General features: G+C 73.4%; 47 protein-coding genes, 1 tRNA gene and 1 pseudogene. 22 read left to right on the top strand and 27 right to left on the bottom strand.

Annotated elements, in window-relative coordinates:
• Positions 1-523, bottom strand: a pseudogene (locus tag ACFP3V_RS01605) (O-antigen ligase family protein); the annotation flags it as partial.
• Positions 524-633: 110 nt separating this feature from the next.
• On the opposite strand from ACFP3V_RS01605, the gene ACFP3V_RS01610 reads away from it, so the two are divergent.
• Positions 634-1,110 (top strand): NUDIX hydrolase, encoded by a 477-nt coding sequence (locus tag ACFP3V_RS01610; protein ID WP_380578815.1) that lies wholly within the window; start codon positions 634-636, stop codon positions 1,108-1,110.
• Between the two features lie 48 nt (positions 1,111-1,158).
• On the opposite strand, the gene ACFP3V_RS01615 is transcribed toward ACFP3V_RS01610, so the two are convergent.
• Together ACFP3V_RS01615 and ACFP3V_RS01620 are read right to left on the bottom strand one after the other, a co-directional pair.
• Complete coding sequence (locus ACFP3V_RS01615; protein WP_380578817.1) at positions 1,159-1,662, bottom strand: PTS sugar transporter subunit IIA domain-containing protein; 504 nt, start codon at positions 1,660-1,662, stop codon at positions 1,159-1,161.
• Positions 1,663-1,818: 156 nt separating this feature from the next.
• A complete protein-coding gene (locus ACFP3V_RS01620; RefSeq protein ID WP_380578819.1) occupies positions 1,819-2,517 on the bottom strand; it encodes a TetR/AcrR family transcriptional regulator in 699 nt (232 codons plus the stop codon).
• A 110-nt stretch (positions 2,518-2,627) separates the two neighbouring features.
• Here ACFP3V_RS01620 and ACFP3V_RS01625 point away from each other — a divergent pair, with 110 nt between their 5' ends.
• The gene (locus ACFP3V_RS01625; protein ID WP_380578822.1) at positions 2,628-3,686 is read left to right on the top strand and encodes an aldo/keto reductase; all 1,059 of its coding nucleotides are present in this window, start codon (positions 2,628-2,630) and stop codon (positions 3,684-3,686) included.
• Between the two features lie 155 nt (positions 3,687-3,841).
• Here ACFP3V_RS01625 and ACFP3V_RS01630 read toward each other — a convergent pair whose 3' ends face one another.
• Complete coding sequence (locus tag ACFP3V_RS01630; protein WP_380578824.1) at positions 3,842-4,420, bottom strand: nucleosidase; 579 nt, start codon at positions 4,418-4,420, stop codon at positions 3,842-3,844.
• Positions 4,421-4,533: 113 nt separating this feature from the next.
• Between ACFP3V_RS01630 and ACFP3V_RS01635 the strand changes: the two genes are divergently transcribed.
• Together ACFP3V_RS01635 and ACFP3V_RS01640 are read left to right on the top strand one after the other, a co-directional pair.
• Complete coding sequence (locus ACFP3V_RS01635) at positions 4,534-4,959, top strand: hypothetical protein (protein WP_380578826.1); 426 nt, start codon at positions 4,534-4,536, stop codon at positions 4,957-4,959.
• Between the two features lie 17 nt (positions 4,960-4,976).
• Positions 4,977-5,648: an O-methyltransferase gene (locus ACFP3V_RS01640; RefSeq protein WP_380578828.1), complete on the top strand. Its 672-nt coding sequence runs from the start codon at positions 4,977-4,979 to the stop codon at positions 5,646-5,648.
• Positions 5,649-5,684: 36 nt separating this feature from the next.
• On the opposite strand, the gene ACFP3V_RS01645 is transcribed toward ACFP3V_RS01640, so the two are convergent.
• Complete coding sequence (locus ACFP3V_RS01645) at positions 5,685-6,521, bottom strand: spermidine synthase (protein ID WP_380578830.1); 837 nt, start codon at positions 6,519-6,521, stop codon at positions 5,685-5,687.
• Positions 6,522-6,635: 114 nt separating this feature from the next.
• On the opposite strand from ACFP3V_RS01645, the gene ACFP3V_RS01650 reads away from it, so the two are divergent.
• Entirely contained in the window at positions 6,636-7,502 is an 867-nt protein-coding gene (locus ACFP3V_RS01650) for a polysaccharide deacetylase family protein (protein WP_380578832.1), read from the top strand.
• A 129-nt stretch (positions 7,503-7,631) separates the two neighbouring features.
• Here the strand turns inward: ACFP3V_RS01650 and ACFP3V_RS01655 are convergent, their stop codons facing one another.
• Entirely contained in the window at positions 7,632-8,438 is an 807-nt protein-coding gene (locus tag ACFP3V_RS01655; protein WP_380578834.1) for a glutamate racemase, read from the bottom strand.
• An 18-nt stretch (positions 8,439-8,456) separates the two neighbouring features.
• On the opposite strand from ACFP3V_RS01655, the gene ACFP3V_RS01660 reads away from it, so the two are divergent.
• A complete protein-coding gene (locus tag ACFP3V_RS01660) occupies positions 8,457-9,653 on the top strand; it encodes a glycosyltransferase (RefSeq protein ID WP_380578836.1) in 1,197 nt (398 codons plus the stop codon).
• Between the two features lie 67 nt (positions 9,654-9,720).
• Here the strand turns inward: ACFP3V_RS01660 and mshC are convergent, their stop codons facing one another.
• From mshC to ACFP3V_RS01685, 5 genes are all read right to left on the bottom strand, one after another.
• The gene (gene mshC / locus ACFP3V_RS01665; protein ID WP_380578838.1) at positions 9,721-10,947 is read right to left on the bottom strand and encodes a cysteine--1-D-myo-inosityl 2-amino-2-deoxy-alpha-D-glucopyranoside ligase; all 1,227 of its coding nucleotides are present in this window, start codon (positions 10,945-10,947) and stop codon (positions 9,721-9,723) included.
• A 211-nt stretch (positions 10,948-11,158) separates the two neighbouring features.
• A complete protein-coding gene (locus tag ACFP3V_RS01670) occupies positions 11,159-11,953 on the bottom strand; it encodes an SCO1664 family protein (RefSeq protein WP_380578978.1) in 795 nt (264 codons plus the stop codon).
• A gap of 41 nt (positions 11,954-11,994) precedes the next feature.
• Positions 11,995-12,561: a DUF3090 domain-containing protein gene (locus ACFP3V_RS01675; RefSeq protein ID WP_380578840.1), complete on the bottom strand. Its 567-nt coding sequence runs from the start codon at positions 12,559-12,561 to the stop codon at positions 11,995-11,997.
• Between the two features lie 58 nt (positions 12,562-12,619).
• Complete coding sequence (locus tag ACFP3V_RS01680; protein WP_380578842.1) at positions 12,620-13,318, bottom strand: histidine phosphatase family protein; 699 nt, start codon at positions 13,316-13,318, stop codon at positions 12,620-12,622.
• 232 nt (positions 13,319-13,550) lie between these two features.
• Complete coding sequence (locus tag ACFP3V_RS01685) at positions 13,551-14,057, bottom strand: MarR family winged helix-turn-helix transcriptional regulator (protein ID WP_380578844.1); 507 nt, start codon at positions 14,055-14,057, stop codon at positions 13,551-13,553.
• Between the two features lie 104 nt (positions 14,058-14,161).
• On the opposite strand from ACFP3V_RS01685, the gene ACFP3V_RS01690 reads away from it, so the two are divergent.
• Positions 14,162-14,629, top strand: coding sequence for a GNAT family N-acetyltransferase (locus ACFP3V_RS01690; RefSeq protein ID WP_380578846.1), 468 nt, complete (start codon positions 14,162-14,164; stop codon positions 14,627-14,629).
• 70 nt (positions 14,630-14,699) lie between these two features.
• Here the strand turns inward: ACFP3V_RS01690 and ACFP3V_RS01695 are convergent, their stop codons facing one another.
• Positions 14,700-15,761, bottom strand: coding sequence for an LLM class F420-dependent oxidoreductase (locus ACFP3V_RS01695; RefSeq protein WP_380578847.1), 1,062 nt, complete (start codon positions 15,759-15,761; stop codon positions 14,700-14,702).
• Between the two features lie 149 nt (positions 15,762-15,910).
• On the opposite strand from ACFP3V_RS01695, the gene ACFP3V_RS01700 reads away from it, so the two are divergent.
• The 3 genes from ACFP3V_RS01700 to ACFP3V_RS01710 all read left to right on the top strand — a co-directional run bounded on the left by ACFP3V_RS01700 (position 15,911) and on the right by ACFP3V_RS01710 (position 19,046).
• Positions 15,911-16,888, top strand: a complete 978-nt coding sequence (locus ACFP3V_RS01700) for an aldo/keto reductase (protein WP_380578849.1) — start codon at positions 15,911-15,913, stop codon at positions 16,886-16,888.
• Between the two features lie 37 nt (positions 16,889-16,925).
• Complete coding sequence (locus tag ACFP3V_RS01705; protein ID WP_380578851.1) at positions 16,926-17,246, top strand: cupin domain-containing protein; 321 nt, start codon at positions 16,926-16,928, stop codon at positions 17,244-17,246.
• A 72-nt stretch (positions 17,247-17,318) separates the two neighbouring features.
• Complete coding sequence (locus ACFP3V_RS01710; RefSeq protein ID WP_380578853.1) at positions 17,319-19,046, top strand: helix-hairpin-helix domain-containing protein; 1,728 nt, start codon at positions 17,319-17,321, stop codon at positions 19,044-19,046.
• Positions 19,047-19,220: 174 nt separating this feature from the next.
• Here ACFP3V_RS01710 and ACFP3V_RS01715 read toward each other — a convergent pair whose 3' ends face one another.
• Positions 19,221-19,808, bottom strand: coding sequence for a hypothetical protein (locus ACFP3V_RS01715; RefSeq protein ID WP_380578855.1), 588 nt, complete (start codon positions 19,806-19,808; stop codon positions 19,221-19,223).
• Positions 19,809-19,941: 133 nt separating this feature from the next.
• Here ACFP3V_RS01715 and ACFP3V_RS01720 point away from each other — a divergent pair, with 133 nt between their 5' ends.
• On the top strand, positions 19,942-20,187 hold the full coding sequence (locus tag ACFP3V_RS01720; RefSeq protein ID WP_380578857.1) for a DUF5703 family protein: 246 nt from the start codon (positions 19,942-19,944) through the stop codon (positions 20,185-20,187).
• Positions 20,188-20,233: 46 nt separating this feature from the next.
• On the opposite strand, the gene ACFP3V_RS01725 is transcribed toward ACFP3V_RS01720, so the two are convergent.
• The 3 genes from ACFP3V_RS01725 to ACFP3V_RS01735 form a co-directional block, all read right to left on the bottom strand.
• The gene (locus ACFP3V_RS01725; protein WP_380578860.1) at positions 20,234-20,980 is read right to left on the bottom strand and encodes a chaplin; all 747 of its coding nucleotides are present in this window, start codon (positions 20,978-20,980) and stop codon (positions 20,234-20,236) included.
• A gap of 148 nt (positions 20,981-21,128) precedes the next feature.
• Positions 21,129-21,377, bottom strand: a complete 249-nt coding sequence (locus ACFP3V_RS01730; RefSeq protein ID WP_380578862.1) for a chaplin — start codon at positions 21,375-21,377, stop codon at positions 21,129-21,131.
• A 180-nt stretch (positions 21,378-21,557) separates the two neighbouring features.
• On the bottom strand, positions 21,558-22,892 hold the full coding sequence (locus tag ACFP3V_RS01735) for a M20/M25/M40 family metallo-hydrolase (protein WP_380578864.1): 1,335 nt from the start codon (positions 22,890-22,892) through the stop codon (positions 21,558-21,560).
• Between the two features lie 214 nt (positions 22,893-23,106).
• On the opposite strand from ACFP3V_RS01735, the gene ACFP3V_RS01740 reads away from it, so the two are divergent.
• Positions 23,107-23,189 (top strand) — tRNA-Leu (locus tag ACFP3V_RS01740).
• Between the two features lie 598 nt (positions 23,190-23,787).
• Complete coding sequence (locus tag ACFP3V_RS01745) at positions 23,788-25,554, top strand: SpoIIE family protein phosphatase (RefSeq protein WP_380578866.1); 1,767 nt, start codon at positions 23,788-23,790, stop codon at positions 25,552-25,554.
• Between the two features lie 17 nt (positions 25,555-25,571).
• Here ACFP3V_RS01745 and ACFP3V_RS01750 read toward each other — a convergent pair whose 3' ends face one another.
• Positions 25,572-26,414, bottom strand: a complete 843-nt coding sequence (locus ACFP3V_RS01750; RefSeq protein ID WP_380578868.1) for a leucine-rich repeat domain-containing protein — start codon at positions 26,412-26,414, stop codon at positions 25,572-25,574.
• Positions 26,411-27,214 carry a TIGR02452 family protein gene (locus ACFP3V_RS01755; protein ID WP_380578870.1) on the bottom strand — a complete coding sequence of 268 codons (804 nt, stop codon included), beginning with the start codon at positions 27,212-27,214 and terminating at the stop codon, positions 26,411-26,413. The genes ACFP3V_RS01750 and ACFP3V_RS01755 overlap by 4 nt, the downstream gene beginning before the upstream one ends.
• A 78-nt stretch (positions 27,215-27,292) precedes the next feature.
• Here ACFP3V_RS01755 and ACFP3V_RS01760 point away from each other — a divergent pair, with 78 nt between their 5' ends.
• Positions 27,293-27,892: a histidine phosphatase family protein gene (locus ACFP3V_RS01760; RefSeq protein WP_380578872.1), complete on the top strand. Its 600-nt coding sequence runs from the start codon at positions 27,293-27,295 to the stop codon at positions 27,890-27,892.
• A gap of 216 nt (positions 27,893-28,108) precedes the next feature.
• On the opposite strand, the gene ACFP3V_RS01765 is transcribed toward ACFP3V_RS01760, so the two are convergent.
• The 4 genes from ACFP3V_RS01765 to ACFP3V_RS01780 are packed head-to-tail and all read right to left on the bottom strand — an operon-like array spanning position 28,109 to position 33,541.
• Complete coding sequence (locus tag ACFP3V_RS01765) at positions 28,109-29,809, bottom strand: dipeptide ABC transporter ATP-binding protein (protein ID WP_465270086.1); 1,701 nt, start codon at positions 29,807-29,809, stop codon at positions 28,109-28,111.
• A gap of 9 nt (positions 29,810-29,818) precedes the next feature.
• On the bottom strand, positions 29,819-30,805 hold the full coding sequence (locus tag ACFP3V_RS01770; RefSeq protein WP_380578876.1) for an ABC transporter permease: 987 nt from the start codon (positions 30,803-30,805) through the stop codon (positions 29,819-29,821).
• Entirely contained in the window at positions 30,802-31,812 is a 1,011-nt protein-coding gene (locus ACFP3V_RS01775) for an ABC transporter permease (RefSeq protein ID WP_380578878.1), read from the bottom strand. Before ACFP3V_RS01775 ends, ACFP3V_RS01770 begins: the two co-directional genes overlap by 4 nt.
• A 10-nt stretch (positions 31,813-31,822) precedes the next feature.
• Positions 31,823-33,541, bottom strand: coding sequence for an ABC transporter substrate-binding protein (locus ACFP3V_RS01780; protein WP_380578880.1), 1,719 nt, complete (start codon positions 33,539-33,541; stop codon positions 31,823-31,825).
• 776 nt (positions 33,542-34,317) lie between these two features.
• On the opposite strand from ACFP3V_RS01780, the gene ACFP3V_RS01785 reads away from it, so the two are divergent.
• The gene (locus ACFP3V_RS01785; RefSeq protein WP_380578882.1) at positions 34,318-36,375 is read left to right on the top strand and encodes an FUSC family protein; all 2,058 of its coding nucleotides are present in this window, start codon (positions 34,318-34,320) and stop codon (positions 36,373-36,375) included.
• On the opposite strand, the gene metG is transcribed toward ACFP3V_RS01785, so the two are convergent.
• Positions 36,372-37,895: a methionine--tRNA ligase gene (gene metG, locus ACFP3V_RS01790; RefSeq protein ID WP_380578884.1), complete on the bottom strand. Its 1,524-nt coding sequence runs from the start codon at positions 37,893-37,895 to the stop codon at positions 36,372-36,374. The genes ACFP3V_RS01785 and metG overlap by 4 nt on opposite strands.
• Positions 37,896-38,082: 187 nt before the next feature.
• Positions 38,083-39,324: an acyl-CoA dehydrogenase family protein gene (locus tag ACFP3V_RS01795; protein WP_380578886.1), complete on the bottom strand. Its 1,242-nt coding sequence runs from the start codon at positions 39,322-39,324 to the stop codon at positions 38,083-38,085.
• 79 nt (positions 39,325-39,403) lie between these two features.
• Between ACFP3V_RS01795 and ACFP3V_RS01800 the strand changes: the two genes are divergently transcribed.
• Positions 39,404-39,997, top strand: a complete 594-nt coding sequence (locus ACFP3V_RS01800) for a TetR family transcriptional regulator (RefSeq protein ID WP_380578888.1) — start codon at positions 39,404-39,406, stop codon at positions 39,995-39,997.
• A gap of 222 nt (positions 39,998-40,219) precedes the next feature.
• Here the strand turns inward: ACFP3V_RS01800 and def are convergent, their stop codons facing one another.
• Positions 40,220-40,765 (bottom strand): peptide deformylase, encoded by a 546-nt coding sequence (def, locus tag ACFP3V_RS01805; protein WP_380578891.1) that lies wholly within the window; start codon positions 40,763-40,765, stop codon positions 40,220-40,222.
• Between the two features lie 121 nt (positions 40,766-40,886).
• Between def and ACFP3V_RS01810 the strand changes: the two genes are divergently transcribed.
• From ACFP3V_RS01810 to ACFP3V_RS01830, 5 genes are all read left to right on the top strand, one after another.
• A complete protein-coding gene (locus ACFP3V_RS01810; protein WP_380578893.1) occupies positions 40,887-42,143 on the top strand; it encodes a MurT ligase domain-containing protein in 1,257 nt (418 codons plus the stop codon).
• 11 nt (positions 42,144-42,154) lie between these two features.
• Positions 42,155-42,883 carry a type 1 glutamine amidotransferase gene (locus tag ACFP3V_RS01815; RefSeq protein ID WP_380578895.1) on the top strand — a complete coding sequence of 243 codons (729 nt, stop codon included), beginning with the start codon at positions 42,155-42,157 and terminating at the stop codon, positions 42,881-42,883.
• A 217-nt stretch (positions 42,884-43,100) separates the two neighbouring features.
• Positions 43,101-44,126 carry a 6-phosphofructokinase gene (locus ACFP3V_RS01820; protein WP_380578897.1) on the top strand — a complete coding sequence of 342 codons (1,026 nt, stop codon included), beginning with the start codon at positions 43,101-43,103 and terminating at the stop codon, positions 44,124-44,126.
• 75 nt (positions 44,127-44,201) lie between these two features.
• Positions 44,202-45,197, top strand: a complete 996-nt coding sequence (locus tag ACFP3V_RS01825; protein WP_380578899.1) for a 2-hydroxyacid dehydrogenase — start codon at positions 44,202-44,204, stop codon at positions 45,195-45,197.
• Positions 45,198-45,293: 96 nt separating this feature from the next.
• Entirely contained in the window at positions 45,294-46,259 is a 966-nt protein-coding gene (locus ACFP3V_RS01830) for a cytochrome c oxidase assembly protein (protein ID WP_380578901.1), read from the top strand.
• Between the two features lie 39 nt (positions 46,260-46,298).
• On the opposite strand, the gene ACFP3V_RS01835 is transcribed toward ACFP3V_RS01830, so the two are convergent.
• On the bottom strand, positions 46,299-46,511 hold the full coding sequence (locus ACFP3V_RS01835) for a hypothetical protein (RefSeq protein ID WP_380578903.1): 213 nt from the start codon (positions 46,509-46,511) through the stop codon (positions 46,299-46,301).
• Positions 46,512-46,633: 122 nt separating this feature from the next.
• The gene (locus tag ACFP3V_RS01840) at positions 46,634-47,350 is read right to left on the bottom strand and encodes a TetR/AcrR family transcriptional regulator (protein ID WP_380578905.1); all 717 of its coding nucleotides are present in this window, start codon (positions 47,348-47,350) and stop codon (positions 46,634-46,636) included.
• 98 nt (positions 47,351-47,448) lie between these two features.
• Between ACFP3V_RS01840 and ACFP3V_RS01845 the strand changes: the two genes are divergently transcribed.
• Complete coding sequence (locus tag ACFP3V_RS01845; RefSeq protein WP_380578907.1) at positions 47,449-48,909, top strand: MFS transporter; 1,461 nt, start codon at positions 47,449-47,451, stop codon at positions 48,907-48,909.
• Positions 48,910-48,962: the final 53 nt, after the last annotated feature.

Genomic DNA, 48,962 nt, shown 5'->3' on the forward strand with positions numbered 1-48,962 from the left:
GCACGAGCGCCGTCCCCCGCCGCCGCGTCCGTCCGGTCGCCGCGGCCACCACCAACACCCCGCCGCAGGCAAGGAATCCGGCCACCGAGCCGGTCGCCAGCGACTCCCCCACCAGACCCAGCGCGACCAGACCCAGGACCACCCGCAGCGCGGCCGATCGGGCCGTCCGCAGCGCCGCGCAGCACGCGCCCGCGCCCAGCGCCAGCAGAGCGGCGTCCGCGTCGGCCTGCCGCAGCGGCAGCGCGACCGGATCGCCCGACAGGCCGCCCGGCAGCGCCAGCGGGAGCAGCACGACCACGCCCGCGGCGGCGACCAGGCTGCCCAGGGGTGCGACGGCGCCCGCGATGCGCCCGGCGGCGTAACCCGCGGTCACGGCGAGCAGGGCGAGCAACTGGCCCTCCGGCCCGACGTCCCGGCCGGCCGCTGTGTAGACGGCCCAGGCCGCCGAGGCGGTCAGCAGCACCGCGCCCGCGACATCGCATGCCGTGCCCGCGGAGGCGGACCGCGCCGCGGTCTCCGCCATGGAGCCCCCCTCCATCCCCACCTGCAGGGACCAAGGTAAGCCCGGCCATGGCCGAATGCGCCCCCTCGACGCGAAGATCGTCGGAAACTTCGGGCAGGTACCCTCGGCCCATGGCGATTCCCGAGTTCGTGCGCGACCTCCGCGCCATGATCGGCGACCACCCGCTGTGGATGAGCGGCGTCTGCGCCGTGGTGCTGGACCCCGACGGCGAGCGGGTGCTGATGAACCGCCGCGCGGACACCGGCCGTTGGGCGCTCATCGGCGGCATCATCGATCCGGGCGAGCAGCCTGCCGCCGCTGCGGTCCGCGAGGTGCGCGAGGAGACCGGCGTCGAGATCGTCGTCGAGCGGCTCGTCAGCGCGATCGCGGACCCGCCGGTGCGGTTCGCGAACGGCGACCGGGCCCAGTTCCTGTGCCTGACCTTCCTGTGCCGGGCCGTCGGCGGTACCGCCCGCGTCAACGACGACGAGTCGCTGGAGATCGCCTGGTTCCCGCTGGACCAGGTGCCCGAACTCCCCCCGCATGCCGCCCGCCGCCTCGAACTCGCCCTCGGCACAGGCACGGAGGCGTTCTTCGAAGCTCCGTGACCGGATGAGGGGAGCCGCCCGCGAGGCCCGGCCGGGCCGTCCCGCGGCTCAGAGCTTGCGCACCCGGTAGGCGTCCTCGGCCGCCTCGACGACGGCGGCCAGGTCGCCGCCCGCCGTCGCGGTGGCGACGGCGGCCACGGCCCCCTCCACCAGCGGCGCGTCGCACACCCGCAGCGGGAAGGGCAACCCCAACTCCTCTGCGCGGTCCAGCAGTTCCCGGACGATGCGCACGGAGCTGCCCAGGTCGCAGAGGACGGCCACGCCGACGCCCTGGTCGACCCGCCGGGCTCCGGCCACCACGGCGGTGGCCCGCACGCCGGGAACGCCCTCGCGCGGGCCGCCGACCGCACCGACCGGCGCGGGGTCCTCCCCACCGAGCAGCCCCACGGCCATGACCGCGACTGCTTCCGCGACCGCCCTGCTGTGTGCCACCAGCAGCACGCCCACCCGGTCGTGCGTGGGCAGCGGCAGCAGCCGCAGCGGCGCCGGCAGGTCGCCCGGCTCCGTGTCCGGGACCGCGTGCAGGGGCACGATCTCGGCCTGGTCAGACATCTCCACCTCCGCGCCAAGGTTAGTCCGCGGCCCGATCGGGCCGCCCCCGCCGCGCCGCCGTGATCACGAAAGCCGCCACCCCGCCGCCCCTGGCCCGCCGCCCCCGGTCCGCCACAACCCGTGCCCGCCCCCCGTGCCCGCCGGGGGTGCGCACGACTACAGGCCGAGCGAGTCGGCCACGTCCTCGACGACGAAGGAGAAGAACGGGCCGGCCGGGTCCGCGGAGCCGACCAGGTGGCCGAAGAGTTCGAAGCTGATGACGCCGTAGACCTGCGTCCACGCCGCGATCCCGCGCGCCAGCGCGGCCGGCGGCAGACCCGGAGACAACTCGTCGGCCACCGCCGTCAGTTGTGCCGCGAGCTCTCCCTCCGGCACCCGCGTTCCGGCCTCCGGTGCCGTCCCCGCGTCGACGGCCTCGCGCAGCAGGGCAACCAGCGCGAGCGGGACCCGGGCGGCTGCCGCGACCGTCTCCTGGGGGGCGGCGTACCCCGGCACCGGCGTGCCGTACAGCAGGGCGTACTCGTGGGGGTGCGCCAGCGCCCAGTCCCGCACCGCGTGGGCCAACGCCCGCCACCGCCCGCGCCGGTCGGCCCCCTCCGCCTCGGCCGCGGCGAGCGCGGCCTCGGCCGCGTCGCCCAGGGCGTCGTAGGCGTCGAGGATCAGGGCCGTCAACAGGTCGTCCCGGCTGGGGAAGTAGCGATAGAGCGCCGAGGAGACCATGCCCAGCTCGCGGGCGACCGCGCGCAGCGAAAGCTGCTGCGCGCCCTGTGCGGCGAGCTGACGGCGGGCCTCGGCCTTGATCTCCCGGGTGAGTTCCTCACGGGCCCGTTCGCGGGCGGTCTTGATCGCAGCCATGGAAGCAGTGTGCCACATCGAGAGCACCGCTCCGAATGGCCTTGCGGATACGGCACGCCCCGGGTGACGTCTTGCGTTCGAGTGCACTCGAACTCCTAGGCTGCGGGGCCATGCGCTACCGATCCCTCGGCGGAACCGGCATCCAGGTCAGCGTCCACTGCCTGGGCACCATGATGTTCGGCTCCGTGGGCAACCCCGACCCCGACGCCTGCGCCCGCATCCTGCACCGGGCCCTCGACGCCGGCATCAACTTCGTGGACACGGCCGACATGTACTCCGGCGGCGAGTCCGAACGGATCGTCGGCAAGGCGCTGGCCGGACGCCGGGACGAGGTCGTGCTCGCGACGAAGTTCCACTTCCCGATGGGCGAGGGCCCCAACCAGGGCGGCAACTCCCGTCGTTGGATCGTCCGCGCGGTCGAGGACAGCCTGCGCCGCCTCGACACCGACTGGATCGACCTCTACCAGGTCCACCGCCCCGACCCGGCCACCGACGTCGAGGAGACGCTGGCCGCGCTCACCGACCTGGTCCGGGCAGGGAAGATCCGCGCCTTCGGCTGCTCGTCCTTCCCGCCCTCGGAGCTGGTCGAGGCGCAGCACACCGCCGAGCGCCGGGGCCTGTACCGGTTCCGCACCGAGCAGCCGCCCTACAACCTGCTCGCCCGCGGCGTCGAGCGCGAGCTGCTGCCCACGGCCCAGCGGCACGGCATGGGCGTGCTCACCTGGAGCCCACTCGGCTGGGGCTTCCTGACGGGACGTTACCGCCAGGGCCGGCCAGTCGACCTGACCCGCGGCCGGGCGGCGCTCAACCCCGCCCGCTTCGATCCGGACCGGCCGGAGAACGCCGCCAAGCTCGCCGCCGTCGAGCAGTTCGCCGCCCTCGCCGACGAGCTGGGCCGCCCCCTGCCCGAGCTCGCGGTGGCGTTCCCCGTCACGCACCCGGCCGTCACGTCGGTGATCCTCGGCCCCCGTACCGAGGAGCAGCTCGACGGGCTGCTCCGCGCCGCCGACCTGGAACTCGACGACGACCTGCTGGACCGCCTCGACGCCATCGTCCCGCCCGGTACCGACACCTACCGGGCCGACGGGGCCTGGCAGCCCCCGGCTCTCACCGAGCCGGCGCTGCGCCGCCGCCCGTCGGGGCAGCGCGCGGCGGCGGGCGCGGCCTGACGCTCCGTCAATACCCGTCACCGCGTTCGGGCGCGTCGGACCCACCGCGACCTGCGGATCGGTCGGACCCACCGGGACCCGCGGACCCGTCGGACCCACCGGACATGGGAATCCGTCGGACCCACCGGGACGTGCGGACGCGTCAGCCGCCGCGCTCAGCCGAGCAGGTGCTCGTCCACCCAGGCGGCGAGCAGCTTGGCGCAGTCGTCCACCGACTCGCGCCAGGTCCGGCCCGCGCCCTCGCCCGCCGTGTCGCTGACGTGCTTGACCAGGCGCACCGGCAGCCCGGCCCGCAGCGCGCCGGCGGCGACGGCATAGCCCTCCATGTCCACGAGGTCCGCCTGCGCGGCCAGCCGGGCACGGGCGGCCTCCTCGGAGACGAACAGGTCGCCCGTCGCCAGCACCGGCCCGCCGTGCTGACCCAGCGTCAGCGGCGGGCCGAAGACCTCCCCGGTCAGCAGTTGGAGTACCCGGTCGTCCAGGTCGTGCTGGAGCACCCGGCTCACCTCGAAGGTGCCCGACAGCCCGTCCCGCAGCGCGCCCGCCGTGCCGAGGTTGACCACCGAGGCCGGGCGCACCGGACCGGCCAGCGCCGAGCCCACGGCCAGCGCCGCGTTCACCTTGCCCATGCCGGTGAGCAGCACCGGGAGTCCGTCCCCGAGGTAGGCGGCCTCCTCGCGCACGGCGACGACGAGCAGGGGGCGGTCGGGACGGAGTTCTCCGAGAAGCTGCATGGGGCCAGGGTATCCAGCGCGCCGGGGCCGCCCGGCCACCCGTTCGCATCAGCCCGCGCTGCCGCCGCACCGCCCCGCTTCTAGCGTGGCCGGGAGGGTGCGAGGAGGCGGGGATGACGGACGGGACCAGCGGGGACCGGCAGGATCTGGTGGACGAGACGGCTCGGGCGCTGCTGCGTGCCTGGCCGGTGGAGGCGGAGTTCGAGGCGGAGGCGCTGCGCCGCCACTACCTGCCCGCGGAGCTGGTCCGGTCGCGCGACCTGACGCGGCCTCAACTCTTCTCCCCCACCCCGGTGCTGTGGCAGGCGCCGCCGCCCTCGCCGCCGCGCGACCCCTGGCCGGCCCGGCTCGCCGGGGGCGGCGTGCTCTGCGCGGGCCTCGGGGTCGGTGCCTACTTCTTCGGGCTGGGGGTGCACGCCGCCGGCACCGGTCTGTGGGCGGTGGCCGCGGTGCTGCTCGGCGCGGGCTTCCTCCGCCACGGCCTCGGCGGCGGCTCGGGCCGCGTCAACATCCGAATCGACAACCGGAACAGCCGCTGACCCCGTACGTTGGCGGCATGACGACCGAAGAGACCTGGCAGACCGTCGACTCCTACCTCACGGACACCCTCGGCCTCAGCGATCCCGCGCTGGAGGCCGGCCTCAAGGCCGCCGACGCGGCAGGACTCCCCCGGATCGCGGTCTCCGCCGAGGCGGGCAAGCTGCTCAACCTGCTGGTGCAGATCACGGGCGCGCGCCGGGTGCTGGAGATCGGCACCCTCGGCGGCTACTCGACGACCTGGCTGGCCCGCGGCCTGCCCGGGGACGGCAAGGTGATCACCCTGGAGTACAGCGAGAAGCACGCCGGCGTCGCGCGCGCCAACCTGGACGCCGCGGGCGTGGGCGACAAGGTGGAGATCCGCGTCGGCGCGGCCCTGGACACCCTGCCGCAGCTGGAGTTGGAGCAGCTGGAACCCTTCGACCTGGTCTTCATCGACGCCGACAAGGAGAACAACCCGAACTACCTGCGCTGGGCGCTGCGGCTGTCCCGCCCCGGCACGGTGATCGTCGTCGACAACGTGGTCCGCAACGGCGCGGTCGCCGACGCCGCCAGCGACCGCCCCGACGTCCTCGGCACCCGGGCCGCCCTGGAGTACATCGCCGAGGAGCCGCGTCTGGACGGGACCGCGCTGCAGACCGTGGGCAGCAAGGGGTACGACGGCTTCGCGCTGGCCCGCGTGGTCTCCTGACCCCGAGTCGGACGTCGCCCCGTGCCTCCCGGGGGCTCAGACGCTGAACATCCCGGCGGGCGGAGGCGGCGAGGGCGCGGCCGTGGCATCCGTCACCGGCTCGGCCCCGGCGAACAGCCGGGCCAGCCGCTCCCCCGCCACCGCCCGCGCCGGGAAGGGGTCGCCGGCGAGCACCCGGGTCAGCTCCGCCTCGGGCAGCGCGGCGTCCGAGGCCAGCAGCACCAGGTTCCCGTAGCGGCGGCCGCGCAGCACGGCCGGTTCGGCGAGCACGCAGAGCTCGGGGAAGAGCGTTGCGGCGGACGCCAGTTGGCCGCGCAGGAAGTCGAGCGGCGCGCCGTCCGCCAGATTGGCGGCGTAGAGCCCGCCCGGGCGCAGCACCCGGCGCACCTCGGCCAGGAACTCCACCGACGTGACCTGCGCGGGGATCCGGTCCCCGCCGAAGACGTCCGCGACGACGACGTCGGCGCTGTCCGTCCCGGCGGAGGCGACGGCCTTGCGGGCGTCCGCCGCCGCCACCGTGATGCCCACGGGCCACGGCAGGACCTCACGGACCAGCTCGATCAGCGCCGCGTCGAACTCGACCACGTGCTGGCGGGAGCCGGGCCTGGTGGCGGCGAGGTAGCGCGGCAGGGTCAGCGCGCCGCCGCCCAGGTGCAGCACGTCCACGGGCGCCCCGGGCGCGGCCGCCCGGTCGACCGCGTGGGCGAGCCGCTGTACGTACTCGAACTCCAGGTAGGCGGGGTCGTCCAGGTCGACGTAGGACTGCGGCGCGCCGTCCATCGTCAGCAGCCAGGCATGCGGGCGGTCCAGGTCCGGCAGCAGCCGGGCCAGGCCGTGGTCCACCTGGCGGACCACCGGTTCGTCGTCGCTCACGTCGTCCTTTTAAGGGTCCCGAAAGATTTCTGGTTCCGGCGTACAACCTTCCCACAGCTGCGCTGGTCTCCCTCTGTGTTGGCGTCCACGACGGCCGCGACGGAAGGGAAGCCCGTGCGAGAGCTGATGCTGCGCAGCACCCCGCGCCGACTGACGGTGCTCGCGTTCCGCGAGATCCCCGACCGTGCCACGCTGCGCGCGCAGCTGGACCGGATCCAGCGGAACTCCGTCCCGGTCTCGCTGGCCCAGGTCGAGTCCGCGCTCAACGGCGGCCCCGCGCTGCCTCCGCGCTCCGTCCTGCTCACCTTCGAGAGCGGGCACCGCAGCGTGGTGACGCAGGCCCTCCCGGTGCTGACGGAGCGCCGGCTGCCCGCGGTGGCCTTCGTGGTCGCCGAGTTGGTGGACACCGAGCAGCCGTACTGGTGGGACGAGGCCGAGGCTCTGGTCCGCGCGGGCGGCTGGGCCCGCTGCATGCCCCCGGGCGTGGACGTGCGCGCCGCGCTGTCGGCCCTGCCCGACCCGGACCGCCGCCGCAGCCTGGCCGAACTCCGTGTGACCGCCCGTCACCAGGCCCCGGCGGCCGAGCAGTTGACCTCGGACGACCTGCGCGCCCTGCTCAACGCCGGGGTCTCCCTGGGCAACCACTCGCTCGGCCACGCCCCGCTGGCCTCCTGCGACAGCTACGCCCTGCACGAGCAGGTCGTCGGCGGCCACGACCGCATGGTCGCCCTGACCGGCGTGGCCCCGACGGCGTTCGCCTACCCGGACCACACACCGGATCTGCGTGCCTCGGCGCTGCTGCGCGAACTGGGCTACCGCCTGGCCTTCACCACGGACGGCCGGGACGTCGACCCCTCCCTGGCCCCGGACCACTTCGCGCTGAGCAGGATCGCCGTCGCCCCGGACCCCTCCCACCTGCGGTCCGACACCCTCTTCGCCCGCCTCCGCCTCCGCGTCCCCACCCCCGCCAGCGCACTCTGAGAACCCCGCAGGGGCACAGCCCCGCAGGGGCACAGCCCCGCAGGGGCACAGCCCCGCAGGGGCACGGGGAACTGCGCGAGCAACACACCAGTCGGGGAGGTTCGTCCCGCAGACGGGGACGGACGTCCCTCAGCGGTGTGTTGCCCGCGCAGTTCCCCGCGCCCCTGCGGGGGTGCGCCCCGGGGAGCCCGCAAGTGACCGTCCCTCGGAGAAGGTGAGGGCGGCGGGCGGGAGTTGCTCCTCGCGGCCGGAGCGGAGGACCGTCACCGTGCCCTCCCCCCGCTCCCGCAGGGGCCTCGCCCGACGCAGGGCCTGATCCACGACCGGCCGCGCGGACCCGAACAGGGGCAGCTCCGCCGCGCCCAGCGCAGCGCGAATCTCCGCCCCCAGCAGCTCGTAGTGCGTGCAGCCGAGGACCAGCCCCCGCAGGCCGCGCGGCGTGCGCGACGCCGCGCCGGCGACCGCCGTCGCGATCGCCTCCGCGTCGCCGCTCTCGACCGCGTCGGCAAGCCCGGGGCAGGCGACCTCGGCCACCTCCACCCCCGCCGCGAAGTCCGCGATCAGCCTGCGCTGGTAGGGGCTGCCGGTCGTGGCCGGGGTGGCCCAGATCGCGATGGGGCCGCCGGCCGCCGCCGCGGGCTTGATCGCGGGGACGGTGCCGATCACCGGGATGTCGGGCTCCAGTTCCGCCCGGATCTGCGGCAGCGCGTGCACGCTGGCGGTGTTGCAGGCCACGATCAGCGCGTCCGGCTTGTGCTCTGCCGCCGCGCGGGCGACCGCCAGGGCGTGGGCGGCGACGTCGTCCGGGGTGCGCGGGCCCCAGGGCATGCCGTCGGGGTCGGTGGAGAGCACCAGGTCCACGTCCGGGCGCAGAGCGCGCAGCGTCGCGGCGGCGGCCAGCAGGCCAAGACCCGAGTCCATCAGTGCGATCTTCACAGCACTCGACCCTATCCGATGACGTCCCGCCGCTCCCGCGCCGCGGGGTGCGGCATACTCCCCCGGGTGACGGTGTCGATCTGGATCTCCTGCGCGTCCCTGCTGGCCTGGCTCTGGCTGACGTTCTGTCAGGGAGGCTTCTGGCGCACGGATCAGCGTCTGCCGCCACGGCGCGAGGACGCGCCGCGGCCTCCGGTCGCGATCGTCGTCCCGGCCCGCGACGAGGCCGAGGTGCTGCCGCTCAGCCTGGCGAGCGTGCTCGCCCAGCGCTATCCGGGTGACGCCCGGGTGATCCTCGTCGACGACAACAGCACCGACGGGACGGGCGAGTCGGCCCGCAAGCTGGGCGCCGCCCCGGACGCGCGGCTCCCGTTGACCGTCACCACGCCGGGCGAGCCCCCGGCTGGCTGGACCGGCAAGCTCTGGGCGCTGCGCCACGGCGTGGAGGCGGCGGGGCCGGACATCACCTACCTGCTACTGACGGACGCCGACATCGCCCATGACCCGGACTCCCTGGACGCCCTGGTCGCCGCGGCGGAGACCGGCGGGTACGACCTGGTCTCGCAGATGGCCCGGCTCAACACGCAGACCCGCTGGGAGAAGCTGATCGTCCCGGCGTTCGTCTACTTCTTCGCCCAGCTCTACCCGTTCCGGTGGAGCAACCGCCCGGGCAGCCGGACGGCGGCCGCCGCGGGCGGCTGCACACTCGTGCGCCGGGACGCGCTGGAGCGCGCCGGGGGCGTGGCCGCGATCCGCGGCGCGGTGATCGACGACGTGAACCTTGCCCGCCTGGTGAAGCGCGCGGGCGGGCGGACCTGGCTGGGTCTGGCCGACCGCGTGGACAGCGTGCGGCCCTACCCCCGGCTGGCGCAGCTGTGGCACATGGTCGCCCGCAGCGCGTACGCGCAGCTGCGGCACAACGTCCTGTTGCTGGCCGGGACGGTCCTGGGGCTGGCGCTGGTCTACCTGGTGCCGCCCGTGTTCACCGTCCTCGGCGCCGTCACCGGCCGGCCCGGGGTCTGGGGGCCGGCGCTCGCGGCCTGGGCGCTGATGGCGGTGACGTTCAGTCAGATGCTGCGCTACTACCGGCTCCCGGCCTGGCAGTCGGTGCTGCTGCCGTTCACCGCCCTGCTCTACACGCTGATGACCGTCGACTCGGCCGTCCAGCACTGGCGCGGCCGCGGCGCGGCGTGGAAGGGCCGCACCTATCCCTGACGGGGCATCAGGAGGCGTCCGGGGGCGCATTGCTCACGGCATGCGCCCCCAGGGTGGCGCCCGCGACTCAGAGGGCCACTCCGAGCAGCGCGTCGGCGGTCCGGGAGATCAGCCCGGGGGCGGAGGTCTCGTCGCCGCCCTCGGCGGTCTGCAGGTCGGCCCAGGCGTCAATGGCCGCGAGGGCCGCCGGGGCGTCCAGGTCGTGCGAGAGCGCGGCGCGGACCGCCGCCAGGGTCGGCAGCGCGTCGGGACCGTCGGGACGGGAGACGGCGGCGCGCCAACGGGCGAGACGGGCCTGGGCGTCCTCGAGGTCCCCGGCCGTCCACTCCCAGTCTGAGCGGTAGTGGTGCGCCAGCAGGGCCAGCCGGATCGCGGCTGGATCGACGCCGTCCTTGCGCAGCCGGGACACGAAGACCAGGTTGCCCCGGGACTTGGACATCTTCTCGCCGTCCAGCGCCACCATGCCCGCGTGGACGTACGCCTTGGCGAACGGGTGCTCGCCGGTGGCCACCTGGCCGTGGGCGGCGCCCATCTCGTGGTGCGGGAAGGCGAGGTCGCTGCCGCCGCCCTGGACGTCGAAGCCGATGCCGAGGTAGCGCAGGGCGATGGCCACGCACTCGATGTGCCAGCCCGGGCGGCCGTGGCCCAGGGCCGTGTCCCAGGCGGGCTCGCCCGGGCGGGCGGCCAGCCACAGCAGCGGGTCGAGGCAGTGCTTCTTGCCCGGGCGGTCGGGATCGCCGCCGCGCTCGCCGAAGAAGCGCAGCATCTCCGCGGGGCTGTACCGGGAGACCGAGCCGAAGGCCGGGTCGGACTCGACCGAGAAGTAGATGTCGCCGTCCAGCTCGTAGGCGGCGCCCTTGGCCAGCAGGTCCTGCACCAGGGGCACGATGAGCGGGATGGACTCCACCGCGCCGACGTACTCGCGCGGCGGCAGCATGCGCAGGGCGGTCATGTCCTCGCGGAAGAGCGCTGTCTCCCGCTCGGCCAGGGCCACCCAGTCCTGGCCGGTCGCCACGGCCCGCTCCAGCAGCGGGTCGTCGACGTCGGTGACGTTCTGCACGTAGTGGACCTCGTGACCGGCGTCGATCCAGACGCGCTGGGCGAGGTCGAACGCGTTGTAGGTCGCGGCGTGGCCGAGATGCGTGGCGTCGTAGGGGGTGATCCCGCAGACGTAGATCCGGGCGGTCGGCCCGGGCTCGGTGGTCTGCAGACCGCCGGTCGCGGTGTCGTGGATACGGAGGGGGCTCCCCTTGCCGGGAAGCGCGGGAACCTCGGAGGCGGGCCATGCATGCATATGCATGACTCTAACCGCGCGATCATTTGTCTGACGAACGGCCGCCCGGAAAAGTCACGCCGCGCAACACAGCGCGGGGAGCGGCCCGCCCATGCCCGGCAGGCGACGCGGCGTCAGCCACGGCGTGGGTCGCGGATCAGGTCGGACCGACGGACGCCGTCGGGGTGCGCGCATCGGCGGCGCGTGCTCCACCTGACCCGACGGCCAGGCCCTAGATGGGCGGCCAGGGCACCGCAGGCCACTCGCCGCTGGGTTCGGGGTGCACCCCGGCCTCCAGCAGGGACGCCACCCGGGCCCGGGTGGCCGCGATCTCGGCCCGCGTCAGCAGCGGCTCCAGCGCGGCGCCGAGTTCACCGTCCAGGCCCGCGCGCAGACCGCCGAGGACGGCGACCGCCTCGTCCGGGAGCGGCTGCCCGGCCCAACCCCACAGCAGCGTACGCAGTTTGGGGCTGGTGGCGAAGGTCACGCCGTGGTCGATCCCGTAGAGCCGGCCGTCCACGGCCGGAAGCAGGTGACCGCCCTTGCGGTCACCGTTGTTGAGGACGGCGTCGAGGACCGCCATCCGGCGCAGCCGCGGGTCGTCCGCATGGACGAGCAGCGCGGTGCGCCCGCCGCCGACCTCGGCCCGGCCGATGGCGCACCAGCCGGGCGCCGGCTCCTCGCCGTCCTGCAGCGCCAGCAGTTCCGCCCCCGGATCGGCCTCGATCCAAATCTGGCACATGCCCTCGCCGAAGGGCCCGTCCCGCAGCACCGTCGGGGGGACCAGGCCCCAGCCGGTCGCGGCGCTGACCAGGAAGGCCGCCGTCTCCCGGCCGGCCAGCGTGCCGTCGGGGAAGTCCCACAGCGGACGCTCGCCGCGCACCGGCTTGTAGACGCAGACGGCGCTCTCCCCGTCCTGCTCGACGGTGCAGTAGAACGCCGCGTTGGAGGCCTCCGTCAGCTGCCCGTGCAGCTTCAGCTCGCCCGCGCGGAGCAGCCGCAGGGCGCGCTCCGGATCGGCCGCCAGTCCCGCTGAGGCGGCCGCGTCGGCTTCGGGGACGGCGGCGCTCAGCGCAGGTACCCGTTCTGGCGGGGGCAGACGTGCCCCTCCGGGTCCAGCGGCAGGCTGCAGAACGGGCACGGGGGACGCCCGGCCGACACGAGGTCGAGCGCCCGCTTGGCGAAGACGCGCGCCATCGCACCGGTCAGGCGCACCCGCAGGAGTGACGGTCCGTCAGCGCTGTCGTCCTCGAACAGCTCGGCGCCGCCCTCCTCGTCGTCCTCGACGTACTGCTGGGCCTCCACGACGAGCAGCTGCACCGAGTCGTCCCAGGCGAGGGCCATGGTGCCGACGCGGAACTCCTCGACCACCGGCGAGTCGAGGGGCGCGGTGTCCATCAACTCCGGTGGGGCGACGGCGGGAACGCTGGTCATCCCGCCGCTGCGGCGCACCACCTCGTCGAGCAGCTCGTCCACCCGCTCGGCCAGCGCGGCGACCTGGCCCTTCTCCAGCAGCACGCTGGTGATCCGGCCGCGCGCGCTCGCCTGCAGGTAGAACGTGCGGTGTCCGGGTTCGCCGATCGTCCCGGCGACGAAACGCTCGGGCGGATCGTAGAAGAAGACCTGGCGGGGCAAGAGATCAGCTCCAGGGACGGGACTGACGGACCGTTGGACTTCCCACACTACTCGCAGCTCAGCGCTGCCCGGTGTCCCCGCCGATCACCGCATCGTCGGCGGGCGCGGAGGTCTCCCGGCGGGGCAGCAGGCCCGCGAACTCGCCGGTGTCGCCGAGCCGGAGCAGGTACGGGCGGACGGGCGTGTACCGGATGGCGGTGACCGAGGCGGGCTCGACGGAGATCCGCTGGAAGCCGTCGAGGTGCAGGCCGAGCGCGTCTGCGGCGATCGCCTTGATGACGTCGCCGTGGCTGCACGCGATCCACACGGCGTCGGCGCCGTGCTCGGCCTCGACCTGCGCGTCCCACTCGCGGGCCGCCTCGACGGCGCGGCGGCTGAGGTCGCGCAGGGACTCCCCCTCGGGGCCGGGGAAGGTCGCGGCCGAGGGCTGCTGCTGGACGGTGCTCCACAGCGGCTCCTTGGCGAGCTCCGCGAGCGGGCGGCCGGTCCAGTCCCCGTACCGGCACTCGCCCAGGCGCTCGTCCAGACGGAGCGTCAGTTCGGGCCGGCCGGCCAGGAGCGGGGCGATCGTCTGCCGGCAGCGGTCCAGCGGACTGCTGACCGCCGCCGCGAGCGGGACGTCCCGCAGCCGCTCGGCCAGTGCCTTGGCCTGCTGCCCGCCCTGCTCGTCCAGGTCCACCCCGGGCATCCACCCGGCCAGGATCCCGGACGAGTTGGCGGTCGAACGTCCGTGTCGCACCAGCAGCATCGTCGGCATGCGGACAGCCTATGGCCTGTCCGGCGGATCCTTCCGGATCAGCCCGCGCCGCCTGGTGCGGCCGGCTCCAGGGCGGCGGAGTGCCCCGTACTGGACATACTTGGGCGTTTCGCCAACACAGGGTAGGGGCACCTCCCCGCCGAAGGCTGGGGGAACGCCGCGGGCCAGGGAAGATCCGCCGGACCGGGCCTGGCGCAGCGCCCTGCCGGGCGAGCCGCCGGGGCCGCCGCTGTCAGTCCTCCGGCAGCGTCCGCCCCAGCTTGCGCAGCAGGTCCGCGAGGGTGTCGCGTTCGTCGGCGGTGAGACCGGAGAGCAGGCGCGCTTCGTTGCGCAGGTGCTCGGCGACCACCTCGTCGACGAGGGTCAGGCCCCGGTCGGTGAGCCGGACGAGCCGGCCCCGGCCGTCGTCCTCGGCCGCCCGGCGGTCGACCAGGCCCGCGCGTTCGAGCCGGTCGACCCGCTTCGTCACGGCTCCGGAGGTCACCATCGTCGACCCGCTGAGCTGACCCGCCGTCAGCTCGTAGGGGGCGCCCGAGCGGCGCAGCGTGGCGAGGATGTCGAACTCCCCACGACCGAGGTCGTAACGGCCGAACACCCGGCACAGCCGCTCCTCCAGCGTCCAGTGCAGCCGGGTGATGCGTCCGACGATCTGCACCGGACCGGGGTCGAGGTCGGGCCGCTCCCGGCGCCACTGGGCGACGATCCGGTCCACTCCGTCGGCGTCGCTGCGCTCGTTCATGACTTGACGATCTCTTCCGCGGAAAATAGTTTGTCTTCCACGGAAAGTACCGCAGGCGACCCGACCCGGGCAACCTGCGCCCGCAACGAACAAGGGGGAGAGCCGTGAACGGATACGCGTGGGACCACCGCGTCCAGGACGTGGACTTCGAGGAGCTGTCGGAGCTCTACCGGGTCGCGCCGCTGGGCGACAAGCCGCCCGGCGAACTCGCCACCGTCTTCGCGAACAGCATGTTCGCCTGCTTCGTCCGCTTCCAGGGCGCCCTGGTGGGCGCGGGACGCGCCCTCGCGGACGGCGCGGACTGCGCCTACATCGGCCACGTCGCGGTGCACCCCGACCACCAGGGACAGGGGCTGGGCTCCGCCATCATCCGCAGGCTCGTGGAACGGGCCGCCGGGCACAAGAAGATCATTCTCTACGCGAACCCGGGGACCGAGCCCTTCTACCAAGGGCTCGGCTTCCTGCGGATGACCACCGCGATGGCGATCTGGAGCGAGCCGGACCGCGCGCTGGAGGCCGGCCTGTTGAGCCCGGAGCATGACCCGGGGCCCCAACGTGCGCCCGCTTCCTGAGAGTTGGCTGCACGTCCCGCGCCCCTTGCGGCCGCCCCCGGCGGCCCCGGGCGCGGGACGTGCGGGCCGCTCAGGCCAGACCCGCCAGCTCCACCGCCTCCGCCGCCGTGCGCAGGGCCGTGATCCGCTCGTCGATCGAGAAGCCGCCCGGGGACAGGTTCACCGTCGTCACGCCCGCGTCCGCGTAAGCGCGCAGGCGGTCGGCGATCCGCTCGCGCGTGCCGACCAGCGTGGTGCGGTCGATGAGCTCCTGCGGGACGGCCGCCGCCGCGCCGGCGTAGTCCTTGGCGAGGTACTTGTCCTGGATCTCCTCGGCGGCGGCCTCGTAGCCCATCCGGCGGGCGATGCGGTTGTAGAAGTTCTGCTCCCGGCTGCCCATGCCGCCCACGTACAGCGCCGTGTAGGAGCGGAAGATGTCCGCCGCCGCGGCCAGGTCCTCGGGCGAGTCGCTCTTGCTCACCGCGATCGGCACGTTGGGGGCGACGTCGAAGCCCTCCAACGTCCTCCCCGCCCTGGCCCGGCCCGCCGTCAGCGGTTCCAGGGAGAGCGCGGCCTGCTCCGGGGCGAAGAAGATGCCGAGCCAGCCGTCCGCGATCTCACCGGTCAGTTCGAGGTTCTTCGGGCCGATGGCCGCGATGTAGAGGGGGATCCGCTCCCGCACCGGATGGATCGTCAACTTCAGCGGCTTGCCCGGGCCTCCGGGCAGCGGCAGGGTCCAGTTGGGTCCCTCGTGGACCACCCGCTCGCGGGACATCGCCTTGCGGATGATCTCCACGTACTCGCGGGTACGCGCGAGCGGCTTGTCGAACTTGACGCCGTACCAGCCCTCGGAGACCTGCGGTCCGGAGACGCCGAGCCCGAGCCGGAACCGGCCGCCCGAGAGGGTGTCCAGGGTGGCGGCGGTCATCGCCGTCATCGTCGGGGTGCGGGCCGGGATCTGGAAGATCGCCGAGCCGACGTCGATCCGCTCCGTCTTCGCGGCCACGTACGCGAGCACGGTCGCGGCGTCCGAGCCGTAGGCCTCCGCGGCCCAGCAGACGGCGAAACCGAGCCGGTCCGCCTCCTGCGCGACGGCGATGTTGTCGGCGTCGTTGCCGAGGCCCCAGTATCCGAGGTTGATCCCGAGTCGCACGCGCTCTCTCCTTCGATGGGCGTGAGGGCACTGTAGCTACCAACGGGTAGCCGTGGCAGCAGGCCGGGCGGGCGAGATCGGTCGCATTGACGGACGACGCTGGAGCGCCCCTGCGAACGAGCGGCCCTCTCCCCCACTACGCTGCCCGCATGGAACAGCGACACCTCGGGCGGACGGGCCTGCGCGTCTCGCGGCTCGCCCTGGGGACGATGACCTGGGGACGGGACGTCCCCGAGCACGAGGCCGCCGACCAGCTCAAGGCGTTCGCCGAGGCCGGGGGCACGCTGGTGGACACCGCCGACGTCTACTCCGAGGGCACCGCCGAGTACCTGCTCGGCCGGCTGACGGAGAGTCTGGTGCCGCGCGAGGAACTGGTGATCTGCACCAAGTCCGGCCGCGTGGCCGACCGTTCCCGCCGGATCGACGGCTCCCGCGGGCATCTGCTCACCGCCCTCGACGCGTCGCTGCACCGCCTCGGCACCGACCACGTGGACCTCTGGCTCGTCCACGCCTTCGACCCGCACACCCCCGCCGAGGAGACCCTGCACGCGCTCGACCTCGCCGTGTCCTCCGGGCGCGCCCGCTACGTGGGCCTGGCCGACCACTCGGGCTGGCAGCTGGCCCGCGCCGCGACCTGGCAGCGGGCCGTCCCCGGACGGACGCCGCTGGCCGCGGCGCAGATGGAGTACTCGCTGCTGCAGCGGGGGATAGAGCGCGAGGTGCTGCCCGCCGCGCAGGACGCCGGGATCGGCATGCTGGCGGCCTCCCCGCTCGCCCGCGGCGTGCTGACCGGGAAGTACCGGCACGGCACCCCCGCCGACTCCCGCGGGGCGGGAACACTGGCCGGACTGGTCCAGCCGTACCTGGACGAGGACAGCCGGCTCATCGTCGACGCCGTCGCCACCGCCGCGGACGGGCTCGCGACCTCGCCGCTGCAGGTCGCCCTCGCCTGGGTGCGCGACCGCCCGGGAGTGGCGTCCGCCGTGGTCGGCGCCCGGACCGCCACCCAACTGGCGTCCGCCCTCGGCGCGGAGTCGCTCTGCCTCCCGGACGAGATCCGCAGCGTGCTGGACGACATCTCCGCGCCGCTGCACTTCTACCCGGACCAGGACTGGACGGTACTCTGACGAGCAGTCAGGCGGGAATCCGCCCACTATGGACCGCATGGATGACCTCAACGCCCTGGCACTCGAACACCTCGACAAGGCCCTCGCCGCCCCGCACGGACGCAGCGCGCACCTGCTGGTGCACCAGAACGTGCTGCGCCAGACGCTGATCGCGCTCCGGGAGGGGACGGCGCTCGACGAGCACGAGGCCCCGCAGGCGGCCTCGATCCAGGTCCTGCACGGACGCGTGCGGTTGACGGCCGCCAGCGGCGACCAGGTCGTCGAGACCGACGGCCTGGTGCCCATCCCCTCCGAGCGCCACGGCCTGCTGGCGCTCAGCGACGCGGCGGTGCTGCTCACCACGGTCACCGGCGTCTGACCCTGCGCCGGATTGTCGGTGGGGCTCGATAGCGTACGGGGTGCAGTGGACCCGCACCTGGAAGGCCGACCGATGACCGACAACGCGAGCACGGAGACAGCGCGGCAGCTCGCCGAGGCGATCCGGGAGATCACCCCCGAGGCGGGCGCTGACGCCCCGTCAGCCGATCCGGTGGGCGAGACCGCCGCGCTCCTGTCCGGCGCCGGCGCGCCCGCGTCCCTCGCTCCGGCGGCCGTCGCGGCGCTGGGCGAGTCCGCGCCCCGGCTGCTGCGGGAGGATCCGTGGGCCGTCCTCGCCGTGCCCGGGGTCCAGCCGGCCAACGCCGACGCGTTCGCCCGCGCCCTGCTCGGCGGCGAGGCCGGGCCGGGCGATCCGCGCCGGGCCGCGGCGCTGACCGTCTGGCTGCTCGAACGGGCCGCCCTGCAGGGCCACACGGCCCTCGAACTGACCGCCGTCCGGGCCGGGTTGGCCGAGCAGGGGGTGCCCGCCCCGGACCAGGCGCTGGCCGCGGTACTCCAGGAGGACGGCCGGGTGATGCCCTTCCAGGAGGAGGACGACTCCTTCGGCGAGTCCGTCGGCGGGGACGAGGAGGACGAGGCGGCCCCGCCCCGGGTGCTGCTCGCTCTCGACCGACTGGCCCTGGCCGAGGACAGCCTGGCCGACGGCCTGATCCGGCTGCTGTCCACGGCGGAGCCGGCGCAGGAGAGCTGGGCCGAGGGCGCCGACAAGCACACCGCCCCGTTGCTGGAGGCGGCGGCGCAGTCGGGGCTGGTCCTGCACACGGGCGGCGAGGCGGCCCGCTCGGAGCCGGTCGGCGCCGTCAGGGCCGCCCGCGAGCGCGGGCTGCGCGCCACTATGGCCGCGGCGAGCGCCTCCAGCCTGTCCCGCCTCGGCGACGAACAGGCGGTGCTGCTGCGCGAGTTGCTGTCCTCCGGCGAGCGGGACGAGGAGGGCTCACTCGCGCTCGACCTGCTCGCGGTCGTGGACGCCCCGACGCTGGACGTGGAGACGGCGGCGACGCTGGTCGAGTCGCTGGCCGACGGCACCCGGCTGATCCTCAGCGGCGATCCCGGCGAGCTCTGGTCCACCGGCCCGGGCCGGGTCTTCGCGGACCTGCTGGCAGCCAAGGCCGCGCCCGTGGTCGCCTCCCGCCAGCCCGACTTCGGCCCGATCGGCGAGCTGGTCTCCGGCATCGGCATCGGCGAACTGCAGCAGGTGGAAGCCCCGGACAAGGAGGTCGTCCTGGTCACCGCGCGGGACGCGGCGGAAGCCGCGCACCGGGCCGTGCAGTTGGTCACCGACTCGATCCCGCGCGCCCTCGGCATCCCGTCCGACCAGGTGCGCGTGGTCACCCACGCCCACGCCGGCCCGGCGGGAACGCGCGCGCTGAACGCCGCGCTCAAAGCCCGACTCGCCCCCGGGCCGGGGCAGTTCGGCGGGTTCGACGTGGGCGACCTGGTGCTGGACGGGGGCGAGAGCGCGACGGTCACGGCCGCGGGTCCGGAGGGCCTCACGCTGTCCACCGGCCGCACCGTGCCTCCGGCGGAGGCCGCGTCGCTGCGCCACGGCTGGGCGCTGACGGCCCATCAGTCCCTGTCGCGGCGCTGGCCCGCGGTGGTCACCGTCCTCGCCCCGGAAGCCGTCCCCGGGCTGACCCGCCAGTGGGTCTACTCCGCGTTCAACCGCGCCGCCACCCACCTCTCCGTCGTCACGGCCATCGGCCCCGCCCTCCCCGAAGCGGTCAACGCGCGCCCGGCGGCACCCCGCACCACGCGCCTGAAAGGTCTGCTGAGCCAGTAGCCGCTCGGCGAAGTCAGGCGGCCTGCACAGGTCGCGGCTCCATGCAGAGGCGACCAGCCCCCCGGGGCGGCGCTGGTCGCAGGAGGGCCGGGCCCCGGCCGGCGGAGCACGGCTGCCGAGCCGCACGCGCCGCGGCCGCGCGGCGGTTGCACACCCGCCGCGCGGCCGGTGAGGTCAGGCGAGCTCGTCCTCGAAGGCCTCGCTGACGTCGAATCGGCAGATGAGCAACTCCGGGTCGGCGTCCTCGAAGGGATCGTTGAGCCACTCCCCCGGATCCGCCGGGTCGGCGGCGGTGACCCAGAGCGTGGAATCGCCCTCCTCCAGGCCGAAGTCCTCGGCCCGCTGGGCGATCTGGTCCGGGTCCAGCGCCCCGAACAGCGCGGCGATGGCGCCGTTCACGCTGAGGCCGGGTTCCTGGGTGGCCGCGCGCAGCCGGTCCGGGTCGGCCAGCACGTAGTCACGGCGGATCAGCACGCTGATCGCCTCGGGCGCGTCCGGGTCGGGGTAGCCCTCGGACTCGCCTCTGGGGATCTCGAAGGGGGTGACCTCGTCGTGCACTTCGTAGAGTGCCGCGTCGTAGGCGTCCGCGGCCGCGGCCAGCTGCTCGTAGGCGACCAGCACCTCGACCTCGCCGCCTTCCTCGGCGCGGGTCTCCACGGCCTCCAGGTGACGGTCGATAGCGATCTTGACGGCTTCCGCCGCCGCACGGACCCGGGCGATGCTGTCCGCGCTCGGAGAGCTCGGGGGCACGACATCAGTCATGGGTCAGACGCTATCGGCAGACGGGCCCCGAGCGCACCGGTGTTCCGGGCCCGATTCCCGGGGAAATATTCGGCAGAGGCGGCCCGGGAGCGGTCGTAGGCTTGCTGACTGAGCGACGTCCAGGAGGAGAGTCTTGACCCACCCCTTCAGCACCACCCCCGCGAAGCCGGTGCGGCGCGCGGAGTACGAGTTCCGCTCGTTGCTGCTGCCGCGCGGGACCTCCCGCAACGAGGCCCGGCAGCTGCTCACCGAGCAGGCCGAGTACGGCCACTGGGAGCTCGACCGGCTGCGCCTCTACCCGGACGGTCGCCGCCAGGTGACGCTGCGTCGGCGGATCATCCGTCAGGCGCGCAGCACCTGGTCCGCGCTGCCGGACTGAGCGCGGCAGCGCGGAACGGGCCGTCCGGGATCGGCTGCTACCGGTCTCAGTGGTGACGGCCGGCCGTGCGCGCGCGACGGTAGAGGAGCGCGCCGCCGCCCATCAGCGCGAGGCCCGCGGCCGCCAGCATCCCGGCGTCACTGCCGCCGCCCGTGCTGGCGAGCTGCGTACCGGGCGCGGGCGTGCTGCTGCTCGGCGGAGGCGCCTGGCGGGTGTGGCCCGCGGTGGGGCTGGTGCTGCCGCCGGGGGTGTGGCTCCCGGGCGAGCTGGGCGTGCTCGGCGGAGGCGGCTGGTGCGAGGGCGGCGGGGTCGGGTGGCAGCCGCAGTGGGTCGGCGGTGGCGTGTGCGTCGGCGGCGGCGAGACGTGGCCGTGGTTGGCGCACTGGTTGCCGAAGGCGGGGTTGCCCACCCCGACAACGTTCACCGAGTTCCCGCAGGCGTTGACCGGGACGTCGACCGGCGCCTGGACGCCGTTGCCCGAGCCGACCCCCGGGGAGCCGTGGGCGCCGCCCGTGGCGGTGCTGCCCGAGCCGCCGGAACCGTGCGAACTGCTGTGGTTGCCACAGGAGTTGCCGTAGGCCGGGTTGAGCAGGCCGACCACGTCGACCGTGTTGCCGCAGACGTTGACGGGCACCTCGACGGGCGCCTGCACGCTGTTGCCGGAGACCCCGCCCGGCGAGTCCGCCGTCGTGCCTGTCGCGCTCGCGGCCGCGTGCGCGTAGCCGGCCGTGGAGGCCAGGGCGCCTCCGGCCGCCACGACCGTGAGCAGACCGCGTCTGGCAGTGTGTCGCATGTTGCCTGCCTTGCATTGAGTGAGGTGGTGCTGAAGCTCTGGAGGATCCCCCCGAACGGGACGACCGTGAGGGGACGACGAAGTCCCGGGAGGCGGGGCCCGCCTCCCGGGACCGCGAGTCACCGAACCGGCATCGACCGGAACCGGGTCAGTCGTTCACGCAGTGGTTGCCGAAAGCCGGGTTGAGCAGCCCGATCACGCTGATGGTGTTGCCGCACACGTTCACCGGAACGTGGACCGGCACCTGGATCAGGTTGCCGGAGAGCACACCGGGGGAACCCCAGGCGGCGCCCTCCGCGGTCGCCCCGCCGTGCCCGTGGGCGGAGGCGGCGCCGGCAGCGCCCAGCACCAGTCCACCCGTGGCGACCGCGAGCGCAGCGACCTTCTTCGCCTTCATGTTTGTCCTCCTTCATCGGCAAGCAGCCCGGAAGAGCCCCGGGCTGCATATGGGTGAACGAGGCTGTGGCGAACGAGGTACGTGAGAAAACCCGTTCTCACCCGGAGGAGTGAGCGGCTCGAACACGGAGTTGACGGAACGTCAGTCCCACCTGCGGTCGAGCCGCGCGCTCGAACAGGCTCAGCAGGCGTCCAGGAAGCGGTCCAGGACCCGCACCCCGAACTTCAGACCGTCCACCGGCACGCGCTCGTCGACCCCGTGGAACATCCCGGCGAAGTCGAGGTCCGGCGGCAGCTGCAGCGGCGCGAAGCCGAAGCAGCGGATGCCCAGCTCGCTGAAGGACTTGGCGTCCGTGCCGCCCGAGAGCGTGTAGGGGACGGCCCGGGCGATCGGGTCCTCGGCCACCAGCGAGGACTGCATCGCCTCGACCAGCGCACCGTCGAAGTCGGTCTCCACGGCCTTGTCCCGGTGCACGAACTCCCGCTTGATGCGCGGCCCGAGGATGCGGTCCAGTTCGGCGCTGAACTCCTCCTCGTGGCCCGGCAGGAAGCGCCCGTCCACGTGCGCGACCGCCTGGCCCGGGATGACGTTCACCTTGTAGCCGGCGCCGAGCATGGTGGGCTGGGCGGTGTTGGAGAAGGTCGCGCCGATCAGCTTGGCGATGCCGCCCAGCCGCTCCAGGGTGGAGTCCATGTCCTCCGGGTCGAGCTCCACGCCGAAGGCGTCGGAAAGCTCGTCCAGGAAGTGCCGGACGCTCTTGGTCACCCGCACCGGGAACTTGTGCCGCCCCAGCCGGGCCACCGCGTCGCAGAGCTCGGTGATGGCGTTGTCCTTGTTGACCATCGACCCGTGCCCAGCGGTGCCGTCCACGGTCAGCCGCATCCATTGGATGCCCTTCTCCGCCGTCTGCACCAGGTAGAGGCGCAGCTGCTCGTTGACGGTGAAGGAGAAGCCGCCCACCTCGCCGATGGCCTCGGAGACGCCCTCGAACAGGCCCGGGTGGTGGTCCACGAGGTGGTGCGCGCCGTAGACGCCGCCGGCCTCCTCGTCCGCGAGGAAGGCCAGCACGATGTCGCGCGGGGGACGGCGCCCGCTGCGCAGCCGGTCGCGGACGACGGCCAGCGTCATCGCGTCCATGTCCTTCATGTCCACCGCGCCGCGTCCCCAGACGCAGCCGTCGGCGATCTCGCCGGAGAAGGGGTGGTGGGTCCAGTCGTCGGCGTTGGCCGGGACGACGTCCGTGTGGCCGTGGATCAGCAGGGCGGGCCGGGACGGGTCCTCCCCCTCGATCCGCGCCACGGTGCTGGCGCGGCCCCGGGCGGACTCGAAGATCTGCGGCTCGAGACCGACCTCGGCCAGCTTCTCCGCGACGTACTCGGCCGCCGCCCGCTCGCCAGGACCGTCGTTGTTGCCGTAGTTGCTGGTGTCGATGCGGATCAGGTCCCGGCACAGCTCGGCGACCTCGTCCTCGCCGCGCGGGTGCCTGGGTGCCTGGGTCGGGTTCGACTCGCTCACGCTGTTCAGCCTCTCTGACGGAACGCCGGGGGCGTCCCCCGGGCGCGTTCCCGCCATCCTCCCCCGCGGGCCCGCGCCGACCCAAGCCGGTATCGCCGCGCGGGAGCCTGTCTGCGCAGGTGGACGGGGCGATAAGCGGTTCGGAACCTTGGCTGATCTTTGCTATGGTTATCCCCGTCAGCGCGACGGAGACGACGCGGCTGACGCCGAAGATGCGCGGGTGGCGGAATGGCAGACGCGCTAGCTTGAGGTGCTAGTGCCCTTCGGGGCGTGGGGGTTCAAGTCCCCCCTCGCGCACGCATCCTCCACATCGGCCCCCCGGTCACCGACCGGGGGGCCGATGTCGTTCCCCCGCAGCCGGTTGCCACCCTTCCCCGCACCGTGCAGCTCCACCGCAGGGCCCGCGACGCCCGCCCGCCTTTCCCCGGTCCGCCGGGGGCCACGGAACCCGCAGGCCAAGCCGTCGGCCAGGCGCGACCGCGCGGCGACCCGGCTACGCCGGAGCCGGAGCCGATTCCGCCTGCCGGGGCGCCCCAGGCCGCCGGGACCGCNCACCAACGACGCAAACCGGCTCCCCGGCAGGCCCAGCGGGCGGCCCGCACAGGGGACCCGATCCGCGCCGCGCGGGATTTCGGCGCGCTCGGGTGCCCACCGGAGCCGGGGTACGGCGCGCCGGCCAGGCCCGAGGCGGGCAGGGACCGCGCGAACCCGCCGACCGGGGCTTCTCGGCGTCCGGTCGCGGGGGCCGGACCCTGCCGGTTCCGCGGCACCAACGACGCAAACCGGCTCCCCGACAGGCCCGGCGGGCGGGCCGCACAGGGGACCCGATCCGCGCCGCGCGGGATTTCGGCGCGTTCGGGGGGCGTACGGGCACGTCGGGTGCGAACATCTGCCCATGAGCCTGGAGGAGCGCCCGGAGAACGTGCTGGGCTTCATGGACGAAGCGCAGACCCGGGCCCTGCTGGCCACCCTGGAGGCCGCCGGTGAGCACCGGGGGCTCGCGGCCGAGTACCGGACGATGCGTCAGATGCTCGACGGCGCCTCGCTCGGGGTCGCGTTCCTCGGCACGGACCTGCGGTACCGCTACGTCAACGAGGCCCTCGCGAGGATCAACGGGGTGCCCGCCGCCCAGCACGTGGGCCGGCGAATAGCCGACGTGGTGCCCGGCATCGACGTGGACGCCGCGGAAGCGGAACTGCGGGCCGTCCTGCGCGACGGCAAACCGCGCAACCACACCGTGGAGGGGACCACCCAGGCCGACGGCGCCGCCGAGCTGCGTTGGTGGCACAACGCCTACCACCGTGTCCACGGCGCGGACGGCCAGGTGCTCGGCGTCGCCGGCATGGTGCTGGAGATCACCGAGGACCGCCGGATCCGGGAGGCGCTGGACCGGGCCCGTACCCGGCTCGCCCTGCTGGACGAGGCGGCCACCCGCATCGGCACCACCCTGGACGTCCAGCAGACCTGCAAGGAGCTGACCCGGCTGCTGGTCCCCCGGCTGGCCGACATCGCCGTGGTCGACATCCTGGATCCCGACTGCCCGCCCGGCCGGCAGATCGTGAACGGCTCGCCGCGCCTGGTCCGGCTGGCCATGAGCACCACGCCGGCGCTGGTGAAGGCGGGCCGCTGGTTCGGCGCCCCGGGCGCGCGGCTGAATCCGCAGCCGACCGCCGCGACCGCCAGATGCCTGGCCCAGCAGCGGCCCGTGGTCTCCAACTTCCCGGACGACGAGCAGCTCGCGGCCGATGCCCCCGAGGCCGGGCGGGTGGGCCGGTACCGTCGCATGGGCATCCACTCCGCGCTCTGCGTCCCGCTGACGGCGCGTCACGACACCGTCGGCGTGGTCGTGCTGGTCCGCGCCGGCGACTCGCCGTCATTCTCCTCCGAGGACGTGGACCTGGTCACCGAACTGGCCCGGCGCGCGGCCGCCAGCGTCAACCACGCTCAGCGCTTCGCACAGGAGCACGAGGCCGCGCTGGTGCTGCAGCGGGCGCTGCTCGCGGGTCAGGTCGTCTCGCACCCGCGGATCGAGTGCGCGGGACGCTACCTCCCGGCCGGCGCCAGCGCGGAGGTCGGCGGCGACTGGTACGACAGCCTGCGGCTTCCCGACGGCCGGGCGCTGCTCGTCGTCGGGGACGTGATGGGCCACGGGCTGGACGCGGCGGCCTCGATGGGCGAGTTCCGGATGCTGCTGCGTGCCCTGGCGCTGCAGGGCTGGGACCCGGCCAGGATCCTCGACGAGGCCCAGCGGACCGCGCACGCGCTGCGGCTGGACCGGGTCACCACCTGCCTGGTGGCCGAGCTGGACCCGGCCGCCGGAACGGCCACGTTCGCGAGTGCGGGCCATCTGCCGCCCCTGCTGGCTACGCCGAACGCCCCGGCCCGGCTGCTGGAGCTGCCGGTCGACCCGCCGCTCGGCATCGGCCCGCACCGCTACCGCTCCCGCACCGAGCAGCTGCCCCCAGGCTCGGTGCTGCTCCTCTACACCGACGGCCTGGTCGAGCGGCGGGGAGAGGACATCGACAAGTCGCTGAGTCGACTTCCCGCCCTGGGACTCGACCCCGCGGCCCCGCTTGAGCACCTGCTCGACGCCGCCCTGGCCCAGCTCAGCATCGTCGACGGCGAGGACGACGTCGCGCTGCTGGCCGCCAGGATCAGCTGACGGTCCGGCAGGTCCCGTCAGCGGAGCACGACGCAGCCGCGTCGTTCCAGGTCGGCGAGCCAGTGCGGCTCCCACTCGAGGCGGTTCCAGCGCAGGTCCAGCTTCTCCAGCGGGAGGTCCGCGAGGGCCTCGGGCAAGGCGTGCAGTCCGTTGTCGCGCAGATCGAGATGGGTGAGGGAGCGCAGCCCCGCGACGGCGTCCGGCAGCCGGCCGAGCCGGTTGTTGCGCAGGTCCAGCAGCCGCAGCCGGGCCAACGCGCCGATGCCGTCCGGCAGTTCACGCACCTGGTTGTCCATCAGCCGCAGCTCGCGCAGCTCGGTGAGGCCGCCGATGGTGTCGGGCAGCGTCTCCAGCCGGTTCTCCATCAGGTGGGCCTCGCGCAGTCGGGCCAGTCGGCCGAAGGAGCGGGGCAGGGCGGTCAGGCGGTTGCGGTACAGGCGCAGCTCGTGCAGCGCGGCCAGGGCGCCGAAGTCGGCAGGAAGGGACGCCAGTCGGTTGTCCGTCGCGCCGAGGTAGCCCAGTCGGGAGAGCCGGGTGAGCGCGGCGGGAAGTTCGGTCAGCCGGTTGTCGCTGAGGTAGAGGTAGCGGCTCAGCCCGTGCAGGTCCCCGATGGCGTCAGGGAGGGCGGAGATCCGGTTGTGGCCGAGGTCGAGCGTGTGCAGCTGCCGCAACCGCCCCAGGGTTTCCGGGACCTGGCCGATGAGGTTGTCCGCCAGGTTGAGCACGCGCAGCCCCGAGGGCAGGGCGGCCGGGAACTGCGTCAACCGGTTGCGGTAGGCGGACAGGACGGTGAGCTCCGGACCCAGCAGCTGGGGCGCGATCACCGTCAAGTCCTGGCCGTCCAGCCAGAGTTCGCTCACGCGCCGAACCGTCGCTCGAAGGCGGTGCGGTTGGCGGAGGGCTCGGCCCGGTCCCACACCGCGAAGACCACGTGCTCGAACGCCCCCGCGAAGGGTCCGTCGAGCTGCTCTCCGAAGGCGTCCGCGACGGCGGCAGGGTCGTTGCGGAAGACCCCGCAGCCCCAGGCGCCGAGCACGAGACGGGTCGCCCCGTGGTGCGCGGCCACCGCCAGGACCCGTCCGGCACGGCGGCGCAGGACGGCGTCGACGCTCGGACCGGCGTCGGGCTCGCGGCGCAGCAGCTCCCCGGCGTTGGGCGCGGGGCAGGTGAGGAAGTCCGCGAGGACGGGCCGGGCCAGCAGCCCGCCGTCCGGGCCGCGGTGGATGGGGACGCCCGGCGACCAGATCACCCGGTCGCTGTAGCGGAGGTCGTCGGAGGCGCGGTGCGCGGCGTAGTACTCGGGCGCCCGGAGCAGCGTCGGGTGGAGCAGCGCGTGCCGGCACAGATCCTCCTCCTGCGCCCGGGCCCCGCCGAGGTAGCCGCCGCCGGGGTTGCGGGCGGAGGCGAAGTTGAGCACCGCGGCCCCGGCGCCGAGCCGACGCGCGGCGTCCAGGCTGCCTTCCGCGGTGACCTCGACGACGGGTTCCAGGTCCGTCCGCGGCGGGCGCAGCCCCTCCTCCGGCTGGTGCAGGACCGTCCCGGCGAGGGCCGCCGCGAGCAGTTCGCGGATCACCACCTCGCTCCCGTCGGCGGCGGTGTAGCGGCCCGCCTCCTCGATACCGGCGTTCTGCTGGGCGACGTGACGCAGTCGTGAACTCACCTGCCGCACGGTAGGAGGGCATAGGCGGGGGCGTCGAGCGGTTATCCGCTAGCGTGATCGCGAAGGGAGTGCGCTGCGATGGGTGACCTGATCCTGGTCCGGCACGGCGAGACGGAGTGGAGCCTGTCGGGACAGCACACCAGTTGGACCGACCTGCCCCTCACCGAGAGGGGCAGGGCCCAGGCCCAGGCGCTGGCCCCGCTGCTGGCCGAGCACAAGGTCTGCTGGGCCGCGGCGAGCCCCCTGGCCCGCGCGCAGGAGACCGCGAAGCTGGCCGGCCTCGACCCCGTCGTGACCGACCCGGACCTGATGGAGTGGGACTACGGCGCGTACGAGGGCGTCACCACCCGGGACATCCACCGCGACCGCCCGAGCTGGGACCTGTGGACGGACGGCGTCCCCAGCGGACCCGAGGGCCACCCCGGGGAGTCCCCGGAGCAGGTCGGCAGGCGTGCGGACCGGGTCATCGCCAAGGCGGAGGCCGCGCTGGCGAACGGGCGCGGCGGGGATGTGGTGCTGGTCGCCCACGCCCACTTCCTGCGCGTCCTCACCGCCCGGAGATTGGGACTCCCGCCCCGCGACGGCGCGCTGTTCCAACTGGCCACGGGAACGATCAGCAGGCTGAGCACGGAACACAGCCGCTGGGTCATCGCCTCCTGGAACGAACAACCCCGCTGACGCCCCGTTACGGTTTTCGCGGTCCCGCAGTGGGGCTCCCGGCCTCCGGCTCCGGCATGACTTGTGCCCCTTGTTCAGCATGATCGAAAAGGCACCTTTTCAGGGGCGCGGGGATCCCCACCCTTCGGGCACCTCCCGCCGAAGGGTGGAGGATCCTCGCGGCGGAGCCGCACATGTTCGCAGCCTCGCGCCCCCGAAAGGCCCCCTGACGGGGCACTACGCGGGGACGGCCACCGCCGGGACGGCATCGATCAGCGCCCGCGTGTACGGCTGCTGAGCAGCCGTCAGATCCGCCGCCGCCAGCGTCTCGACGATCCGGCCCGCCCGCATCACCGCCACGCGGTCGGACAACTCCCGCACCACCGCGAGGTCGTGGGCGATGAACACCAGGCTGATGCCAAGCTCCCGGCGCAGCCGGTTGAGCAGGTCGACCACCTGGGCCTGCGTCGTCACGTCGAGCGCGGAGACCGCCTCGTCGCACACCAGCACCCGCGGGCTCGTGCTCAGCGCCCGCGCGATCGCGGCGCGCTGGCGCTGGCCGCCGGAGAGCTGGTGCGGGTACCTGTCGTGCACAGCGGCCGGCAGGCCCACCACCTCCAACAGGCGCTCCGCCTCCGCCCGCAGCTTCACCCGGTCCCGCTCGCCGCGGATCCGCAGCGGCTCGACGATCGAATCCCCCACCGAGCGCCGGGGGTTGAGCGACGAGCCGGGGTCCTGGAAGACCATCTGCAGGTCCCGCCGCTTCGCCCGCAGCTCGCTGCCGCGCCACCGGGCGATGTCCTCGCCCTGGTAGGTCACCCGTCCCGACGTCGGCTCCTGCAGGCGCACCAGGGTCCGCCCGAGCGTGGACTTGCCACTGCCCGACTCCCCCACCACGCCCAGCGACTCGCCCGCCCGGATCTCCAGCGACACCCCGTCCAGGGCCCGCACGGAGCCGAAACGCACCGTCAGGTCCTCGACCCGGACCAGGGCTTCGCCCCCGGTGACCGGCTCCTCCAGCGGGGTGTCCAGCCGGGGCACCGCGTCCAGCAGGGCCCGCGTGTAGGGGTGCGCGGGCGCGCCCAGCACCTGCCGAGTGGGACCGTGCTCGACGGTCTCGCCGCGCCGCAGCACCAGGACCTCGTCGGCGATCCCGGAGACGACGCCCAGGTCGTGGCTGATGAGGATCAGCCCCATGCCGGTCTCCTGGCGCAACTCGTCCAGCAGGCGCAGGATCTGGGCCTGCACCGTGACGTCCAGCGCCGTCGTCGGCTCGTCCGCGACCAGCACCCGGGGCCGCAGCACCAGGGCCATCGCGATGAGGGCGCGCTGGCGCATGCCGCCGGAGAACTCGTGCGGGTAGGAGCGGTAGAAGGTCTTCGGGTCGATGCCGACCCGCTCCAGCGCCTGTCGGGCCGCCGCCTGCGCCGCCGCCCGGTCCGAGCCGGTGTGCAGCCGGTGCACGGCCGCGATCTGACGGCCGACCCTGGTGTAGGGGTCGAGTGAGGTCAGCGGTTCCTGGAAGACCATGGCCAGCTCCTTGCCGCGGATGCGGCGGAGCTGCTCCTCGGTGGCACTGTTGACCTCGACCGGCCGCTCCCCGAGCAGCCGGATCGCGCCGGTGACCTCGGCCGGTCCGCCCCGGTGCAGGCCCAGCAGGGCGAGCGCGGCCGCGGACTTCCCGGAACCGGACTCGCCCACCAGGCCCAGGGTCCGACCGGCCGCCAGGTCGAAGCTCAGGCCCTGGAGCGCGACCGCCCCTCCGGGGAACGCGATGCTCAGGTCCTCGACCTGGAGCACCTTGTCCGACGTGGCCGTCCCCGGCGTGACCGGCCCCGACGGAACCGTCTCCGGCCTGACCGCCCCCGACGTGACCGTCTCTGTCGTGACCGTCTCTGTCGTGACCGTCTCTGACGTGCCTGACTGTGACTTCCTCATGACGTTCCCTCAGATCCGGACGCGCGGGTCGAGCGCCGCGTACAGCACGTCGGCGACCGCGTTCGCGACGATCACCAGCGCGCCCGCCAGCAGCGTGATGCCGCAGATGACCGGCAGGTCGATGGTGGTGGCGGACTCGACGGCGAGCTTGCCGAGCCCGGGCAGGCCGAACATCGACTCGGTGAAGACCGCGCCCGACATCACCCCGCCGATGTCCAGCGCCGCCATGGTGGCGAGCGTGGGCAGCGCGCCGCGCACGGCGTGGCGGGTGACGATGCGGCGCTCGCTCCAGCCGTAGGCGCGCAGGGTGCGGATGTGGTCGAGGCTCATCGCCTCCAGCACGCCGGCGCGGGCCAGCCGCGAGTAGGTGGCCGCCATCACCAGCGCGATGGCCATCCAGGGCAGCAGCATGTTCTCGGCCCACTGTCCGGGGCTGTCGGTGAAGGCCACGTAGGTCGGGAACGGCAGGATCTGCAGCCACACGCAGGCGCCGAGCAGGAGCAGCAGCGCGACGACGAAGACGGGGGCCGAACCCAGCGTCAGCATCAGGGTGTTGGTGATCCGGTCGCGCAGGCCGCCGGGCTTGAGCGCGGCGAACAGGCCGGTGCCGATGCCGAGGGCGAGCCAGAGCACCGCCGCACCGAGCGTCAGCGAGACGTCCACCGGCAGCCGGTCCAGCAGCATCTGCGTCACCGGCTCGTTGCCCTGGAAGGAGTAGCCGAGGCAGGGCGCGGAGCACCAGACGGTCGTCGGGCCGGTGCTGTAGGAGTGCCCGGCGAAGACGCCGGTCAGGAAGGACCAGAACTGCTCGTAGACCGGCCGGTCGGTGCCCAGGGAGTGCCGCACGGCCTCGAGTTGGGGAGCGGTGCAGCCCTTGCCGCAGGCGAGCACGGCCGGGTCGCCGGGCATGGCGTAGAAGAGCGCGTACACCAGCGCGGCCATGACCAGGAGCACGAGGGCCGCGCCGAGCGCGCGGCGGCCGAGGAAGCGGATCACTTCTGTCCCTTCTTCCCGCGCGGTTCGAGCGCCTCCAGACCGGCGTTCTTCGGGTCGAGCGCCCAGCGCAGCGACTCGCCCAGAGTGGTGAAGGCGAGTACGGCGGCGAGCAGGGTCAGCGCCGGGATCAGCACGTAGACGGGGTCGACCTGGAACCAGGTGGTGGCCCCGGAGAGCATCTGCCCCCAGGAGGAGGTGGGCGGCTTGACGCCCAGGCCGAGGAAGGAGAGCCCGGCCTCCATGACCATGTTGGCGGGCAGCATCAGCGCGGTGTAGGTGGCGATCGGCGCGGCCAGCCCGGGCAGGATCTCGCGCCGGGCCAGCCGCCAACTGCCGGCCCCCGCAAGGAGGGAGGCGGCCACGTACTCGCGCTCGCGCAGCACCAGCGTCTCCGCGCGCACGATGCGCGCCATCGGGGCCCAGCCGAAGAAGGCCACCACCAGGCAGAGCAGCACCGGGCGCGGGAACGAGTCCGGCACCACCGCGATCAGCGCGATGGAGAAGAACAGGCTGGGGAAGGAGAGGGCCAGGTCGGTGAAGCGGCCCAGCGCGTTGTCGGTGAAGCGACCGCCCAGCCCCGCGCCGAGGCCGACGGAGACGCCGATCACCAGCTGCCCGAGCGTCGCGCCGAAGGCGACGGCCAGCGAGATCTGCGCGCCGTAGACGAGCCGGGCGAACAGGTCGCGGCCGGTGGTCGGTTCGACGCCCAGCCAGTGGCTGCCGCTGATGCCGCCGAAGGCCCCGTTGGGGCTGCCTCCGGTGGCGGAGTCGAGCAGCTCGTCGTGGAAGGTGTTCGGGCTCTGCCCCTCCAGGTGCGCCAGCACCGGGGCGAGCACGGCGGCGAGCACCATCAGGGCGATCACGGCCAGCGCGGCGCGCGCGGAGCGCCGCGACCAGAGCCGGGCCCAGACGGCGGCGGGGCCGCTCGGCGAGCGGGTGCTCGCCGGGGCGGCCTCGTCGTCAGGGGCGGCCCCCGCGAGGGGGGCCGCCGGCTGAACGGTCGTCATCGTCCGCTGCTCACTTGACCGAGACGGAGGCGATGTCGTACCAGCCGCGCCACTGGTCGACGTAGGTGTTCTTGACCTTGCTGCCGTACAGCGCCGAGTCGATCTCGGAGTAGAGCGGGACGTTCAGCGCCAGCTTGCCGATCTGCGCGTCGAGTTCGCCCCACTTCTGCTGCGCGGTCGCGTAGTCGGTGATCTTGTTGATCGCGTCGATCTGCGCGTTCACCCCGGCGTCGTTGTACTGGGCCAGGTTCCAGTTGCCGCCGCCGGTCACGATCTGGCGGCCGTCGTAGATCGGGCTCAGGAACGGCGCGCCGGAGGGCCAGTCGGCGCCCCAGCTGGTCAGCGCCAACTCGGGCTGGGTGGCTGGGGTGTTGACGACGCTGGAGAAGGCGGAGTCGTCGATCGGGTTGAGCTTGATGGTGATGCCGGCCTTGGCGTATGCCTGCTGCAGCGCGGTGGCGGCGGCCGGGTCGGCGTTGTCGTAGGCGAGGGAGACGGTGATGCCGTTGGGGTAACCGGCCTGCGCCAGCAGCTGCTTGGCCTTGTCCGGGTTGCCGGTCCGGCCGGCCGGGAACCAGTCGTAGTCCTGGTGCGCGGCCTTGAGGCTGGCGGGCAGGAAGGTGGTGGTGGCCGCGGCCAGGGAGCTGCCGCCCTCGGCGTTGACGACGGCGGTGCGGTCGACGGCGTAGGAGAAGGCCTCGCGCACCAGCTGGTTGTCGAAGGGCTTCTTCTTGGTGTTGAAGGCGAGGTAGGTGGTGTCCGCGAAGTAGCCGGTGGCCACGCGCTTCTTGACGGACGGGTTGCCCGCGACCTTGGCGAGCGTGGCGGCGTCCAGGATCGTGTCGGTGGTGATCGCGTCCGCGTCGTTGCCGACCGAGGCGCTGAGCCGCTGGTTGATCACGGTGGCGGACAGCCCCAGGCTGATCTTGATGTTGTCGGGGCAGGCCAGCCGCTGGGCGTCGGTCGAGCGGTCCCAGTACGTGTTGCGGACCAGGTCCAACTCCTTGCCCTTGGTGAAGGAGGAGATGGTGTAGGGGCCGGAGCTCACCGGAGCGGCGTTGTACTCCTTGCCGGTGTCCTTGGCCTTGGGCACGGGGGCGAACTGGGTCTGCGAGGCCAGGTAGGGGAAGTCGCCCTCGGACTTGCGCAGGTGGAACACGATCGTCGTCGCGTCCGGCGTGGTGATCGAGGACAGCTCGGGGCTGCCCGCGCCGTAGGGGCCCTGGTAGCTCTCGCCGCCGACGAGCCAGTCGCGCAGGTACGGCGGGCCGCCGGCGAGCTGGGAGGAGAACGAGCGCTCGACGGCATACTTGATGTCGGCCGAGGTGATGGCGGTGCCGTCGGCGTACTTCAGCCCCGGCTTGAGGTGGTAGGTCCAGACGGTGGCGTTCTGGCTGGGCTCACCGGTGTCGGTGGCCAGGTCCGGGACGATCTTCGTACCGGCGTCGCCCGGCTGGCTCTGACGGGTCGTCAGGGTACGGAAGAGCAGGCGCGGGATCGCGCCGCCGCCGGAGGTGTACAGCACGGCGGGGTCGTAACCGGAGCTGGACTTGCTCTTGTTGAGCACGTAGAGGGTGCCGCCCGTGCAGTTCGCCGCGGTCACCTTGGCCCCGGCGGCCGAGCCGCCCGCGCTCGATCCGGTACCGCCCCCGCTGCCGCAGGCGGCGAGGAGGGAGCCGACGGCGATGGTGGACACGGTGAATACAGCTATTCGGGCAGGGCGAAGCATGGCGTCTTCCTCGGACAGGGATGCGGGGCCCGGAGGACACCCGCGGGGAGGTGAACATGACGGCACGTCAGCCGCCATGGGCAAGGCACACGGGGAATCGCAGGCGCGGAGCGCCCGGCGAACGATGAATGCGGGGAGGATCAACCCGCGGGAGCCGTCAACAACAGATGACGTCGCCCACGCAGTGCACGCTCATGGCAAGCAGTGCGACAACGAAGGTCGACTGCGGGGAGCGGCGGCGGTGCGTGGACATGGCCGGAACTTTATGCAGAGTGAATACCCGCAGTCAAAGCCGCTCCCGGTTCCCGGTCACATGCTGAGACGGCTTCGCCGTGGGGGGAAGCGCTCCCCAAGAGCCGCAAGGACTGCGACGCCCGGTTCGCTTCCACCATGCGGACAACGAGCCGCCCGACGCTCCGGCTGGAACGCGCCACGGGACGAGGGGACCGGGTTTGCGAGGGGAGGGGCCCGGGGGCGAGGGCGAGGACGGGTCCCGCTCCCCGAAGCCCCCGCACTCCGCGCGGGGCGGTGGCCGCCCGCGCCACCGAAGCCTTCGCGCAGGGCCACGCCCCCACGGTGAGGACGCCCCCGGAACCCTAACGGGACGGGAGCACTCGAAGCCGCCGCCCACCAGGTACGGCAGGGCCGACCCGCCGACCCGGCGGAGCCCCGGGCCAGCGCCTTCGGCGGCCTGGCAGGGTGGTGCCGTGGGGCTGACGGCGAGTCAGGCACAGGGGCGGGTCGATGGGGGCCGTCCGCGGCCTAGAGTGAGGGCGATGCCCTGGCTGCACTCCCTCCGTCACAGTCTCCGCGCCGGTCTCGCCCTGCAGCGGCAGACCAACGAGCCCGCGGCGGCGCTCCGCGCGTCCGTCGGGGTGGCCGTCGTGCTCTTCGGGGCGCTGGCCATCGGCGGGCCGCGGCTCGCGACCTCCGCCGCCCTGGGCGCGCAGATGGCGGGCATGGCGACGTTCCAACGCAGCTACCGGCCAAGGCCGTTCCTCGCGCTCGCCGCCGCGGCCGGGCTCGCCTGCGCCGTGTTCGTCGGCTACCTCGCCGCCCCGCACGAGCTCGGCTACCTCGCCGTGCTGGGCCTCTGGGCCTTCGGCGCGGGCATGGCGTGGAGCATGGGGCCCACCGCCGGCATCGTGGCGTCGATGACCGTCGCGGCCATGGTGGTCGTGGTGACCCTGCCGGTGTCGATCCCCCAGGCCGCCGCCCATGCGGGCGTCATCGCCGCCGGGGGCGTCGTCCAGGCCGCGCTGGTGCAGTTCGTGCCGGTCCGCCGCTGGGGACGCCAGCGCGACGCACTGGCCGACGCCTACGCGTCGATGGCGGACTACGCGCGGCGGCTCCGGCACGACCCGCTCGCCGGCTTCGACCCGGACCCGCTCATGGTCGCCCGCGAGGCCGCCGCGCTGACGCCCCGTCAGGCGCGCCTGCGCCCGGCCGACCTGGGCGGCATGCGGGCGCTCGTCGAGCGCATGCGCCCCGTGCTCGCCGCCCTCGCCGACCCCAGGGTCGGCGCCGCCGAGGACGGGCCGGAACGCGACCGGGCCCGCGAACTGCTGGCCGCGGCGGCCGAGATCCTCGACGCCGCCGCGCGGTCCATCCGCACCGGCCACCCGGTCCCCGCGCCCGACCGCGTCCTGGAGGCGCTGGCCCTGCCGCCAGGCGGGCCGGTACTGCGCGCCGGGCCCGGGCGCCGTGCGGCGCAGCGGCTGATCGGCCTGCTCGCCCAGACCAACGACGCGCTGGAGTCCCCGGCCGACGAGCACGACCCGACCCAGGGCCACCTGGCCCGGCCCTCGCTGCTGGAACTGCTGCCGACCGCCTTCGGCTCGATGCGCCGCAACTGGACCTGGGACTCTCCTATCCTGCGCCACGCCGTGCGCTGCTCGGTGGTGGTCGCGGCCGTGGACGCCCTGGGCCGGGCGCTGCCCTTCGGGCACGGCTACTGGGCGCCGCTGACGGCCATGATGGTGATGCGGCCGGACTTCTCCCAGACGTACAGCCGCGGTGTGGCGCGCCTGGTCGGGACCGTGCTCGGCGTGGGCGTCGGCACCGCCGTGATGGTGCTCGCCCGCCCGGCCCCCTGGGTGTGCGGGGTGCTGGCGGTGGTGAGCGTCGGCCTGGCCTACTGGCTGCTGCGCGCGGGGTACTTCGCGGTGAGCGGCCTCATCTCCGTCTACGTGGTGTTCCTGCTCTCGATGGACGGCGCCCAGCTCTGGCAGACGGTTTTCGAGCGGGTCGGCCAGACCCTCCTCGGCGGGTCCCTCGCCCTGCTCGGCTATGCGCTGTGGCCGACCTGGCAGACCGTCAGGCTCCCGGAGCGCCTGGCCGACCAGGTGGAGGCGGCCGGCCGCTACGCCGCCGCCGCGATGACGGCCTACGCCACGCCGGGCCCGGCCGCCCGCCAGGACCTCCGCCGCACCCTGCTCGCCTACCGCACGGCCCGCTCCGCGCTGGCGACCTCAGCCCAGCAGTCCGAGGCCGAACCGGTCCGCCACCGCGGCCTGCGCCCGTCCCAACTCACCCGCGCCCGCGGCGCCTTGGCCGCGACCGGACGGGCCACCATGCTGCTGGAGGCGCACACTCCGACCGACCCGGCGGACGCCGTCCCGGAGGCGGCCGCTTTCGCGGAGGTGCTGCGCGAGACGACGGCAGCGGCCGCGGAGGCGGTCCGGCAGGGGCAGCCGCCGGACTTCGCCCCGCTCGCGACCGCCTACGAGAAGTGGTCCGAGGAACGCTCCGGCGACGCGCCGCCGCCACTCCCCCTCCGCGCCGCGGGCCTGCTGGCCGAGGCCTTCGACTCCCTTGCGGACACGCTGCGTTAGGACTTGTCCGGGCCCAGGCGGGTGAACGGCGGCCGGGAGACGGGCAGTCGGCCCGTCGCCGGATCGGCGGCCAGCAGTTCCGCCAGCCGCGCCGCCGCTCCCGGGAGGAAGGGGGCCAGCTCCTTGACCAGTTCCCGGCAGGCCCGCACCAACGCCGCCAGTGCCGCGTCCAGTTCGCCGTCGCGGCCGGCCTTGGCCAGCTCCCAGGGGCGGGTGCGGTCGATGCAGCGGTTGGCCTCCTCCACCAGGGTCCAGACGGCCGCCACCGCGCCGCGGTAGTCGAAGCGGTCGAGGGCGGCGTCCACCCGGCCCGAGGCGCGGGCGCAGACCGCCCCCAGTTCCGCCGTCGCCGTGGTGACCCGCGCGGCTTCCGGCACGACCCCGCCCCGGTAGCGGTGGACCATGGTCACCACCCGGTGCACCAGGTTGCCGAAGCCGCCGGCCAGGTCGGCGTCCGCCCGTGCGATCAGCCGCTCCTCGGTGAAGTCGGCGTCGCCGACGCGCGGCACCTCGCGCAGCAGCCACCAGCGCACGGCGTCCGTGCCGTACCGCCGCACCAGCTCCGCCGGGTCGGCGGCGGCGCCGCCGAGCGACTTGCTGATCTTGCGGCCGTCCACCGTCAGGTAGTCGTGCACCAGCACGCGCGTCGGCAGCGGCAGTCCGGCCGAGAGCAGCATGGCCGGCCAGTACACGGCGTGGAACCGCAGCACGCCCTTGCCGACCAGGTGGACCCGCTCCCGGCTCTGCTCCCACCACCGCGCGAACTCCGGGTCGCCGCTGCCGAACCCGAGGCTGGAGACGTAGTTGCCGAGGGCGTCCCACCACACGTAGACGACCTGCTCCGGGTCACCGGGAACGGGGATGCCCCACCCCCGGGCCCGCGCCACCGACCGGGAGACCGAGAAGTCGCGCAGTCCGCCGCGCACCAGCGCGAGCACCTCGTTGCGGCGCGACTCCGGCTCGATGCGCAGCCGGCCCCCGGAGATGGCCTCCTCCAACTGCCGCTGGTAGCGCGAGAGCCGGAAGAACCAGTTCTCCTCGGTGACGGTCTGAGGCCTCGTCAGGTGCTCCGGACAGACGCCCTCCCCCACCAGTTCGTCCTCGGTGTAGAAGGACTCGCAGCCGACGCAGTAGAGGCCGGTGTAGGCCTGCCGGTAGAAGTCCCCGGCCTCGGCGCAGCGGCGCCACAGCTCGGCGACGCCGACCCGGTGGCGCGGGTCGCGGCTCGTGCGGATGAAGTCGTCGAAGGAGAGCGCGAGCGGTCCGCGCAGCTGTTCGAAGGCGGCGGCGTTGCGGTCGACCAGGTCAGCCACCGCGACCCCCTCGGCCTCGGCGGCGAGCACGTTCTTCAGCGAGTTCTCGTCCGTGCCGCTGAGGAAGCGGACCTCCACGCCACGCGCCCTGCGGTGCCGGGCGAGCACGTCGGCCTGCACGAGTTCGAGCGCGAAGCCCAGGTGGGGGCGGGCGTTGACGTAGGGGATGGTCGTGGTGACGAAGTAGCGCTGCACGTCGCCGCTCATGGGTGGGCGCCTCTCTCCCTGGTGTCGGTGGGGCGCTCCGGACACACGGAAGGCCCCGCGTACGGGGCCTCGGTGTCTCGACGTCGTCGCTCAGCAGCCCCGGTGCGGGGGCATCATGCGGCGTGACGACGGGGTGATCATGCGCAGCAAGTTACCACAGCACCGGGTGCGACGTGCTCCGGCCGGTTCAGCGGATCGGAAGGCCGGAGATGGCGCGGGAGATGACGAGCCGTTGGATCTCGCTGGTCCCCTCGAAGATGGTGTAGATCGCGGCGTCGCGGTGCATCCGCTCGACCGGGTACTCGCGGGTGAACCCGTTGCCGCCGAGGATCTGGATCGCCTGCCCGGTGACCCACTTGGCGGTCTCCCCGGCGTAGAGCTTGGACATGGAGCCCTCGGCCCTGGTGAACTGCTGGCCGCTGGCGGCCATCCAGGACGCCCGCCAGACCAGCATCCGGGCGGCGTCGATCCGGGTCGCCATGTCGGCCAGGGTGAACGCGATGCCCTGGTTGTCGATGATCGGGCGGCCGAACTGCTCGCGGGTCTTGGCGTACTCGAGGGCGACCTCGTAGGCGGCCCGCGCGACGCCGACGGCCTGCGCGCCGACGGCCGGACGGGAGGCCTCGAAGGTGGCCATGGCCGCGTTCTTCACCTGTTCGGCCTTCTCGCCGCGGGCGATCGCGGCCGCCCGCTCACGGGCCCGGGCCAGTCGCTCGTCGAGCTTCTCCTTGCCGCCGAGCAGGCAGTCGCCGGGGACGCGCACGTTGTCGAGGACGACCTCGGCGGTGTGCGAGGCGCGGATGCCGTGCTTCTTGAACTTCTGACCCTGGCTCAGACCGGGCGTGCCCGGCGGCACGATGAACGAGGCCTGGCCCTTGGCCCCCAGCGCGGGGTCCACCGAGGCGACGACGACGTGGACGTGGGCGATGCCGCCGTTGGTGGCCCAGGTCTTGGTGCCGTTGAGCACCCACTCGTCCGCCGCCTCGTCGTAGACGGCGCGGGTGCGCATCGCGGCGACGTCGGAGCCGGCGTCGGGCTCGGAGGAGCAGAACGCGGCGACCTTGACGTCGTCGGGGGTGCCGAACATCAGCGGGGCCCAGGTGCCCACCTGCTCGGGCGTGCCGTTGGCGACCAGCCCGACGGCGGCCAGGGCGCTCCCCACGATGGACAGGCCGATGCCGGCGTCGCCCCAGAACAGCTCCTCCATGGCGATCGGGATGCCGAGGCCGGTGGGGTCGAACTGCTGCTGGGCGAAGAAGTCGAGCGAGTAGATGCCGACCTTCGCGGCTTCCTGGAGGATGGGCCAGGGCGTCTCCTCGCGCTCGTCCCACTCGGCCGCGGCCGGGCGGATGACGTCCCGGGCGAAGCCGTGGAGCCAGTCCCGGACCGCGATCTGGTCCTCGTTCGGCGCAAGGGTGAACCCGCTCATCTTCCGTCCCTCCCTGGGTGGTGTTACCTGCGGTAACCTGCTGCCCAGAGAGAGTGCTACCGACGAGTAAGGAATGTCAATGCCGGACCGCGACGACCGCCGCAAGGAGCTGCTCGACGCCGCGGAGCGCGTCGTGCGCCGCGACGGTCCGCGCGCCTCGATGAACGCCATCGCGGCGGAGGCGGGGATCACCAAGCCGATCCTGTACCGGCACTTCGGCGACAAGAACGGGCTCTACGAGGCCCTGGCGGACCGTCACTCGACCGCGCTGCTGGCCGCGATCAACGCGGCGCTGTCCCTGCCCCTGGGCCGGCGGGAACGGGTGGAGGCGGTGCTCGACACCTACCTCTCGGCGATCGAGGCGGGCCCGGAGATCTACCGCTTCCTCACCCATCCGGACCCGACCGCCGAGGGCCTCACCCCGGCCGGCCCGCTGGCCCCCACGCTGCGCGCGATCGCGGACGAGCTGAGCCGGGCCGTCTACGACGAGCTCGACCTGGGGCCGGAGGCCCCGGTGATCGCGGAGGCCTGGGGCCGCGCGATGACCGGGATGGTGCTGGCCGCGGGCGACTGGTGGCTGGAGACCCAGCCCGTCCCCCGCGAGCGGATGGTCCAGATCCTGGCCGACCTCCTCTGGGGCCGCCTCGCCGCCGCCGGCGACAGGCCCCACTGACCCGTGGCCCCGAAGGGGCCCTCAGGGGCGCGAGGCTCCCCACCCTCCCCCAGCCTTCGGCCGGGGGTGCCCCCACGGCGGGAGGTGCCCCCACCGCGACCGGCCCACCACCCCCCGGAGGTTCGTCCGGCACAGGGGGCCGGACCTCCCCGAGTGGTGGGTTGCTCGCGCCAGGCGGCGGAGCCGCACATGTTCACGGCCTCGCGCCCCTGACGGGGCCCTTCAGCAGGGTGGCTGGTACCAGGGGGCGCGACGGAGGGCGCGTTGCGCGCGCCAGGCCCTGGCGCCCGAGAGCCGCTGCACGAACGCGGAGCCGTCCACGTGGTCCACCTCGTGCTGCAGGCACCGCGCGAAGAAGCCGGTCCCCTCGACCTCGATCGGAGCACCCGTCAGGTCCTGGCCGCGCACCACCGCCCGGTCGAAGCGGGGTGTCTGCGCCCTCAGCCCCGGCAGGGACAGGCAGCCCTCCTCCCCCGCCACCACCACGCCGTCCGCGACGGCGAGTTCGGGGTTGACGACACACCCCAGATGGCGGACGTCCTCGTCGTCGGGGCAGTCGTAGACGAACACCCGTGTCGCCACGCCGATCTGATTGGCCGCCAAGCCCACCCCGTCCTGCGCGTACATGGTCGCGAACAGGTCCTCCACCAAGGCGTCCAGCTCCGCCCCGAACTCGGTCACCGGGGCGCAGGGGGTACGCAGCACCTCCGACGCCCAGGGGACGACCCGGTGAACCGTTCCGGCGCTGCCGGGAATCCGCGAGACCATGGCGCAGACTCTAAGCCGAGGCCCGTTCGTCTCATCAACAGACCACACACGACAGCGGAACCGGGCGTGCCGGTAGGCTACGGGCGAGCCGCGCCGTCATGAGGAGGAGGAACCAACCCCGATGGCAGCCAACCCCGAACAGGCAGGTCCTTCGGCGACCCTGCCCGCGCGAGCCAAGCTCGCGGTGACGGCGGGCAAGGCCGCCGCCGCGGTCTCCCGTGCCGCCGGCCGAGGCAGCGGTTCGGTGATCGGCGGACGCGTCGCGCTCAAGCTCGACCCCGACCTGCTGAAGACCCTCGCCGAGAACCTCGACGTCGTCCTGGTCTCCGCCACCAACGGCAAGACCACGACCACCCGCCTGATCGCCGAGGCGCTGCGCGCCGCCGGCCCGGTGGTCTCCAACGCGCTGGGCGCGAACATGCCGGCCGGCATCACCTCCGCGCTCGCGGGGGGCACCGACGCCCGCTTCGGCGTGATCGAGGTGGACGAGAAGTACCTGCCCATGGTCGCCCGGGACACCCGCCCCAAGGCGGTGGCGCTGCTCAACCTCTCCCGCGACCAGCTGGACCGCTCCTCCGAGACCCGCATGCTGGCCGAGAAGTGGCGCGAGTCGCTGCAGCACAGCGACGCGGTGATCATCGCCAATGCCGACGACCCGCTGGTCACCTGGGCGGCGTCCTCCAGCCGTCGGGTGGTCTGGGTGGCCGCCGGTCAGGCCTACCGCGAGGACGCCTGGTCCTGCCCGAGCTGCGGCGGCGTGATGCAGCGTCCGGAGGACGACTGGTTCTGCCCGCAGTGCGGCTTCCGGCGTCCGCAGCCCCACTGGGCGCTCCACGGCGCGTTCGTGACGGATCCTCAGGGCGGCAACTGGCCGATCCAGCTCCAGCTGCCGGGCCGGGCCAACCTGGCCAACGCGGCGAGCTCCGCCGCGGTCGCGGCGGTCTTCGGGGTGCACCCGCAGATCGCGCTGCAGCGGATGCAGGCGGTCCAGGCGGTGGCCGGACGCTACGAGTCCGTCGAGCTGAACGGCCGCGAGGTGCGGCTGCTGCTGGCGAAGAACCCGGCCGGCTGGCTGGAGACCTTCTCGCTGATCGACCCGGCCCCGGCCCCGGTGGTCCTGTCCGTCAACGCGCTGTCCGCGGACGGCACCGACACCTCCTGGCTGTGGGACGTGGACTACGAGCGGCTGGTCGGCCACCCGGTCTTCGTCATGGGTCAGCGCAAGCTGGACCTCGCGGTGCGGCTGGAGGTGGCCGGCGTGCACTTCCAGGTGGTGGACACGATCCAGCAGGCGGTGGCCATGGCCCCGCCCGGGCGGATCGAGGCGATCGCCAACTACACCGCGTTCCAGCAGCTCCGACGCGACGTCAAGAACTGAGAGGGAGACCGGTGAGCGACAGCGCCCTGCGCCTGGTCTGGATCTACCCCGACCTGCTGAGCACCTACGGCGACCGCGGCAACGTGCTGGTCGTCGAGCGGCGCGCCCGCCAGCGCGGGCTCGACGTGCAGCGGATCGACGTGCGTTCGGACCAGCCGGTGCCGACCTCCGGGGACATCTACCTGATCGGCGGCGGCGAGGACCGTCCGCAGCGGCTCGCGGGCGAGCGGCTGCGGCAGGACCCGGGCCTGGCCCGGGCGGTGGACAACGGCGCCATCGTCTTCGCGGTCTGCGCGGGCTACCAGATCCTCGGCCACGAGTTCATCGACGACCGCGGCCAGCGCACCCCCGGCCTGGGCCTGCTGGACGTGTGGTCCACCCGCGGCGAGGGCGCCCGCAACGTCGGCGACATCCTCGCCGAACCCGACCCCCGGCTGGGCCTGCCCTCCCTGACCGGTTTCGAGAACCACCAGGGCATCACCCACCTGGGCCAGGGCGTTTCCCCGCTGGCCCAGGTCTCCGTCGGCGGTGGCAACGGCACCGGCGACGGCACGGAAGGCGCCTGGCGTGACACCGTCTTCGGCACCTACCTGCACGGCCCGATCATGGCGCGCAACCCCGCCGTGGCGGACCTGCTGATCAAGCTCGCGCTCGACGTGAACGCCCTCCCGCCGGTGGACAACACCTGGTACGACGCGTTGCGCGCGGAGCGCATCGCGGCGGCCCAGCAGCCGGCGTGAGCCCCACCCGCACAACTCCGCACCCACCCAAGCCTCCTGCGCGGGCCGCCAAGGCCGCCGGTCCGCGCCCGCCTCGGCATGACCGGATGCCGCGGCGCGTATCGTCACGATAGGGTCGCATTGTCCGATTTCCTCAGCCGCCCGCCGCACCAGCGGCGCCTGACGGACCGTCGGACTCCGTTCCGGTCGTCCGGTTCTGCTCGGGAGTAGCAAAGCGATGCGTATTGGTGTGCTGACCAGCGGCGGGGACTGCCCAGGTCTGAACGCCGTCATCCGGTCGATCGTCCACCGCGGTGTGGTCGACCACGGAGACGAGATCATCGGTTTCGAGGACGGCTGGCGCGGTCTCCTCGACGGCGCCTACCGCGAGCTGACGATCGACTCCGTCTCCGGCATCCTCGCCCAGGGCGGGACCATCCTCGGCTCCACCCGGGTCCAGCCGCAGTCGCTGCGCGACGGCGTGCCCCGCGCCAAGGAGCTGTGCGAGAGCCTCGGCCTGGACGGCGTCATCCCGATCGGCGGCGAGGGCACGCTCAAGGCCGCCCGGCTGCTCTCCGACGCCGGCCTGCCGATCGTCGGCGTGCCGAAGACGATCGACAACGACATCGCCTCGACCGACGTCACCTTCGGTTTCGACACCGCCGTCTCGGTGGCGACCGAGGCGCTGGACCGGCTGAAGACCACCGCCGAGTCGCACCAGCGGATCATGGTCGTCGAGGTGATGGGGCGTCACACCGGCTGGATCGCGCTGAACTCGGGCATGGCGGCCGGCGCCCACGCCATCGTGGTGCCGGAGCGGCCCTTCGACATCTCCAAGCTGACCGAGGTGGTCCAGGAGCGCTTCGACCGCGGCAAGAAGTTCGCCATCGTCGTCGTCGCCGAGGGAGCCAAGCCGGAGCCGGACACCATGCCGTGGGAGGAGGGCACCATCGACATGTACGGGCACGAGCGGTTCACCGGCGTGGCGACGCAGCTCTCCCGCGAGCTGGAGCACCGCACCGGCAAGGAGGCGCGCCCGGTCATCCTCGGCCACGTCCAGCGCGGCGGCACCCCCACCGCCTACGACCGGGTGCTGGCCACCCGCTTCGGTTGGCACGCGGTGGAGGCGGTGCACAAGGGGGCGTTCGGGCACATCACCGCCCTGCACGGCACGGACATCAGCCTGGTTCCGCTGGCCGAGGCCGTCTCGGAGCTGAAGACGGTGCCGGCCGACCGCTACGCCGAGGCCGAGACGGTCATCTGACCCGTCGCCACGACCACGGTCTGACACACCGCCAACTGGCAGGCGCTGTCCGGTTCGTCCCGTTAGCTTGGGCTCATGGAGATCCTTGCGTACGGCGTGCAGGCCGACGAGAAGCCCCTGCTGGAAGCGGCGTTCGCGGGTCGTCACGAGGTGCGGTGCCTGGAGGTCTTCCTGGACTCCGACACCGCGCCTCTGGCGGCCGCCTACCCGGTGATCAGCACCAGCGTCAACGCCCAACTGGACGCGGCCACCCTGCGGGCGCTGGCCAAGGGCGAGACCCGGATGATCGCGCAGCGGTCCACCGGCTTCAACAACATCGACCTCGAGGTCGCCGCCGAGCTGGGGCTGACCGTGGCCCGGGTCTCCTACTACTCTCCCTACGCGGTGGCCGAGTTCGCCTGGGCGCTGGCGCTGGCCGTCAACCGCAAGATCACCCGCGCCTTCAACCGCACCCGCGAGTTCGACTTCCGGCTGGACGGGCTGATGGGCCGGGACATCCACGGGATGACCGTCGGCGTCGTCGGCACCGGCAAGATCGGCGAGGCCTTCGCCCGGATCGCCCACGGCTTCGGCACCGAGCTGCTGGGCTGGGACATCGCCGAGAACCCGGTCTGCCGCGACGAGTTGGGCATGCGCTACACCTCGGTCGAGGAGCTGCTCAGCCGCTCCGACCTGATCAGCCTGCACGTCCCGCTGGTGCCGGACACCCACCACCTGATCGACGACACGGCGCTGCGCCGGATGAAGCCGGACGCGATCCTGGTCAACTCCAGCCGCGGCGGACTGATCGACACCCAGGCCCTGGTCGAGGCGCTGCGCCGGGGCGGCCTCGGCGGCGTGGGCCTGGACGTGTACGAGGAGGAGACCGGCCTCTTCTTCTTCGACAAGTCCCTGGAGGGCATCGCCGACGACACGCTGGCCCGGCTGATGTCCTTCCCGCGGGTCCTGGTGACGAGCCATCAGGCCTACTTCACCAGCACGGCCGTGGGCCAGATCATCGACGCCACGGTGCGCAACGTCGAGGACTACCTGGCCGGGCGGACCAGTGAGAACACGCTGATCCCGCGCTGAGGCCCGGCCCGGCAGGGGGGTGCTGCACGGGGGACGAATCGGGCGGTTCTACTCTGGTGCGGTAGCGCAGCAGCATCGAGGAAGCAGGAACCGCCCATGGGCGACATGCCGGGCATGCCGGGGATGGAGCACGACCTCCCGCCGTTCACCGTCGGCCGGGCGCTCGCGTTCCACCCGTCCGCCGACTGGGGCTTCCTGGTCCTCAGCCTGGTGATGCTGGTCCTCTACGGCGCGGGCTGCGTGCGGCTGTGGCGCCGGGGCGACAGGTGGCCGGTCGGTCGCCCGGTCGCCTGGGTGCTCGGCCTGGCCACGATGGTGCTGGTCACCTGCACCGGACTGGGCCAGTACGGCATGGTGCTGCTGAGCGCGCACATGATGCAGCACATGGTGCTGTCCATGCTCAGCCCGATCCTGCTGCTGCTCGGCGGCCCGATCACGCTCGCGCTGCGGGCGCTGCGCCCGGCGGCCAAGGGGCGGCGGGGTCCACGTGAGGTGCTGGTCGCCGTCCTGCACTCGCGCTACGTCCGGGTGATCTCCCACCCGGCCTTCACCATTCCGCTGTTCATCGCCAGCCTGTACGGGCTGTACTTCACCCCGCTCTTCGACTTCCTGATGCGCTCGCAGTGGGGCCATCTGCTGATGATGGTTCACTTCCTGCTGGTGGGACTGGCGTTCTTCTGGCCGATCATGGGCGTGGACCCCGGCCCGCACCGCCCGGGCTACGTGATGCGCATCCTGGAGCTGTTCGTCGGGATGCCCTTCCACGCCTTCTTCGGCGTGGCGATCATGATGGCATCCGGGCTGATGGTGAAGACCTTCGCCCATCCCGCGGCCTCGCTGGGCATCTCCCCGCTCGGCGACCAGCATCTGGCCGGCGGTCTGGCCTGGGCCTTCTCGGAGATCCCGACCTTCTTCGTGCTGATCGCGGTGACCATCCAGTGGGCCCGCTCGGACGAGCGCGCCTCGCGCCGCAAGGACCGCGCGGCCGACCGCGACGGCGACCAGGAGCTGGAGGCGTACAACGCCTACCTGGCCCGGCTGCAGCGGCAATCGGCCCGCTAGGGCGCGTCCGCCGGACAGGCCCTGCCCCCCTCCGGCCGCTCAGGGGACCTGACGCAGGTACAGCGCACCGCAGGTGTGGCAGAAAGGCTCGGCGGTCTTGCCCCACTGCTCGTCGGAGACGATGGCCGCGGTCTCGTCGAGCTCCCGCCCGCACAGGGCGGTGGTGCCGTTGTCACGGACCATGTGCCACCACCTGACCGGCCCGGACGACACGCCGTCGGCGTACTCGGCGCGCATCTGGTAGACGTGCATCGCTTTCCTCCCGCGTGGCTGCGCCCCCACGGGTTCAGCTTGCGCTGGAGATCGCGGGGACGCCACTCTGACACTCGCTTCTGGACACGCGATATGACGCGACTGTAGCGTATGACGCGACGCTACCAGCGGCCCTGCTGGGCGGCCAGTCCGTCCAGGATCACGTCCAGGCCGAACTGGAAGCGCTCGTCGCCCTCCGCCCTGGTCAGCTGCGGAGCGAGGGCGACGACCAGGGGATAGCGGTCCGGCGGGAGGGAGGAGAAGAAGGACCGGATACCTGCGATGTAGGCCTCCGCATCGCCCTGCTCCTGGCGCCAGGGGCTGGTGCGCAGGCCCTGCTCGTAGGCGGTCGCCACGACGTAGAGGGCGAGCAGGTCCACGGCATAGGCGATCACCTGGTCGTCGAAGCCGCCGGCCCGCAGCAGCCGCAGCACCGTCTCGGCGGAGTCGAGCATCGCCGGGGTGGTCGGGATGTTCGCCGTCAGCGCGGCGCGGGCCAGGTCGCCGTGGGCCGCGAGGTTGTCCCGGCTCGCGATCAGAAACTCCGTCAACTGCTCGCGCCAGCGCCCGGGTTCTGGCTCCGGCCGGGGCAGCGCGGCGGCGACGCGCTCCATGACCAGCGCGATCAGCTCGTCCTTGTTGGAGACGTGGGCGTAGAGCGAGGCGGCGCCGGTGCCGAGCTCCTGGGCGACGCGGCGCATGTTCAGCGCGTCCATGCCCTCGGTGTCGATGACCGTGAGGGCCGCCTCGACGATCGCCTCGCGGCTGAGCGACCGGCGGCGTGGCCTGCGCTGCTCCTCGCCGCTCCAGAAGGAGGCCCAGGGGGGATTGCTCGTCATGCCGAGAAGACTAGTTGACACGAACGCCGTTCGCTAGCTAGAACGGTGTTCGTCAAACGAACAGCGTTCTTCACGAGAGAGAAACCGGGGGAATCCCTGTGACCACCGACGCGATCACCTCACCCGCAGCCCAGGAGCAGGAACGACCGCCTGGCTACCGCTGGCGCTGGTGGGCCCTGGCCGTCGTGCTGATGGCCGAGATCATGGACCTGCTGGACACCACGATCATCAACGTCGCCGCCCCCGCGATCCGCGGCGACTTCGGCGGCAGCACCGCGCAGATCCAGTGGATCACCGCCGCCTACACGCTCACCTTCGCGGTCGCGCTGATCACCGGCGCCCGAATGGGCGACCTCTACGGACGCAAGCGGCTCTTCGTCATCGGCGCCCTCGGCTTCACCCTCTGCTCCGCCCTGTGCGCGGCGGCGGGCGGTCCGGGCATGCTGATCGGCTCGCGGGCCGCACAGGGCCTGTTCGCGGCCCTGATGATCCCTCAGGGCTTCGGCATCCTGCGCTCCGTCTTCCCGCCCGCCGAGATCGGCGGCGCCTTCGCCGCCTTCGGCCCGGTCATGGGCCTGTCCTCGGTGCTCGGCCCGACGGTCGGCGGCTTCCTGGTCACCGCGAACCTCTGGGGCACCGGCTGGCGGATGGTCTTCCTGATCAACCTCCCGCTGGGCCTGGCCGCCGCCCTGCTCGGCTCCCGCCTCTTCCCGCGTGACCAACGCACCACGGAGGCAACCAGGTTGGACCTGCCGGGCTCGCTGCTGCTCAGCCTGGCCGCACTGGCCCTGATCTACCCGCTGGTCCAGGGCCGCGACCTGGGCTGGCCGCTGTGGACGTACCTGTCGATGGCCGCCTCGGTCCCGCTGCTCGCCCTCTTCGGCTGGTACCAGCGCCGGCTCAAGCAGCGCGGCGGATCCCCGCTCGTCGAGCCCAGCCTCTTCCGCAACCGCGGCTTCACCTCGGCCCTGGCCGTCGGCGTGGTCTTCTTCGCCGGGATGAGCGGACTGATGCTGGCGCTCACCCTGGCCATGCAGCTCGGCCTGGGGTGGACCGCCCAGCACGCGGGCCTGTCGATGATCCCGCTCTCGCTCGGCATCGCGCTGGGCGCGGGCCTCAGCGGGGCGGCGCTCGGCCCGAAGTTCGGCCGCCGGGTGATGCACGCCGGACTGGTCGTCATGATCCTTGGCTCGCTGGGCCTCTGGCTCACCTTCGCCCAGGCCGGGACCGGCCTCAACAGCTGGGAGCTGATCCCGGCCCTGGCCGTCACCGGCTTCGGCATGGGCCTGCTGATGGCGCCCTTCTTCGACATCGCCCTCGCCGGGGTTGCCGACCACGAGACCGGCTCCGCGTCCGGCGTCCTCAACGCCGTTCAGCAGCTGGGCGGTTCGATCGGCGTCGCCGCGCTCGGCACGGGCTTCTTCTCCTGGGCCACGCACCACGGCTTCACCGACGCGACGGGGTGGACGCTCGCCTGCACCGCCGCTGCGCTCGGCATAGCAGCCGGCCTCACGTTCCTCCTGCCCAGGATGCCGCGCAAGGACTCGGCACACGGGTAAGCCCCACTCACCCCCAGCGCCCAGCACACCACTCGGGGAGGTCCGGCCCGCAC

Origin of the sequence: Streptacidiphilus monticola (assembly GCF_042658505.1) — a bacterium.
Taxonomy (GTDB): Bacteria; Actinomycetota; Actinomycetes; order Streptomycetales; family Streptomycetaceae; genus Streptacidiphilus; species Streptacidiphilus monticola.

Coding starts and splice junctions, on each gene's coding strand:
- ACFP3V_RS01610 (WP_380578815.1), top strand. CDS start 634: ATGGCGATTCCCGAGTTCGTGCGCGACCTCCGCGCCATGATCGGCGAC.
- ACFP3V_RS01615 (WP_380578817.1), bottom strand. CDS start 1,662: ATGTCTGACCAGGCCGAGATCGTGCCCCTGCACGCGGTCCCGGACACG.
- ACFP3V_RS01620 (WP_380578819.1), bottom strand. CDS start 2,517: ATGGCTGCGATCAAGACCGCCCGCGAACGGGCCCGTGAGGAACTCACC.
- ACFP3V_RS01625 (WP_380578822.1), top strand. CDS start 2,628: ATGCGCTACCGATCCCTCGGCGGAACCGGCATCCAGGTCAGCGTCCAC.
- ACFP3V_RS01630 (WP_380578824.1), bottom strand. CDS start 4,420: ATGCAGCTTCTCGGAGAACTCCGTCCCGACCGCCCCCTGCTCGTCGTC.
- ACFP3V_RS01635 (WP_380578826.1), top strand. CDS start 4,534: ATGACGGACGGGACCAGCGGGGACCGGCAGGATCTGGTGGACGAGACG.
- ACFP3V_RS01640 (WP_380578828.1), top strand. CDS start 4,977: ATGACGACCGAAGAGACCTGGCAGACCGTCGACTCCTACCTCACGGAC.
- ACFP3V_RS01660 (WP_380578836.1), top strand. CDS start 8,457: ATGACGTCCCGCCGCTCCCGCGCCGCGGGGTGCGGCATACTCCCCCGG.
- mshC (WP_380578838.1), bottom strand. CDS start 10,947: ATGCATGCATGGCCCGCCTCCGAGGTTCCCGCGCTTCCCGGCAAGGGG.
- ACFP3V_RS01680 (WP_380578842.1), bottom strand. CDS start 13,318: ATGCCGACGATGCTGCTGGTGCGACACGGACGTTCGACCGCCAACTCG.
- ACFP3V_RS01685 (WP_380578844.1), bottom strand. CDS start 14,057: ATGAACGAGCGCAGCGACGCCGACGGAGTGGACCGGATCGTCGCCCAG.
- ACFP3V_RS01700 (WP_380578849.1), top strand. CDS start 15,911: ATGGAACAGCGACACCTCGGGCGGACGGGCCTGCGCGTCTCGCGGCTC.
- ACFP3V_RS01705 (WP_380578851.1), top strand. CDS start 16,926: ATGGATGACCTCAACGCCCTGGCACTCGAACACCTCGACAAGGCCCTC.
- ACFP3V_RS01710 (WP_380578853.1), top strand. CDS start 17,319: ATGACCGACAACGCGAGCACGGAGACAGCGCGGCAGCTCGCCGAGGCG.
- ACFP3V_RS01715 (WP_380578855.1), bottom strand. CDS start 19,808: ATGACTGATGTCGTGCCCCCGAGCTCTCCGAGCGCGGACAGCATCGCC.
- ACFP3V_RS01725 (WP_380578860.1), bottom strand. CDS start 20,980: ATGCGACACACTGCCAGACGCGGTCTGCTCACGGTCGTGGCGGCCGGA.
- ACFP3V_RS01730 (WP_380578862.1), bottom strand. CDS start 21,377: ATGAAGGCGAAGAAGGTCGCTGCGCTCGCGGTCGCCACGGGTGGACTG.
- ACFP3V_RS01745 (WP_380578866.1), top strand. CDS start 23,788: ATGAGCCTGGAGGAGCGCCCGGAGAACGTGCTGGGCTTCATGGACGAA.
- ACFP3V_RS01760 (WP_380578872.1), top strand. CDS start 27,293: ATGGGTGACCTGATCCTGGTCCGGCACGGCGAGACGGAGTGGAGCCTG.
- ACFP3V_RS01765 (WP_465270086.1), bottom strand. CDS start 29,809: ATGAGGAAGTCACAGTCAGGCACGTCAGAGACGGTCACGACAGAGACG.
- ACFP3V_RS01775 (WP_380578878.1), bottom strand. CDS start 31,812: ATGACGACCGTTCAGCCGGCGGCCCCCCTCGCGGGGGCCGCCCCTGAC.
- ACFP3V_RS01780 (WP_380578880.1), bottom strand. CDS start 33,541: ATGCTTCGCCCTGCCCGAATAGCTGTATTCACCGTGTCCACCATCGCC.
- ACFP3V_RS01785 (WP_380578882.1), top strand. CDS start 34,318: ATGCCCTGGCTGCACTCCCTCCGTCACAGTCTCCGCGCCGGTCTCGCC.
- metG (WP_380578884.1), bottom strand. CDS start 37,895: ATGAGCGGCGACGTGCAGCGCTACTTCGTCACCACGACCATCCCCTAC.
- ACFP3V_RS01795 (WP_380578886.1), bottom strand. CDS start 39,324: ATGAGCGGGTTCACCCTTGCGCCGAACGAGGACCAGATCGCGGTCCGG.
- ACFP3V_RS01800 (WP_380578888.1), top strand. CDS start 39,404: ATGCCGGACCGCGACGACCGCCGCAAGGAGCTGCTCGACGCCGCGGAG.
- def (WP_380578891.1), bottom strand. CDS start 40,765: ATGGTCTCGCGGATTCCCGGCAGCGCCGGAACGGTTCACCGGGTCGTC.
- ACFP3V_RS01810 (WP_380578893.1), top strand. CDS start 40,887: ATGGCAGCCAACCCCGAACAGGCAGGTCCTTCGGCGACCCTGCCCGCG.
- ACFP3V_RS01820 (WP_380578897.1), top strand. CDS start 43,101: ATGCGTATTGGTGTGCTGACCAGCGGCGGGGACTGCCCAGGTCTGAAC.
- ACFP3V_RS01825 (WP_380578899.1), top strand. CDS start 44,202: ATGGAGATCCTTGCGTACGGCGTGCAGGCCGACGAGAAGCCCCTGCTG.
- ACFP3V_RS01830 (WP_380578901.1), top strand. CDS start 45,294: ATGGGCGACATGCCGGGCATGCCGGGGATGGAGCACGACCTCCCGCCG.
- ACFP3V_RS01835 (WP_380578903.1), bottom strand. CDS start 46,511: ATGCACGTCTACCAGATGCGCGCCGAGTACGCCGACGGCGTGTCGTCC.
- ACFP3V_RS01840 (WP_380578905.1), bottom strand. CDS start 47,350: ATGACGAGCAATCCCCCCTGGGCCTCCTTCTGGAGCGGCGAGGAGCAG.